Source organism: Solwaraspora sp. WMMD792, from assembly GCF_029626105.1.
Lineage (GTDB): Bacteria > Actinomycetota > Actinomycetes > Mycobacteriales > Micromonosporaceae > Micromonospora_E.
Map to the genome: position 1 here is coordinate 4,837,779 of NZ_JARUBH010000009.1, position 55,940 is coordinate 4,893,718.

Here is a 55,940-nt window from a genome sequence, read left to right on the forward strand (position 1 = left end):
GACCGGACCTGCGGATGACCCGCGAGGCGGCCGACACCGCGCTGTTCCTCACCGCCCCGCCGGTACCCGGTCAGCTCAGTCTGCCGTGGCGGCTCGGGTTGGGTTTCGGCCCGCCCCGGCTGGCGTACCTGGGTGTAGCGGCCACCGCGATCGGCCTGCTGCCGGCCTGGGCCCGGCGCATGTACGGCGGCCTTGGCCTGCCGACCACCGACCTCTGCGCGGCGGTCGCCGCCCGGGGCCTGCGGTTGGCGTTGCGGGCGGTGCCGCGCAACCTGGTGGAGGGACCGATCCGCGCCGCCGCGCGCGACCGGGCAGAACGGGCCGCCGCGCGCGACCGGGCAGAACGGGCCGCCGCGCGCGACCGGGCAGAACGGGCCGCCGCGCGCGACCGGGCAGAACGCGCCGCCGCGCGCGACCGGGCAGAACGCGCCGCCGCCCCGGTCACTCCTGCGGCGTACGCGGCTGCGGTGGCGCCGTGAGCAGCCGCTCGACGGCGGCCCACTGCTGCTGCTCCGGGTAGCCGTCGCCGGCCGGGCACACCCGCCGGTAGTCGCACCAACCGCAGAGCGTGCCCGGCGACGCCGGAAACGCCTCGTCCGGGTCTGCGCCGTCGGCGACGGCCCGCTCCGCACCGGTGATGTCCCGGGCCGTCGCCTCCGCCCGGGTGACCTGCCGGTCCAGCGACTCGCTGCTGTGTTCGAAGGAGCTCACCGTACCGGTCGGCAGATGGTGCAGCTCCACCCGCCGGCAGGGCCGGCGGAAGACCCGCTGCGCGGCGTACGCGTAGAGCGCGAGCGCCTGCGAGCCACGCGCGTCGTCGGACGTCAGCCCCGCCCGTCCGGTCTTGTAGTCGACGATCACCGCCTCCGGACCGTCCGGGCCGGTCCGGGCGTCGATCCGGTCGGCCCGACCGTTGAAGGCCAGCACCGACGTCTTCGCCGCCACCACCCGTTCGACACCGAGCGGCTCGACGGTCGGGTCGAGCTGGTCCAGGTACGCCTCCAGCCACTGCAGGGCCTGCCGGTACGCGGCGCGTTCCTGCTCCTCGTCGCGGTACCCGTCACGCACCCAGGTGCCCTTGAGCAGGGCTGCCGCCGCCTCTGGGTGGCGCTGCTCCACCGGGCGGGCGAACCAGGCCCGCAGCGCGGTGTGCACGCTGGCGCCGAGTGAGTTGTGCGCCCACGGCGGGCCTTTGGGCGGCGCCGGCCGGTCAACGTAGCTGTAGCGGTAGCGACGGGGACAGTCCGCGAACGCGGCCAGCTTGCTCGGCGTACAGACGAAGAGCCGCTCGGGCATGCCGTCGAAACCGAGCTGCTCGGCCTGGGCGGGACGGGCGCCCTTGGCCGGACGGGCGGCGCCGGAGGGCCGCCGGCCCGACGGGGAGGAAGGTCGGGACACGTCCCCGATCCTGCCACGGGACCGCCGACGGTCAGCCGGCGGCTACGTAGGAGCGGACGAAGGCGGCGACGGCGTCGGCGATCAACTGGACGGCGATCGCGGCGAGCAGCAGGCCGGCGATCCGGGTCAGCACCTCGATGCCGCCCGGCCGGAGCACCTTGACGATGCCGCCGGAGAACCGCAACGTCAGCCAGACCACCACCATCACCGCGACGATGCCGAGCGCGATCGCCAGATAGTCGGCGGCGGTCTCGGCACGCTGCACGAACAGCATGGTCGCCACGATCGCGCCCGGACCAGCCAGCAGCGGGGTGCCCAGCGGGACCAACGCGATGTTGGACGTCGACTGCTGGCCCGGGTCGTCGGCCTTGCCGGTGAGCAGTTCCAGCGCCACCAGAATGAGCAACAGTCCTCCGGCGGCCTGCAGCGCCGGCAACTCGATGTGCAGGTAGGCGAGCAGCGTCTGCCCGGCGACCGCGAAGACCACGATCACGCCGAGGGCCAGCGCCACCGCTTGCCAGGCGGCCCGACGGCGTTCCCGGACCGGCAACGCTCCGGTGAGCGCGAGGAAGATCGGCACCATGCCGGGCGGATCGGTGATCACCAGCAGGGTCACGAAGACCTCGCCGAACAGCTTGAAGTCCACCAGGTCAACCTAGTGACCGACGAATCGCCGGCCCGGACCGGTCCGGACCCGGGTCCTGGTCGGGGTCCGGACCCGGGTCCTGGTCGGGGTCCGGACCCGGGTCCTGGTCGGGGTCCGGACCCGGGTCCTGGTCGGGGTCCGGACCGGGTCCTGGTCGGGGTCAGATCAGATCGGTGGTACGCCGTGTGCCGCCGCGACCAGCCGTTCGTACGCTGCCGGGGCGGTGGTGTACTCGCCCAACCGGACCGTCTTGTGGCTGCCGTGGTAGTCGGAGGAACCGGTCGCGACCAGCCCGAGCTCATCGGCGAGCCGGCGTACGTGTGCCCGCTGGTCCGGCCGGTGATCGGAGTGGTCGGCCTCCAGGCCGGTCAGCCCGGCCGCTGCCAGGTCGGCGATCATGCTGTCCGGCACGGTCCGTCCTCGCTTGGTCGCGGCCGGGTGGGCGAAGACCGTGACCCCGCCTGCCTCGTGGACCAGCCGGACGGCGGTGAAGACGTCGAGGTCGTCCTTGGGCAGCCGGTAACGCTGGCCGAGCCATTCCGGCCGGAACGCCTCGTCGGTGTCGGCGACCAGGCCGGCCCGGATCAGGGCCTGGGCGATGTGCGGCCGGCCGACGGAGCCGCCAGCGGCGTAGCCGAGCACCGCGTCCCAGCTGATGTCGAAGCCGTCGGCGCGCAGCTGATCGACGATGCGCTCGCCGCGTACCGTCCGGGCTGCCCGGATCCGGTCCAGCTCGGCGGTCAACGGGCCGTAGGTCGGATCGAACAGGTAGCCGAGCAGGTGCAGCGGGATGGACGGCTCGGTCCCGTACCACCGGCAGGAGATCTCGGCGCCGCGGATCAGGGTGAGCCCGGCCGGGCGGGCCGCAGCCGCCGGTGCCCAGCCGGCGGTGGTGTCGTGGTCGGTGAGCGCCAGCACCGCGAGACCTGCGGCGGCGGCCTGCCGGACCAGGTCCGCCGGGTCGACCGTGCCGTCGCTGGCGGTGGAATGGGTGTGCAGGTCGATCCGGCTGTCGACGGTCATCTGCGGTCCGGGGCACCGGCGACCAGCACCGGTTCGGCGTCGATGGCGGCCGAGGTCGGTACGGCGATGTGCTCTACCGCACCACCCTGGCCGGCGCTGATCCGGTCCACGTTGATCTGGACCAGCTGGTCGGCGCCGGCAGCGTGCACCACGCTGTCATGATCCACCCAGACGGTGCTGCCGGCAAGCCGCTGCCCGGCTTCCCGCACCGCGCCGATCTGGTCGTCGAAGACCTGGTTCAGGTCTACGAGCAGGGCCAGCTCGGGCTCGCTGGCCACCCGCGCGTCCGCGACCCCGTTGGCCACCAGCCACCTGCCGTCCGCGGAGACCGCTCCCCGGCCGTCGCCGGTCAACGGCACCGTGCAGGCGGTCTTCACCGCGGTGAGGTCTTGTTCGATGTCCAGCAGGGCCAGGCAGGGACCGCCGGACGCGTCGTGCACCTGAGCGACGACGGTCTGCCCGTCCGGCAACACGCCGTACACGACGCTGGCGGTCTCACTCCAGCTGGTCCGGGACTCACCCTGGCCGGGCCGCCAGACGCCGTAGCCGCGGCGCCGCTCGCCGCCGCCGTCGCGTTCCAGCAGTACGGCGTCGCCGGCGAAGCCGACCGGCCGGCTCTGCTCCGGTGCTCGACCGCGTCTGGTGCCGGCCAGCTCGCCGTGCACTACTGAAGCCACCGCCAACTCGGCGCCGTGCAGCCAGGCGATCCGGGTCCCGACCGGATCGACCGCGACCGCGTCGACACCGGCCAGCACCACTTGCGGGGTGGTGTCGGGTGCCACGAACCACACTCCGGCCGCACCGTCGGCCGATGTCTCGGTAACGACGAGCCAACCGTCCGTCAACCGGCTGGCCTGGGCGACGCCACCGACCTGAGCGAGGTCCATCCGTTGGCCGTCGACGGTGTGCAGTTCGCCGGCCACCACGAGGTCGACCGGGGGTGCCTGGGTGGCGGCCAGCGGTTGACTGCGCAGGTCCTCACTGAACGGCAGCGGGGCAGCCGGAGCGGCCGGGGTGCTCGCTGCGACGTCCTCGCCGGTCACCATCAGCGGTTCAGCAAGGGCCGGCGGTTCCGAGCTGTCAACGAGCAGCAGATGGCCACCGGCCACGCCGGCAGTGGCGAACAGGCAGAGACAGAACGCCGCAGCAGCTCCGTTGCGGGCCCGACGAGTCCGGCGGGCCCGGCGCATCGCACGGTCGGCGAGATCGGCGACCGCAGGCGGGTCAACGGCCTGGTCGCTCAGACACTGCCGCAGCGCTCGCTCAAGGTCGTCGGTCGCCACGACAGATGGACGCCGCCGTGTCGGTGGAAGGTTGTCGCCTGGCGGCCCGGAGAAACCGTCGCCGCGCGGCCTGAAGCAACCGTCGCTGGGCGGCCTGGAGCAACCGTCGCTGGGCGGCCTGGAGAAGGAAGTCACCGGTTCGCTACACCACTACTCTGGTGGATCGCACCGGTGCCGCCTGGGTCGGTGCCGGCAGCGGACGGGCGGTGGTCGGCACCGCCACGGCGGGCCGGGCCGAGCGGGATGCGGCGACGGCCGGGGCGACTGTGGCCGGAACAAGGTGTGGTTCCTCGGCGGCGAGCCGTTTGCGCAGCGTGCCGAGCGCCCGGGAGGTCTGACTCTTCACCGTGCCCGGTGAGATGTTCAACAGAGCCGCGGTCTGGGCCTCGGAGAGGTCTTCGTAGTAGCGCAGCACCAGCACCGCACGTTGTCGGGCGGGCAACGCCTTGACATGGCGCCAGAGCACGTCCCGCTCCAGCTGCTGTTGGATGAGATCCGGGCCGGCCCGTTCCGGCAGCGTCTCCGTGGGACGTTCACCGTGCCAGCGCCGACGCCACCAGCTGGTCGCGGTGTTGACCAGCACCCGGCGGGCGTACGGCTCCACCGCCTCGATCTGGCCGAGCCGCTTCCAGGCCAGGTACGTCTTGGTCAGCGCGGTCTGCAGCAGGTCCTCGGCGGTCGCCCAGTCACCGGCGAGCAGATAGGCGGTACGCAGCAGCGCCCCGGAGCGGGATGCGACGAACTCGCGGAAGTCCTCCTCCACGGAGTTGCTGGGCGTCATCGGCTACCTCCCCCGTCACCGGACACGGTACGCCGAACGGGACACCGTCGGGGTCGGACCGACCGGTGGTGGGGCCGGGCGGAAGGACACAACCGCGACGCCGTCACGCTCCGTCTTCCGCTTTGGCGGCGGCTTCGTCCTTGCTCAACCGTGCCTCGACGGCCTGCGGCTCGTACATCTCCTCGACCACCCGGAGGTAGAGCTCGTTCGGGTTCGGCAGGTGCTTGACCTCGCGCAGCGCCTGCTCCTGGCCGGCCGATTCGAGAATGAACGTGCCGTAGTTGAGGAAGCGGCCGAGCGGTGACTGCTCGTACTTCATGTCGGTCACCCGCAGCAGCGGCATCATCGCCACGTTACGGGTGACGATGCCGTTGACCACCATCACCCGCTTGTTGGTGAGGATGAAGCGGTCGAACCACCAGTCCGCGATCTTCCAGCCGACCCAGCCGAGCACACCGAGCCAGAGCAGCACCGCCACCGTGGTCAGGCCGCCGACGTCCTGACCGGCGAGGAAGCCGGAGAAGTAGCCGAGGACGAAGGTCGCGACCACCCCGATCAGCAGTGGGGTGGACAGGTGGATCCAGTGCCGTTTCCACTCGCCCCGGTAGCGTTCGGTGGGAAAGAGATACCGCGCGACCAGCGAGGTGGGCTCGTCCTCGAGGGGCAGCACCCGGCGTGGCTGCACCGGCATGCCGGAGGCGTCGACCTGGAGGCCGGCGAGCTCGTCGGCGGAGATGTCCGGCGGCGAATAGCTGATGATCGGCTCGTCGGGCACCTGGCGGGTGCCGCCGCCGGACCGGCCGCCGTAGCCGGCGCTGCTGGCGTACGCGGGGCCATCCGAGTACGCCGGACCGTCCCCGTAGGACGGCCCCGCACCGAAGTGGGGGCCGTCCTCCGGACGGATCTGCGGAATCGGCTCGGTGTCGCGTTGACGGCGCCGGCGTGCGGCCTCGTCGTCAGCGTCGGGGGGCTCGGAGGGGTTGCCCATGGACGACTAGGCCACGAGGCTGGTGAAGAAGTCGCCGAACCCCTGCGCAATGTCGACGATGCCGCCGCCCACCGACTTGAACACGTCGGCCGCCGAGTCGGGCCGGAACGCGACGAAGAAAATCAGGAACGCGATTCCGCCCCAGGTGAGGACCTTCTTGACCATTGCGGGCCATCCCCCTCCGTGTGGCGCGCCGCGACGCTCGTCCCGGCGTTACTAGAATATCAGCCCATCGTCCCGCGGTGGTGTAGTTGATCGTGGGAAAAGGTGTTCACGCTTTCCCGTGCAGGTACGGCGACGGCGCGCCGTACACGATCCCGGTCGGCACCTCCTCGGACAGGTCGTGCAGGACGATCTCCTCGGCCAGCAGGTAGCCGGCGTTCGCCGGCCAGGCCACTGCGTACAGCCACAGGCCGCGCGCCTCGCCGACGTAGGCACAGCGGTCCGGCTCGGCCGGAATCGACCACAAGGGAGTCGGATGTCCGCCGGCCCGCAACTTGGCGTGCGGACCGCCGCCGCCCGGACCCCCGCCGGCGGTCTGCTGGTCACCGAGCACCCCGGTCAGTAGCTGCCCGGGATCCGGGCCGGGCAGTCCGGCGAACCTGGTGCCCAGACCCACCCCGGGCTCCTCGGCCACCAGCACCAGATCGGCCGGCCCGCCGGAGACCGGAGCGGGGCCACTGAACGCGGTGACCGTCGCCCGGACCGCCTCCCGGTCGTCGCCGACCCAGCCGACACCGGTCAACGTCCAGCCCGGCAGCAGCGGCCAGATCGCCCACAGTGGCACCGGCGCGGCCCGGCCCGGCCCAGCGGTGGCCAGCAGCCGGTGCGCCACACTCGCGACGATCTCAGCCCCGATGTGCTCGGCGACGTGCAGCGGGGGCACCGGCCCGCAACCGTCACAGCGGGACTCGGTGTGCATCAGGTCGGGCGGCCGCACCGGGCCTCCGCAACGAGGACAGCTCACCATCACACCCACGCCACCCACGTTGCTCGCCGGGCCGCTCCCCCGTCAAGCGAACCGGCTTTTTCGGTCGTTCTTTCCCTCTGTCGCGGGTCGGTACACCCCACCTGGCCAGGACGTTCGCCACTACCGGCCGGTCCGCGCCGCCACTACCGACCGGTCGACGTCGCCTCAGCCCGGTCGACGCGGCCACCGCCCGGTCGCCGCCGGCGTCTCGGCGGGGTCCGGCGGCGGCCCGGCGTGCGCCTGGATCCACGCGTGCATCGCGATGCCGCTCGCCACCCCGGCGTTGATCGACCGGGTGGAACCGTACTGGGCGATCGAGAACAGCAGCTCACAGCCGGCCCGAGCGTCGTCGGACAGACCGGGGCCCTCCTGTCCGAACAGCAGGACGCAGCGGCGCGGCAACCGTACCGTCTCGATCGGCCGGGAACCGGCCAGGTTGTCGATCCCGACGACCGGCAGTTGGAGCCGACCTGCCCAGGCCAGCAGGCCGGCGATATCGGCGTGGTGGCGGACGTGCTGGTACCGGTCGGTGACCATGGCACCCCGGCGGTTCCACCGACGCCGCCCGACGATGTGCACCTCGGCGGCGAGAAAGGCGTTCGCGTTGCGGACCACCGTGCCGATGTTCAGGTCGTGCTGCCAGTTCTCGATCGCCACGTGAAACGAGTGCCGGCGCTGGTCGAGGTCGGCGACGATCGACTCGCGGCGCCAGTACCGGTAACGGTCGACGACGTTGCGGCGGTCCCCGGCGGCGAGCAGTTCGGGGTCGTAACGCGGGTCCGAGGGCCAGTCACCGGGCCACGGGCCGACGCCGATCTGCGCCACGTCGGTCCGGGCGTCGTCACTCACTCCGTCGCCGACCGGCGGACCCGACCGCGCTGCGCTCTGCCACTGCTCCACGCTCTGCAGAGCCTACGGACCCGTCGCCGGTGCCAGGATGCGGGACATCACGGCCCAGGGGCGCCGGCGGGTCGCCGGCCGCGCATCCGCGCACTCCTGGACGGGCCTCGTTTCCGGGCCTGGACGCAATGAACGGCGGGGCCCTCCCCGGCACCCGCCGTCCACGCTCTGATGCTTAGAGATTCTGCCGGACCCACCCCGGCTCGGGAAGGGCAGGAGCGGAGACGGAAGTCACAGTTATCGTTTTGTTACATTACGCTGCGTAGTTGAATTGAAGATCCAACCGATCCACCAGCGGTGGCGTTTACCCTAGTCACCCCGCTACTTTTCGACGAAACCGCGCACCACCTGCGAAAACGACTGGAAACGCTCCCATCACGATGAGTAACCGCCGCCTGGCGCGTTTCGCGAGGTATCGATCGGGAATGCTGTAGCACGCAGAGCGGTTTCCCACGGTAGACCGGGGAATCACGGCCCCACATCTGGCGATCGGAGACATCGATGGCAACCGCTGAGCTAACCGCCGAGAACTTCGACGAGGTAACCTCCGGCGACGGCATCGTCCTGGTGGATTTCTGGGCGAGTTGGTGCGGACCCTGCGTACGGTTCGCTCCCGTCTACGAGCGCTCATCCGACAAGCACACCGACATCACCTTCGGCAAGGTGGACACCGAGGCGCAGCAGGCGCTCGCCGCCAAGTTCGACATCCGGTCGATCCCGACGATCATGGCCATCCGCGACGGCGTCGTCGTCTTCGCGCAGCCCGGTGCGCTCCCGGAGTCCGCATTGGAGTCCCTGATCGAGCAGGTCAGGGCGCTCGACATGGACGACGTTCGCAAGCAGCTGGCATCGCACAACCACTGACCGGGCACGGCCAGGGCGGGCTACCGGTCGCCGACCGCTGACCGGTAGCCCGCGACCGTGGCCGCCAGCACCTGGGCTCCCGGTCGCTGCCACACCAGCTCGTGGAACACCTCGACCTCGACCGGCCCGGTGTAGCCGGCCGCGTCCACCGCCGTGGCGAACCTGCCGAGGTCGATGCAGCCGGAGCCCGGCAGACCGCGTCCCAGCAGGACCCCCGCCGGCAGCGGAGTGATCCAGTCGGCGAGTTGGAAGCAGGCGATCCGACCGGCCCGGCCGGCCCGCTCGATCTGCGCCCACACCTGGTCGTCCCACCACACGTGATAGGTGTCGACCACCACGCCGACCGCCTCCGGCGGGTACGGCTCAGCGAGATCCAGCGCCTGGCCGAGCGTCGACACCACGCACCGGTCGGCGCAGAACATCGGATGCAACGGCTCGATCGCCAGGGTCACCCCGGCCTGCAACGCGTACGGAACCAGCCGGCCCACCGCGTCACCGACCCGGGCCCGGGCACCGTCCAGATCTCGGCCGTCCTGGCCGCCCGAGACCAGTACCAGGACCGGGGCACCGAGCTCGGCGGCCTCGTCGATGGCGCGCCGGTTGTCGTCGTACCAGTCGTCCGCGCCGAAGAAGCCGCCCCGGCACAGCGAGGTGACCGGCAGACCGGCACCCCGGCACAGTTCGGCGGTCCGGCGCAGTCCGTACGCGGCGGTCTCCTCGCGCCACAGGCCGACCCCGCGGACCCCGGCGGCGACGCAGCCGGCGACCAGCTCCGGCATCGGCCAGCGTCGGGTGGTCGCCGCGTTGAGCGCGAACCGGGGCGGCGCCGGCCCGACACCGGCCGCCGGTACCTCGATCCCGGCGAACGGGTCACTCACCGGTCAGCTCCGGCACCTCGATCCGCCGGCCCTCGCGCGCCGACCGCAGGCCCAGCTCGGCGAGCTGCACCCCGCGCGCGCCGGCCCACAGGTCCCAGCCGTACGGGGCGTCCTCGACGACATGCCGCAGGAAAAGCTCCCACTGCGCCTTGAACCCGTTGTCGAACTCCTCGTTGTCGGGCACCGTCTGCCACTGCGCACGGAACTCCTCGGTGACCGGCAGGTCCGGGTTCCACACTGGTTTCGGCGTGGTCGAGCGGTGCTGGACCCGGCAGTTGCGCAGCCCGGCGACCGCGCTGCCCTCGGTGCCGTCCACCTGGAACTCCACCAGTTCGTCGCGGTACACCCGGACCGCCCAGGACGAGTTGATCTGGGCGATGATCCGGCCGCCGTCGGGCCCCGGCCGGTCGATCTCGAAGATGCCATACGCGGCGTCGTCCGCCGTGGCGTCGTACGGCTCACCTGACTCGTCCCAGCGGCGGTCGACGTGGGTGGCCACCTGCGCGGTCACCGAGGTCACTCGGCCGAAGATCTGCTCCAGCACGTAGTGCCAGTGCGGGAACATGTCCACGGTGATCCCGCCGCCGTCCGCCGCCCGGTAGTTCCACGACGGCCGCTGCGCGGACTGCCAGTCCCCCTCGAACACCCAGTACCCGAATTCACCGCGTACCGACAGGATTCGGCCGAAAAAGCCGCCCTTGACCAGCCGATCGAGCTTGCGCAGGCCGGGCAGGAACAGCTTGTCCTGCACGACGCCGTGCTTGATCCCGGCCGCGTCGGCCAGCCGGGCCAGGTCGACCGCACCAGCCAGATCCTCGGCGGTGGGCTTCTCGGTGTAGATGTGCTTGCCGGCCTCGATCGCCAGCCGCAGCGACTTCTCCCGCTGCGCGGTGACCTGCGCGTCGAAATAGATCTGCAGGTCGGGGCGGGCCAGCGCGGCGGCGAGATCGGTGGTCCACTCGGTGAGGCCGTGCCGGTCGGCGAGTTCGCGCAGCTTGTTCTCGTTCCGCCCGACCAGTACTGGTTCCGGCCACAACCGGGTGCCGTCGGCCAGCGACAGTCCACCCTGGTCCCGGATGGCGAGCAGGGACCGGACCAGGTGCTGCCGGTATCCCATCCGACCGGTGACGCCGTTGAGGATGATCCCGATGGTGGTGCGGGCCATGCCTCGCCTCCTTCGAAGTGGTGGTGGCGGGAATCTGTCCTAGCGATCTGTGCTGGCGAGAAGTTGTACTTGCGGGAAGTTGTGCTGGCGGGAGCGGTGGGTGTCTGGCGCAGGTCAGCGAGGTAGTGCGGACCGAGCGAGGTAAGCGCTTTCCGGCGTACGCTACTGCCTCTCCGCAGCGTTCGGCAAGGGCTTTCCCGGCTCGCCACCGGCCAGTCACGCTATCCTCACCGCAAGCATTCCGGACCGCGCGCAATGCCGCGAGCATCCGGCCTGGCCGGCTCCCACTCCGCTGCGGGAGCCCGGGAAAGGAGCGGGTCGTGGCCACACTGGCCGATGTCGCGAAACGCGCCGGCGTGTCCCCGGCCACCGCCTCGCGGATCATCAACGGCAGCAGCAAACCGGTCACCGAAGCGCTGCGCGAACGGGTGCTGGCCGCGGTCGAGGAGCTGCAGTACGTCCCGAACGCCCACGCGCAGTCGCTGGCCCGGTCGCACCGCAGCGCGATCGGCGTCATCGTGCACGACGTGTCCGACCCGTACTTCGCGGAGATCACCCGTGGCCTGCAGCGGGTGGCGACCGAACACGGCCGGTTGGTGATCATCTGCAACAGCTACCGGGATCCGGACAAGGAGCTGCAGTACGTCGAGCTGCTCCGCGCCCATCAGGTGGCGGCGATCGTCCTCGCCGGATCCGGCTACCACGACGAGGCGTTCACCGCGACGCTCGCCGGCAAGCTGCGGGTGTACGAGCGCACCGGCGGACGGGTGGCGGTGATCGGTCGGCACGAGCATGCCGGCGACGCGGTGGTGCCGGACAACGAGATGGGCGGCTACCTGCTCGGCGCCGAGCTCTACTCCCTCGGGCACACCGACTTCGGGGTCGTCGCCGGGCCGAAGGTGCTGACCACTACCACCGACCGGCTCGCCGGGCTGCGTCGGGCCGCCCGCGAACACGGCCAGAAGCTGCCGGCGCGGCGGGTGGCGTACGCCGACTTCGACCGGGCCAGTGGCGCCGCGACCGCGGCCAGCCTGCTGGACGCCGAGCCCGGATTGACCGCGATCGCGGCGCTGAACGACTCGATGGCGATCGGCGTGCTGGCGTTGCTGCGCTCCCGCGGCATCGTCGTGCCCGACCAGTTCAGCGTGGTCGGCTTCGACGACATGCCGGTCGCCCGGGACGTGACGCCGGCGCTGACCACCGTACGGCTGCCGCTGGCCGAGATGGGCGCCCGGGCGATGACGCTGGCGCTGCAGCCGCCGGGCGGGGCACGCCCACCGCTCATCGAGGAGATCGGCGCCGAGCTCGTCCGCCGGGACAGCGCCGGGCCGCCCCGGACGGGTGTGATCTGACCGGCGCGAACGGGTGTGGTCCGATCGGCGCGCAGACTTGCTCCGGCGTCGTACACATGTTCGAATGATGGCCATGCGTTGGGACACCTTGTCGGCTCCCCCCGACCAGCAGGTCCCTTCCGGGGCAGCGCCGGCGGCTCCGCCCCTGCCGCTGGCGCTGCCCGAGACCGTGCAGCGCACCTTCGACACGCCCGGCTTCGTCGGGATGACCTTCTACGAGATCCACGCCCGGTCGATCATCAACCGGGTGCGTGGCTCCGGCCGCGTCCCGTTCGAGTGGACCGTCAACCCGTACCGCGGCTGCGGCCACGCCTGCACGTACTGCTTCGCCCGCAACACCCACACCTACCTGGACCTCGACGCCGGCCTCGACTTCGACACGAAGATCGTCGTGAAGGTCAACGCCGCGGCGTTGCTCCGCCGGGAGCTGGCCGCGCCCAGCTGGTCGGGCGGGCCGATCGCGATGGGCACCAACGTCGACTGCTACCAACGCGCCGAGGGACGCTACCGGCTGATGCCCGGGATCATCGACGCTCTGAGTGCCGCCGCCAATCCGTTCTCCATCCTCACCAAGGGCACGTTGATCCTGCGGGATCTGCCGCTGCTGCGCCGGGCCGCCCAGGTCACCCGGGTCAGCCTGGCCATGTCGGTCGGGTTCGTCGACGAGCCCCTGTGGCGGGCGGTCGAGCCCGGCGCGCCGAGCCCGTCCCGACGGCTCGACACGGTCCGCGCGTTGACCGACGCCGGCTTCGACGTCGGGGTGCTGATGGCGCCGATCCTGCCCGGGCTGACCGACGACGCGGAGTCGATCGAGGCCACCGTCGGCGCGATCGCCCGGGCCGGCGCGGTCAGCGTCACCCCGCTGCCGCTGCATCTGCGTCCCGGCGCCCGCGAGTGGTACGCCGCCTGGCTCGGCCGGACCCGCCCCGATCTCGTCCCGCGTTACCGGGCGCTGTTCCGCTCCGGGTCCTACCTGCCGCAGGCGTACCAGCGGGAGGTCGTGGGCCGGGTGCGGATGGCCGCTCGCCGGCACGGCCTGTCCCCCACCGGGCCGGGTGCCGCCCGGCGGCTCGACGAGGCGGGCGGTGCCACCGGGAACTAGGCTCGACGGGTGAGGACTCCGCAACAGATCCTGGCCGACGCGCAAACCATCGCCGTCGTCGGCGCGTCACGCGACCCGGCGAAGTCGGCGCACAGCGTGCCGGCGCAGCTCATCCGGTACGGCTGGCGGGTCATCCCGGTCAACCCGCACGTCGCCGAGATCTTCGGCCAGCCGACCTACCCGAGCCTCGCCGACCTCGACGTACCGGTCGATCTGGTCAACGTCTTCCGGCCGGTACCGGAGGCCGTCGAGGTGGTGCGTGCCGCGGTGCGGATCGGTGCCCCCGCCGTGTGGCTGCAGAGCGGGATCGCCTCGCCGGTCGCCCGCGACATCGCCGCCGCGGCCGGCATCGACTACGTCGAGGACCGGTGTACGGCCGTCGAACGGGCCCTCGGCGGCCTCACCCGGGCCGGCTGACCCGGTCAGCGGTACTCGGCCTCCCGGACGCTGTTGCCACCATCGACGACGAGCATCTGGCCGGTGATGTAGGAGGCGGCCGGCGAGCAGAAGAAGGCGATGGCGGCAGCCACCTCGTCTGGGGTGCCGGGACGGCCGATCGGCGTACCCATGCCCTGCTTGAGCTCGGTGACCGTCGACGCGGCCGTGTAGATCGTGCCCGGTGCGACCGCGTTGACGGTCACGCCGTCGGCCACCATCTCCATCGCCAGCGCCCGGGTGAGCCCGACCACGCCGGCTTTCGCGGCCGCGTACCCCGCCTCGGTGGGCAGTGCGTTGACCGGCCCGGCGGTGGCTGCCAGGTTGACGATCCGGCCCCAGCCACGCTCCGACATCCCACCGATGAAGGCCCGGCTGCACAGGAACGCGGTGGTGAGGTTGCGGTCGATCTCCGCCCGCCACTCCTCGAAGGTGAGCTGGGCCACCGGCCGCAACACCTCCGGGCTGGCCCGACTGGCCAGTCCTGCGTTGTTGACCAGCACCTCCACGTCGCCCAACTGTTCGGACACTGCGTCCGCCAACGCGCCGACCTCGGCCTCGTCGGTGAGGTCCGCGACGAACCCGGTCGCGCCGAGCTCCGCCGCCCGCTCGTGGATCCGCCGGGTGGTGGAGACGATCGCCACCCGGGCACCGAGCTCGCCGAGCCTTCTGGCCGTGGCGTAGCCGATCCCGTCCGAGCTGCCGGCACCGGTCACCAGTGCGACCCGGCCGTCCAGACGCAACGTGCCGAGTTCGGGTGCCGGCCCGGCCGCACGGTCCGGAGCCGTCCGGTCCGAATCGGTTCCGTCCCGGTCCGGACTGGACGGGACGGCGGTTGACCGCTGGTCCGGTCCGGGGCGCAGGGTGGCGACCGGGGACGGGTGTGGGCCGGTGTCCTGTCCGGCGCTGCCGACCACGGCTCGTACGTCAGAAACCATGGACTGATCCTGCCCGCTGGTGCCGTCGCGGGCAACGACGCTGCCCGTGAGCGGTTCGCCAGTACCGACTACTCTGATCGGGCGAACCCGCCCCGCAGAGAGACCACCGCCGATGAGCCAACCCCAGCAGCCGGGCAATTGGAGCGATCCGTCCTGGCCGAGCTACCAGTCGCCGGCCGGCTACCCGGCGACCGACCAGCAGCCAACCGGGTACGGCGTGCCCGGCCAGCCGCCGGCCGGCTATCCGGCGACCGGCTACCCGCCAGCCGGGTACGCCGCGCCGGGCTACCTGTATCCGCCGCCCGCCCCGATGCCGATGAACGGCCGGGCGATCGCCGCGCTGGTCCTCGGCGTCCTCGGCGTCCTCGGGCTGTGCGGCTACCTGGTACCCGGGTTGATCGGCATCGTCGGCGCGCTGCTCGGGCACTCCGCCCGGCGTCAGATCCGCACCGCGGCCGAGCAGGGTCGTCCGGAGCAGGGCGACGGGATGGCACTGGCCGGGATGATCACCGGCTGGATCGCGTTTGGCCTCGGGCTGGCCGGGGCGGTTCTCGTCACGGTCGCGATCGCGGCCAGCATCAGCCAGGGCTAGCAGCAGCCGGGCCCAAAGAAGGAGATCCGGGTGAAGGAGCCAGACGCCGGCGGCCAGATCCGCCCGCCATCGCCGCAGTCCCCGCAGACCGGTGCCGGGCCGGCACCGGCCGACGGGCAACCGCCGCGCGGCGAGCTACCGCCACCGGACCAGTACCCGCCACCGGGCCAGTACCCGCCGCCGGGCTATCCGGCCGGCGGATCCCAGTACGGTGGGTACCCGTACGGCTATGCCCCGCCGCAACCAACGAACGGCATGGCACTCGCGTCGTTCATCGTGTCGCTGGTCAGCCTGTTCAGCTGTCCGCTGCTCGGTGGGATCGCGGTCTACCTCGGGCGCCGGTCCCGCGAGGAGATTCGCCGGACCGGCCAGCAGGGCGACGGGCTCGCCCAGGCCGGCGTGATCATCGGCTGGTGCGGGGTCGGCTTCGGGGTGCTGATGGCGCTGTTCATGGTGGTCTACTTCGGATTCATCATCGCCATGCTCAACAGCAGCACGGCCGGCTTCTGAGCTTGGCGGCCGCGCCGTCGGGCAGGGCGGTGCGCTGACGAGGTCCGGGTCAGGCCGGTGGACCGGCCTCCGGCGGCAGCGGCGGTGGCGTGCGGCTGCGGGTTCCGCCGAGTACGACCACCGCGACACCGACCAGCAACAGCCCGAGCCCGGGCAACGCGGCGGTACGGGGCACCTGGCCCAGCCACAGCCAGGCGATCAGCGCGGCGCCGGGCACCTCCAGCAGGATGAGCACGCTAACCGTGGTCGCGGGGATCTTGTGCAGGGCGTAGCTGAACATCGAATGGCCGAGCAGTTGGGCGCCGACCACCAGGCCGAGCACCGCCAACCAGGCCGAGCCGGGGAACCCGGTCAGTTGGATCCCGCCGGCCAGGCAGACCACGAGCAGCACGGCGGCGCAGACCCCGTAACAGATCGTGGTGTACGTGGTGGTGCTGATCGTCTGCCTGGCCTGCTCGCCGAGCGCGGTGTAGCAGGCGGCGAAGACCGCCCCGGCCAGGGCCAGCAGGTCACCGAGGACTGCCTGCGCGTCAAACCCGACGTCGGCCCCGGTGGCGAGCACCGCGCCGAGCACCGCGAGACCGATCCCGCCCCAGGTGACCAGCGGCAGTCGCCGGCCCTGAGCCAGGGCGATCAGGCCCTGCCAGACCGGCTGGGTGGCGACCAGCGCGGTGGCGGTCGCCACCGAGGTGAGTTGTGCGCTCGGCATCCAGGTGCCGAAGTGCGCGGCGAGGGCGACACCGGCCAACGCGCTCCAGCCGGCCTGGCTACGGCCGCCCGGTCGGGCCAGCAGCCGCAGCTCGGGCCGGCGCCGGGCCAGTACGAAGGGCGCGACCGCACCGGTGGCCAGCACGTTGCGCCAGAAGGCGACGGCGAGGGCGGGCGCGGCGGCGAAGGCGATCAGCGGCGCCGAGGTGGACACGGCGAGTACGGCGATCGCGGTGGCACCGGTGGCGAGCAGCTCACCCCGGCCGCCCGGACCGGAGGGGTCGGCACCGGAGGACACGGGATCTGATCCTCACAGACCACCGACCGGGTCCGTGCACCGGGACCGCGTCGACGGGCCGGCAACAGACCCTCGACAGGCCACCGCGTCACCTCGCGGGGCCGGCTGCGGCGCGACACCGCGCCGGGACTGCGGCAGAATGGTCGACGTGACCGACCCAGCAGAGACCGGCGAGGCCGCCGCACTGGTCGACGAGGCCGGCAAGAAGGCCGCGGTCGCGTGGGTTTCGGTCGACGGCGCGCCCGCCCGCGCCCTGTGGTGCGTGCCGGCCGACGGCTCGCTGCACGTGGTGACCGGTACCGGTGAACAGTCCGCCGCCGGGCTGGCGGCCGGCGTACCGGCGACGGTGACGCTGCGGGGCGATCACGGCGGCCGGATCGTGTCCTGGCCCGCCGAGGTGATCCTGATCGAGCCGGCCGACCCCGGCTGGGAGTCGATCGCGGCCCAGGTGGCCGCCAAACGGCTGAACGCCCCGGGCAGCCCGGCCGACCTGGTGCGGCGGTGGGCCGACGAGTGCCAGCTGTACCGCCTGACCCCGGCCGGTCCGCCGGTGGCGGCCGGTGCGTCGCTGCCGGACGGATCGCTCGCCGCGCCGCCCCGCCCCAGCACGGTCACCCGGCCGACCCGTCGTCCGTTCCGCCTGCACCGGGTCCGCCGACGCTGAAGCACGCCGGGCCCACGCCGGGCCGCGATCCGGACAACCGGGCGACCCACGCCGGGCCGACGGTCAGCCGACGAACGGCGGTACGGCGATCTGCCCGCTGGCGATCGGCACCACCTGACCGGCGACGGTGGCGCTCCGCGCCCGTCCGCCCAGCGCGGTCGCCGTACAGTCCAACATCGATGGACGACCCAGCTCGGCCCCCTGCCGGACGAGATACCGTGACTGGCCGTTGGGCGGCAGCAGACCGCTGCCCACTGCCCAGACGCCGAGGCCGAGGGCGGCGGACCCGGTAGCCGGGTCCTCGGTCACCCCGGCTCCCGGGCAGAAGACCCGGCAGTGCGCCGTCGACCGCTCCGGCTCCCCCGCCGGGGAGCCGGCCGTCGTCCAGGTCAGCACGCTGACCATCCCGACGCCGCCCCGGGCCGCGGCCGCCGCGTCCAGCCTGGCCCGGGCCAGAGCATCGGGACGTACGCACAGGTAGTCGAACTCCAGACCACAGCCGGCCCGGCGGGGTGCCGGACCGGTGTGATCCTGCGCGGTCAGGCCGACTGCGGCCAGCAGCGGGGCCGGGTCCACCGGCGCCCCGAGAGTCGGCTCGCCGCCGCGCAGTGTGGCGTACCCGTGCTCGGTCAGCTCGACCGGTAGCAACCCGGCACCGCACTGCTGGGTCACCGTCCCGGCTTTCACCAGGCCTCGCCGGCCGGCGGTGACGGCCGCGCCGATGCTCGGATGCCCGGCGAACGGTAGCTCCTTCTCCGGTGTGAAGATCCTCACCCGGTAGCTCGCGTCCGGGGTGCCGGGCGGTAGGACGAACACCGTCTCGGACAGGTTGAACTCCCGCGCGATCGCCTGCATCTGGTCGACGGCCAGCGCATCGGCACCGAACACCACGGCGAGCGGATTCCCGGTGAACGGCCGGTCGGTGAAGACGTCGACGATCTCGTACCCGAGGCTGGACATGAAACAAACCCTACGGCCCGTACGCTGTGGCCGTGACTACGGCGACCAGGGTGTACGTCGCCCGGCTGGCCGGGCTCGCCGTCTTCGACCCCAACGGCGACCAGGTCGGGCGGGTCCGGGACGCGGTGGTACGGCTGCGAACCACCAACCGGCCACCCCAGGTGGTCGGACTGGTAGCGGAGATGCCGATGCGTCGGCGGATCTTCCTTCCGATGGGCCGGGTGACCGCGATCGACCCGGAGTCGGTGCTGCTCAGCACCGGCACCCTGAACCTGCGGCGGTTCGAGAAACGGCCGAACGAGTTGCTGGTGCTGGAGGACCTGCTGGACCGGCGGGTCCGTTTCGACCCCGAGGACCAGCCCGGTTCGGTGGTGGACGTCGCCATGGAGGCGAACCGGGTCGGCGAGTGGTCGTTGACCCGGGTCGCGGTCCGGGAGATCACCGGACGACTGACCCGACGCGGTCACCTGCACCAGCTCGACTGGCACCGGGTGCGCGGGCTGATCGGGCTGCCGGACACCCAGGGCACGGCCGGGCTGCTCTCCGTGCTCGACCAGATGCGCGCGGCGGACCTGGCGAACGCTCTGCAGGATCTGCCGGACAGCCGACGGCAGGAGATCGCCGCGGCGCTGGACGACGAACGGCTCGCCGACGTGCTGGAGGAGCTGCCCGAACACGACCAGGTGTCGATCCTGACCGCCCTGGACCGGGAACGCGCCGCCGACGTGCTGGAGGAGATGGACCCGGACGACGCGGCGGACCTGTTGGCCGAGTTGCCACCGCCGGAGCAGGACGTGCTGCTGGACCTGATGGAGCCGGACGAAGCGGACTCGGTACGCCAGCTGCTGCAGTACCAGGCGGGGACCGCCGGGAGCGTGATGACCTCCGAGCCGGTCATCCTGACCCCGGACGCGACGGTCGCCGAGGCGCTGGCCCGAATCCGGGAGCCGCAGCTGCCGCCGGCGATCGCCGCCCAGGTCTTCGTCGCGCGGGCGCCGATGGCCACCCCGACCGGTAAGTACCTGGGTGTGGTGCACTTCCAGCGGCTGCTGCGGGAGCCGCCGGCAGAGCTGCTCGGCGGAGTGGTGGACAGCGGTATCGATCCGTTGCAGCCGGAGACTCCGCTGTTGGAGATCACCCGCCGGATGGCCACCTACGACCTGGTCGCGATGCCGGTGGTCGATCCGGCGAACCGGCTGGTCGGCGCGGTGACCGTGGACGACGTGCTGGACCACTCGCTGCCGCCGGACTGGCGGGACCGGGACACACCGCTGGAGGGTGGGGACGGGCATGGCTGACCTGCGCCGGAGCACCGGCCGGCTGGACCAGCCCCGCGAACCGGGACGGATCTCGCTGCCCCGCTACGACCCGGAGGCGTTCGGACAGTGGGCCGAGGCGATCGCCCGGTTCATGGGTACCGCCCGGTTCCTCGTCTACATGACCGTGGCGGTGGTCGGCTGGATCGCCTGGAACACCCTCGCCCCGGTGAGTCTGCGCTTCGACCCGTACACCTTCACGTTCCTGACCCTGTTGCTGTCGGTGCAGGCGTCGTACGCGGCGCCGCTGATCCTGCTCGCGCAGAACCGGCAGGCGGACCGGGACCGGCTCTCCCTGGATGAGGACCGGCGGCGGGCCGCGATGCAGAAGGCGGACACCGAGTACCTGGCCCGGGAGATCGCGTCGCTGCGGGTGGCGGTCGGTGAGGTGGCCACCCGGGACTTCCTGCGGTCGGAGCTGAGCCGGCTGGCCGAGGAGCTCGACGAGCAGGCGTACCGCCGGCACCGGCTGGACCGCCGCCCGGTGGAGGGGCCTCAGCCGCCGGACAGCCGACCGGACCTGCCGGACAGCCGAGCGAACCTGCCGTCGAAGGGACCGCGGCCGCCCGGACAGTGAGCGGCGGTGACCTGCACACGCGACGTAGCATGGCGGGCATGTCCGCACCGACCAGCACCGTCAACGATGCCATCAACGCCGCCCTGGCCACGGTCAACGACCCGGAGATCCGCCGCCCCATCACCGAGCTCGGCATGGTGCGCTCCGCGACGGTCGACGACGCCGGCCGGGTACGGGTCGAGCTGCTGCTGACGGTCGCCGGCTGCCCGTTGAAGGACAAACTTCGCACCGACATCACCGAGGCGGTGACCCGGGTGCCCGGCGTCACCGGGGTGGACGTCGACTTCGGTGTGATGAGCCCGGAGCAGCGCAAGTCGCTGCAGGAGCAGCTGCGCGGCGGTTCCGCCGGCGCCGAACCGGTCATCCCGTTCGCCCAGCCCGGGTCCCGCACCCGGGTGTACGCGGTGGCCAGCGGCAAGGGTGGGGTCGGCAAGTCCAGCGTGACGGTGAACCTGGCGGCCGCGCTCGCCGCGCGCGGGCTGTCGGTCGGGGTGATCGACGCCGACATCTACGGACATTCGGTGCCCCGGATGCTCGGTGCGGAGGGACGGCCGACCCGGGTCGAGGAAATGATCATGCCGCCACAGTCGCACGGCGTGAAGGTCATCTCGATCGGCATGTTCACCGCCGGCAACGCGGCGGTGGTCTGGCGTGGGCCGATGCTGCACCGGGCGCTGCAGCAGTTCCTCGCCGACGTTTACTGGGGCGACCTGGACGTACTGCTGCTGGACCTGCCGCCGGGCACCGGGGACGTGGCGATCTCCCTGGCCCAGCTGCTGCCCAACGCCGAGATCCTGGTGGTGACCACGCCGCAGGCGGCCGCCGCCGAGGTGGCCGAACGGGCCGGTGCCATCGCTCTGCAGACCCACCAGCGGCTGGTCGGGGTGGTGGAGAACATGTCCTGGCTGGAGCTGCCCACCGGGGAGCGGATGGAGATTTTCGGCAGCGGCGGCGGCGGCACTGTCGCCGAGTCGCTGACCCGCACCGTCGGTGCCCAGGTGCCGCTGCTCGGCCAGATTCCGCTGGACACCCGGGTACGGGAGACCGGTGACCGCGGCACCCCGATCGTGCTGGCCGATCCACAGGCCCCGGCGGCCCGGGCGCTCGACGCGGTCGCCGACCGGCTCGCGGTCCGCCGCGAGTCGCTGCTGGGCAAGCCCTTGGGTCTACGGCCGTCCGCCGGCTGACCGTCAGTGGCGTCCGGCTGATAACCGTCAGGTGGCGTCGGCGTCCAACGGCTTGGGCGGGACGGCGGCCGGGCTGGTCCCGGCGGACAGGCTGGTATCGGCGGCCGGGCTGGTCGGGACAGCCGACCTGCTGGCGCCGCCGGTCACCGTCGTCGGCTTCGCGGCGGACTTCAGATCGGCCGCGTCGGCGACCTCACGCAGCTCGTCGCGGACCCCGCTGACGTCGGAACGCAGGTCGTCGTAGACGCCCTGCAACGGCTTGCGCAGCGCGGCCTCGTCCTCCTCGCTGAGCAGGTGCTTGCGGATGAACGCCTTGGGGTGCAGGTCCTCGAGCTGGATGTCGGTGCCCAGTTCACGGCTGAGGTCGGAGGTCGCGTTGCGGGCCATGTTGCGCAGGTTGCGCAACATCCGCAGGCCGTCGGAGATGACCTGCGGCAACCGGTCACCGAAGATCAACAAGGCGAGCAGCAGGAGCAGACCGATCTCCCACCAGTTCAGGTTGTCGAACATGCTCCAGGCCTCCCTGTGCCGCCGTCGAAGGCAAGGGTACGCACGTCACCAGCCGGTCCGGGAGGGCCGACCGGGTGTTACTTGGCGTCGGCGGCCAAGGTCACCGAGGCCGACCTGGCTTCGCTGCCCCGGCGGTAGTCGACCGTCACGACCGACCCGGGGGCGTACTTGCGCACCAACGCGATCAGGTCGGTCGCCTGGTCCAGGGGCCGACCGTCGATCCGCAGCACCACGTCGCCGGCCCGCAGGCCGGCGGCGTCCGCCGGCCCGCCGTCGACCACCTCACTGAGCCGGACACCGGCACCGGGGGTACGGGCGGCATCGGTGACCTGGGCACCGAAGATCGTCCGCCGGGCCGTGCCGGTGTCGATGATCTCCTGGGTGATCCGCTTCGCGTGGTTGATCGGGATGGCAAAGGCGAGACCGATGTTGCCGGCCGTCTCCTCGTCGGCGGCCAGCGACTTGATCACCGAGTTGACACCGATCACCCGGCCGGCGGCGTCCACCAGCGGACCGCCCGAATTGCCCTGGTTCACCGCCGCATCGGTCTGGATCGCCGCGTAGTAGCGCACCTGGCCGCCGGGCTCACCGGCCTGGATGGTGCGGTCGAGAGCGCTGACGATCCCCGAGGTGACCGTGTTGGTCAACGCGAGCGGCGAGCCGAAGGCAAGCACCGGATCGCCGACCGCGATCGCCTCGGAGTCGCCGAACTCGACCGGCGTCAGCCCGGTCCGGTCGACCTTGATCACCGCCACGTCCGATTCCGGCTCCTGGCCGACGATCGAGGCTCGCGCGGTCGAGCCGTCGTTGAACAGCACCATCGCCTCCTCGGCCCCCACCCCGACCACGTGGTCGTTGGTGATCACGTAGCCGTCGGCGGTGGCGACGAAGCCGGAGCCGACGCTCTGCCCGCCCGGCCCGCTCACCTGCACGGTCACCACGCTCGGCAGGACCCGTTGGGCCACCCCGGCCAGCGAGTCGGCCGGCCGCTGCGCCGCCCCGGGCGGATCGGCCGGCGCGCCGCCGAGCACGGTCCCGGCACCGGCCACGCCGCCGCGGACCGCAAAGGCGAACCCCAGGGCACCGCCGAGGCTTCCGGCGAGCAGCGCGGCGATCACCGACACGACCACGTACGGCATGAACCCACGGCGTACCGCCGGCTCCGGTTCGACGACCGGCTCCGGACCCTCGCCGGTGCCGGCGGCGCCCGGCGGTACGTCGACCACCACTGCGGCCGGCGCGTACGGATCACGCCAGGGATCCCGCAGCGCGTCCGACCACCACGGCGACGGCTGCGCAGCCGGGCCGTACGACGGCGAACCGGCCGACGGTCGGTGCACCGGTACCGAAGGACCGTACGACGGCGGGTAGGGCGGCGGACCGGCCACCGGTGGGTACGGCGGAGCCGGTGCGGGGCCGTACGGCCCGGCCCACCCGCCGACCGGCGGCTGGTGCCCCGGCGGTGCGATCCCGTCGGCCTGGCGCCAGTTTCCGCCGTCGGTCACGGTTGCCTCCCAGTCCATCCCCCAGCGCGACGGCACCGGTCCGATCGGCGACATCGCTCCGCGTCCAGGATTGCACGGATAATCGAAGAACATTCAGTGGTCGCCGAAGAGCGGGGTGCCCCGGTGCCCGCCCAGCCGGTCGACCAGCGGCGCTCTAGGCTCGTACCGGCAACCGCCGCCCGACCCCCCGCTGGAGGTGCGCCATCCACCCGGTCACCCGACCCCCTGCCTGGACGGCGCCCCAGGCCCTCCAGTTCGTCACCGGGTACGCCGCCGAGGACCTGGTGCTGCGTACCGCCCGAAGCCTGGCCGAGGAGGTCGGGCTGCGCCCGGTCTCGCCGGACGCCGGCGCGACGTTGCGGCTGCTCGCCGCTGCTGGCAATGCACGCGCTGTCGTCGAGATCGGCACCGGGACCGGGGTGAGCGGCGTGTGGCTGCTGCGCGGGATGCGCCCCGACGGGGTACTGACCACGATCGACGTGGAGAACGAGCACCAGCGGATGGCCCGGCGGATCTTCGTCGAGGCCGGCTACGCGACGTCGCGGACCCGGATCATCACCGGCCGGGCGCTCGACGTGCTCCCCCGGCTGGCCGACTCGGTGTACGACATGGTCTTCGTCGACGGTGACAGCGCCGAGTTCGGCGCGATCGTCGACGCGGCGCTGCGGCTGCTGCGCCCCGGCGGCATCCTGGCGGTACACGGGGCGCTGGCCGGTGGCCGGATCGGCGACCCGGCGGCGCGCGACGCCGACACGGTCGCCATCCGCGAACTGGTCAAGTCGATCCGGGAAGCCGAGGAGTGGGTGCCGGCGCTGCTGCCGGCCGGCGACGGGCTGCTGGCGGCGGTACGGCGCTGACCTGAGGTACGGCACCGCGCTGGGGTACGGCACCGGCCCTCGGCCGGCCGTCATGCGGCCGCGTCGAGCGCGGTCAGCCAGCGCACCAGCGTCCGTACCCCCCAGCCGGTGGCGCCCCGGGTCAGCTCGGCGTGGTCGTCGTCGGACCAGGCCGGGGCGGACATGTCGTAGTGCGCCCAGCGGTCGCGCAACGGCCCGGTGAACTCGCGCAGGTAGAGCGCGGCCACCACCGAGCCGGCCCCCCGGTCCGGGGCGCTGAACAGGTCGGCGATCTCGCTACCCAGGTACTCGACATAGTCGGCGTGCAGCGGCATCCGCCACGCCCCCTCGCCGGCCGCCGCCGAGGCGTCGAGCAGCGCTCCGGCCAGGTCGTCGTCCTCGCTGTACAGCGCGGCGGTACGCCGGCCCAGGGCGATCGCGTTCGCGCCGGTGAGGGTGGCCAGGTCGACCAGATAGTCCGGGGTGAACCTGCTGACCGCGTAGCTGATCGCGTCGGCCAGCACCAGCCGGCCCTCGGCGTCGGAGTTGGTGGTCTCGCTGGTCCGCCCGCCGTAATGCCGCACCACGTCACCCGGGCGGAACGCCGCCCCGCTGACCATGTTCTCGGCGAGCGGAACCAGCACGGTCAGCCGGACCGGCAGATCCAGGTCGGCAGCGGCGACGGCGGTGGCGACCACCGCGGCCGCCCCGCCCATGTCCTTGCGCATCAGCTTCATCCCGTCCACCGGCTTGATCGAGATCCCGCCGGTGTCGAACGTGATGCCCTTGCCGGCGAGCACCACGTGCCGCCCGGCGTGCGGCGGGGACCAGTCGATCTCCACCAGGCGGGGGCCCGCCGCCGAACCGCCGCCGACCGCCAGCAGCGCGCCGAACCCCTCGGCGGCCAGTTCCGCCGGGCCGCGCACCGAGACGGTCAGCCCGGACCGGTCGGCCGCCGCGGCGACGACCTGCTCGGCGAACCAGGCCGGGTTCTTGACCGAGGACGGCATGTTGGTCAGGTCCCGGGCCAGGCAGGTGGCGGCGGCGGTCGCCCGGGCGTACCGCAACGCCTGTTCGGCCGCCCGGGTGGGCGGATGGGCGAGCAGCACCACCGGCAGCCTGTCGTGCGCCTCGTCGGTGTCTGCGGCCGGTCGGGACTCGCCCGACGCGGCCGGTCGGGACTCGCCCGGCGCGGTGAACCGGTAGCCGGCCAGCCAGCAACCTTCGGCGAACCCGCGGATCGCCGCCGGACCCGCCGACGGTGGTACGGCGACCAGGCACTGCCCGGCGGCCGGTTGGGCGGCGGCCGGCCCGGCGGCCGGTTGGGCAGCCCGGCGCAGCAGCCCGCCGACGGCCGCGCCCGCCGCCCGCCAGCCGGCCTCGTCTGCCGCGCCGATCCCGACCAGAATCACCTGGTACGGCGAGTGCCGGGGCCGGTGCAGGACCTGCATCTCGCCGGCGCTGCCGTCGTGCCCGGTGCGGGTCAGCAACTCGGCGGCCGACCCGGCGAGCTCCGCGCGGTCGCCGTCGAGCGCCAACTGGTCGGGCAGTGGTCCGAGCCGTGCGCCGGCCGACCCGGGGTCCGGCTCGACGGGCAGGACGATGGTGCCGGCGGCGGTGGTCTCCGCCAGCAGACGGATGGCGAACACGCCGGGGTTACCTCCAGGGACGAGATTGGGTGCTGCCCACGGCGTACCGAGTCCGCCGACCCGGCGGGGGCCGGGTCGGCGGACTCGTCAACCGTCGCTATGTCGACCCGTGGGCCAGCGTCGCCCCCGGGTCCGGCTCGATCAGCCTGCGGCGGCCTTCAGCGCATCACCGAGCGCGTTGGCCTCGTCCGGTGTCATCTCGACGACGAGTCGACCCCCACCCTCCAGCGGAACCCGCATGACGATGCCCCGGCCCTCCTTGGTGACCTCCAGCGGACCGTCGCCCGTCCGCGGCTTCATCGCCGCCATGTTGTCTCCCCTCAGACTTGCCCCAGGGCCGCTGGGGAGCACCCCAGCCACCTCGTAAGTCTCACCGCATCCCACTGCCACGGTGCCGACCAACGATTTTCCCTGATGAACACCGCCGGACCCAAACCGAGGCCACAATGCTGTGACAGCGTCTAGCTTATCTTGAAGTGGGCTGTCACAATGTGCGGTCATGCAGGCACGGTCGGCGCTCTTCGACCTGTTCGGTGACCATCTTCGGCCACGAGGTGGTCGCGCGCCCGTTGCTGCCCTGGTCAAGCTGCTGGCCCCGCTCGGGATCGCGCCGCCCGCCGTACGCACCGCCGTCTCCCGGATGGTCCGGCAGGGATGGCTGCAACCGTCTCGGCTGGCCGCTGGCCCGGGCTATCTGCTGACCCCGAAAGCCGCCCGACGGCTGGACGAGGCGGCCGCCCGGATCTACCGCACCGGCAGAATCAGCTGGGACGGCAAGTTCGACCTGCTGGTGCTCGACCCACCCGGCGGCCGGCGGGACCGGCAACGGCTGTGCGCCAACCTGAGCTACCTCGGCTACGGAATGCTGGACGAGCACACCTGGGTGGCGACCCGGGCCGCCGGCGAGGTCGACGGCATGCTGACCGAGGCCGGCGTACGGTTCGAGCGGTTCACCGCCGCGCACGCCGCCGGCACCGCCGGGGCCGCCGCGCTGGTCCGCCGCGCCTGGGATCTGACCGAGATCGGACAGGCCTACGAGCGGTTCGTCGCCGGGCAGCGACCAAAGTTGGCCAAGGTGACCGTACGCAGCGACGACGAGGAGGCGTACGCCGCCCGGTTCCAGTTGGTCCACGCCTGGCGCGGGTTTCTGTTCCGGGATCCGCAACTTCCCCCGGCGCTGCTGCCGGAACGCTGGCCTGGGACGAGCGCGGCGACCTTCTTCGACCGGCACGCCACCCGGCTGCGCCCGGCCGCCGACCGGTACGTCGACAAGTGCCTGGAGCTCGGCCAGCGCGACGGCGGCCCGCGCTGAGCCGCACCGACGCAAACTCCAGCCAGCCTAACGAAAGGGGCGTCCGAGGTGACCGAGGCACTGATCGTCGACCGTCGGGGTGCGGTCGTCACGTTGACCCTGAACCGACCTGACTCGCTCAACTCGCTGAACGTCGAGCTCAAGGAGGCGCTGCGCGACGCGCTGGCCGAGGTGGAGACCGACCCCGGCTGCCGGGCGGTGGTGCTGACCGGCGCCGGACGGGCCTTCTGCGTGGGGCAGGACCTGCGCGAACACGTCGAGACGCTGGAATCCGGGACGGCTGAGCCGCTGGACACCGTACGGGAGCACTACAACCCGATCGCCACCCGGCTGGCCGGGCTGTCCAAACCGGTGGTCGCCGCGGTCCGCGGCGCGGCGGCCGGTGCCGGCGCCTCGCTGGCCATGCTGGCCGATCTGCGGATCGGTGGGCCACGGACCAGCTTCCTGATGGCGTTCGCCAACGTCGGGCTGGCGATGGACACCGGCGCCTCGTGGGCGTTGCCCCGGCTGGTCGGCTACCCGAAGGCGACCGAACTGCTGCTGCTGGCACAGCCGGTGCCGGCCGCCGAGGCACACCGGATCGGGCTGCTCAACCAACTGGTCGACGACGACGAGCAGATCCTGCCGGTAGCCCACGAACTCGCCGAACGGTTGGCGGCCGGGCCGACCGTCGCGTACGGGGCGATCAAGCGGGCGCTGTCCATCGGCGCTTCCGGTTCGCTGGCCGACGCGCTGGCTGCGGAGACGCAGGCCCAGTCGATCTGTGGTGCCACCACCGACCACCGGCAGGCGACAGCGGCGTTCGTCGCCAAGCAGCGGCCGGTGTTCGACGGGCGCTGAAGCCGGCACGGCCTGACCAGGAGCCGCGTGCCCGCTGGCCGGGCCGCGGCCGTCAGTCGTCCTCCTCCGGGTCCTGGTTGGCCTCGACACCGAGCACGAACGCCTGCATGGCCAGCTCGTTGCCGCTCGGATAGACGAAGGCCGGCAGTTCGCGGGGGCCGAGCTCACGCACGTACGACCAGAACAGCCGGACCGCCTCCGCCGCCGTCGGTGCCTCGATCGGCAGGTCGAGGCTGACCAGCCAGGCACGACGGTCACCGGCCGGGGCGAGCCGGCTGGCCAACGACCGGTAGGTGGCCACGTCCACCGGGGTCACCGCCCCGGTCAGCCGCAGGGCGGCCGCCGGCACCGGCTCGTCAAAGGCCCGGCAGGTGTAGTGCACCACCAGCGGTTCGGGCTCGGCCGCCCGGGTCTCCCCGCCCTCGACGCCGCCGCCGGCGCCACCGATCCGGCCGAGCGCGACGACGAACCGGGGGTCACCGTCGGTGACGACCAGCACTGGCGCGCCGTACGGCGGCCGGGGGTCACCGTCGAGGCCGGTCACCTCCAGCGTGTCGTGGTGGAACAGCCGCTCCGCCTCGTAGCGCTGGGCCGGGATGACCACCGCCCAGGCACCGGTGCCGGGCCGGGCCGGGCCGGGCGTCGCGGGCTGATCGTCGAGCTGGCTGATCTCGCGCATGCTCCTATCTCATCACGGCGCGGGGCGGCGGATCACCGGACCACGACCGGACCGCCGGGCCGCGTCGGCGGCGGCACGTGGCAGCCGGCGACATGGTCGTCGACCATCCCGGTCGCCTGCATCAACGCGTACGCGGTGGTGGGTCCGACAAACCGGAGGCCGTGCCGTTTGAGCGCCCGGGCCAGCGCGGTCGACTCGGCGGTGACCGCCGGCACCTGGTCCATCGAGGCGAGCCGGGCGGACCGGGGCGGCGGAGCGTGTCGCCAGAGCAGCTCGGACAGGCCGGTGGGCAGGTCGAGCACGGCCCGCGCGTTCGACACGGCGGCCTCGATCTTGGCCCGGTTGCGGACGATGCCGGCGTCGGCGAGCAGCCGCTCGACGTCGGCCGGGCCGTACCCGGCGACCTTCTCGATCCGGAAACCGTCGAAGGCAACCCGGAACGCCTCCCGCTTGCGCAGGATCGTCAGCCAGGACAGACCGGACTGGAAGGCTTCCAGGGTCAGCCGTTCGTACAGCGCGTCGTCGTCGCGGACCGGTCGGCCCCACTCCTGGTCGTGATACCGGCGGTAGTCCGCCGAACCGGCGCTCCAGCCGCACCGGGCCAGGCCGTCCGCCCCGACGCTCAGCCCGGTCACGGCAGTGCCCCGGTCTCGACCAGCCGGCCGAACTTCTTCAACGCCTGGGTCAGGCTCACCTTGGATCCGGGCCAGAGCAACGGCCAGGCCATCCGGCCCGCGACGCCGCCGGGCAGGTGGAACCACTCGTGCCAGACGACCTGGGTGCGGTCGTGGTCCATCTGGGTGCAGCGCAGCACCCCCGGGCCACGCAGCAGGGTGCCGCAGTGCACCACCCGGACCTCGTAGGGAGCGTCGACCCGGACGACCCGCATCTCGTCGCGCAACGCCACCGGACCGACCGCGGTGACCGCCGCGATCAGGCTGCCCTCGCCGCCGTCGCCCGAGACGACCTTCACGTCGGTGAAGGGAATCCACTCGGACTGCCGCTCCCAGGCGGTGAAGGCGGCGAAGACCCGTTCGGCCGGGGCCTGGATGATGACCGTCGCGGTCACCTCTCCGGCTCCGGGGGTGCCGGCGGCAGCCTCGTTCGGACCACTCACCTGGCAGCACCGTCCGCCGGGCGGACCTCCGGCCCGGCGGCTGCGTCGGCCGTGGGCGACAGGGCGGACTCCGGCCCGTCGGCAGGCCCGGACTCCGACCCGTCGGCAGGCGCGGACTCCGGCCCGTCAGCAGGCCCGGACTCGGTCGCGGACGTACCGGCCACCGGAGTCCCCGCCAGGTCGGCGGCCGGCACGAGGGCCGCGTCCCGGGCCCGCCGCAACTGGTCGGCGTCCTCGGTACGCCCCTCCCGCAGCGCGGCCACCTCGGACTGCAGCACCTCGATCAACTCGTCCTTGTACCCGATGTCGTACGCCGCCCGGCGCAGTGCCTGGTCGACCTGCGCCATCCGGTACCCGCGCAGCGCGGTGTCGAACCGGACCTGGCTGACGTCGTGCTCCAGCAACGGCCGGGTGCCGGGCAGCGGGACCGCCCGCCCGTCCGGCTCGACCGGGACCAGCCCCGGGTCGTTGCCGGTGACGAGCACGGTGACCCCGAAGACGACTGCGGCGACGGTCAACGCGGCGACCAGAACGAGGAGAAACTGATCCATGACCGAATCGTGGCATGCCGGCGCGGCGAGGGCGACCCCCTGCGGCGCGTCGTCGGTCGGCGGCGGGCTCTCCCGCCCCGGTGACCGCCGCTCCCGGCGACCGCCGGCAGTCGGCGTACCGCAGCCGGTTAGCCTCCTGGCAGGCGGGACGGGATCGGAGGCACGGATGGGGCGTACGCTGCGGCTCGGCCGACGGTCCCTGGCACCCGGGGACCTCGCGGTGATGGCGATCGTCAACCGTACGCCCGATTCGTTCTTCGACCGCGGCGCGACCTTCGCCGCGGACGCCGCGCTGCACGCGGTCGCCGCCGCGGTCGACGCCGGCGCGGACATCGTCGACATCGGCGGGGTGAAGGCCGGGCCCGGGACCGCCGTCGACGTGGCCGAGGAGATCGACCGTACGGTCGGCACGATCGCGGCGGTCCGGGCCGCCTTCCCGGACCTGGTCATCTCGATCGACACCTGGCGGGCGGAGGTGGCCAGGGAGGCGGTCGCGGCCGGCGCCGACCTGCTCAACGACACCTGGGCCGGCGCGGACCCCCGGCTCGCCGAGGTCGCGGCGGCGACCGGGGCAGGGCTGATCTGCTCGCACACCGGTGGGACCACGCCGCGCACCCGACCGCACCGGGCCGCGTTCGACGACGTGGTGGCCGACGTGGTGGGTACCGTGACCGGCCTCGCCGAGCGCGCGGTCGGTCTCGGGGTACGACCGGACGGCATCCTGATCGACCCGGCGCACGATTTCGGCAAGAACACCCGGCACTCGCTGGAGGTCACCCGGCGGCTCGCCGAACTGGTCGACACCGGCTGGCCGGTCCTGGTCGCCCTCTCGAACAAGGATTTCATCGGCGAGACCCTGGATCTGCCGGTCGACCAGCGGCTGGAGGGCACCCTGGCGGCGACGGCGGTCTCCGCCTGGTTGGGTGCCCGGGTGTTCCGGGCGCACCAGGTGGCGGCGACCCGGCGAGCGCTGGACATGGTGGCGTCGATCCGGGGCGACCGACCGCCGGCGGTGTCCCGCCGGGCGTTGGCCTGAACGGGTTCGGGTACGGGTACAGGTCAGGTCGCGGTCAGGTCCAGCGGAGCACGTTCTTGCGCCAGGCGTAGAGGATGCCCAGCGCCAGGACGGCCACGAAGACGCCCATCTCAGCGACGGTGACCGGGCCGAACCCCGGCCGGTCGAAGATCACCGCCCAGGGGAAGAGGAAGACCGCCTCCACCGCGAAGAGCACGTACAGGAACGCGTACACGTAGTAGCGGATCTGCGCCTGGGCCCAGTCGCCGCCCACCGGGTCGAGGCCGCACTCGTAGCTGGCCCGTTTGCCGACCGGGTCGGCCGGCTGCCCCGGCCGCAGCAACCGGTTGGCGCCGTAGCCGACTGTGAAGAAGGCGACGCCGACCAGCAGCAACAGCCCCAACGTCGCGTACGAGCCGAGGTAGCCCTGCATGTCCGACAGCCTACCGTCCGGTCGTCCAGGGCCGGCCTGGGTCAACCGGCGGAGACCGGCGTCACCGCCCCGTGACCGTAGGGTGATTCCAGTCCCACCGGGCGGACCCGAGCCGGGTATCCGACCCGATCCGACGTAGGCTTTCCTCAGAGTGTCACCATGGTTAGGACGCCCTTACCGGGACACCCATCGTGGCACCGGGCAACGGCAGCGCCACGGCCGGCAACAGCCGCAGGACGCCGGCAACCGCCCCAGCACGGCCGGCGATCCACGCCGCCGGCAGGAAACGAGGAGGTCAGCTCACGTGACCAAGCAGGTCCGTCAACTGGATCGGGTGGTCATCCGTTTCGCTGGCGACTCCGGTGACGGCATGCAGCTGACCGGCGACCGGTTCACCTCGGAGACCGCGCAGCTCGGCAACGACATCTCCACGTTGCCGAACTTCCCGGCCGAGATCCGGGCCCCCGCCGGCACCCTGCCCGGGGTGTCCAGCTTCCAGGTGCACTTCGCCGACTACGACATCCTCACCCCCGGTGACTCGCCGAACGTCCTGGTCGCCATGAACCCGGCGGCGCTGAAGGCGAACCTCGGCGACCTGCCGCGCGGCGCGGACATCATCGTCAACACCGACGAGTTCACCCGGCGCAACCTCGCCAAGGTCGGGTACGCCACCAGCCCGCTGGAGGACGGCTCGCTCGACGGGTACGCCGTACATCCGGTGGCGTTGACCTCGATGACCATCGGCGCGCTCGCCGAGTTGTCCGTTTCGAAGAAGGACGCCGAGCGGGCGAAGAACATGTTCGCGCTGGGTCTGCTCTCCTGGATGTACTCCCGGCCGTACGAGTCCACCATCCGGTTCCTGGAGCGCAAGTTCGCCAAGCGTCCGGATCTGGTAGCGGCGAACATCGCCGCGTTCAAGGCCGGCTGGAACTTCGGCGAGACCACCGAGGACTTCTCGGTGCGCTACGAGGTCAACCCGGCCCGGATGCGCCCGGGCACGTACCGCAACATCACCGGCAACGCGGCGCTGTCGCTGGGGCTGGTGGCCGCCGGGGTCCGGGCCAAGCTGCCGATCTTCCTCGGCGCCTACCCGATCACACCGGCCTCGGACATCCTGCACGAGTTGAGCAAGCACAAGCGGTTCGGTGTGGTCACCATGCAGGCCGAGGACGAGATCGCCGCGGTCGGCGCGGCGCTCGGCGCGGCGTACGGCGGCGCTCTCGGCATCACCACCACCTCCGGGCCCGGCGTGGCGCTCAAGGGCGAGACCATCTCGCTCGCCGTCGCGTTGGAGCTGCCGCTGGTGATCGTCGACGTGCAGCGGGCCGGGCCGTCCACCGGCATGCCGACCAAGACCGAGCAGGCCGACCTGAACATGGCGCTGTTCGGCCGGCACGGCGAGGCACCGGTCGCGGTGATCGCGCCGCGCTCACCGTCGGACTGCTTCCACGCCGCCATCGAGGCGGCCCGGATCGCACTCACCTACCGCACCCCGGTGCTGCTGCTGTCCGACAACTACGTGGCCAACGGTTCCGAGCCGTGGCTGCTGCCCGAGGTCGACTCCCTGCCCGACCTGCAGGTCGAGTTCGCCACCGAGGCCAACGACGACGACGGCAAGACCTTCCTGCCGTACCTGCGCGATCCGCAGACGCTGGCCCGGCCGTGGGCGATCCCCGGCACCCCCGGCCTGGAGCACCGCATCGGCGGTCTGGAGAAGGCCGACCGCACCGGCGACATTTCCTACGACCCGGCGAACCACGACTTCATGGTGCGGACCAGGCAGGCCCGGATCGACGCGATCCCGGTGCCGGACGTCGAGGTGGAGGATCCGGACGGCGACGCCCGGACGCTGGTGCTCGGCTGGGGGTCGACGTACGGGCCGATCGGTGCCGCTTGCCGGGCGTTGCGCCAGCGTGGCCTGTCGGTCGCCCAGGCGCATCTGCGGCACCTGGCACCGCTGCCAGCCAACCTCGGCGAGGTGCTGCGCAGCTACGACCGGGTGGTGATTCCGGAGATGAACCTCGGTCAACTGGCCCACGTGATCCGGGCCCGTTACCTGGTCGACGCGATCGGTTACAACCAGGTCCGTGGCCTGCCGTTCACCGCCACGGAGCTGGAAACCATGCTGGAAGAGGTCGTGAAGAATGTCTGAGCCCGCCCGCAACGGACGCCCCGGCGGTACGCCGGTGGCGGTCAAGCTCACCGCCAAGGACTTCAAGTCCGACCAGGAGGTGCGCTGGTGCCCCGGGTGCGGTGACTACGCGATCCTCGCCGCGGTGCAGTCATTCATGCCGGAGCTGAACATGCCCCGGGAGCGGATCGTCTTCGTCTCCGGCATCGGCTGCTCGTCGCGCTTCCCGTACTACATGAACACGTACGGCATGCACTCCATCCACGGCCGGGCGCCGGCGATCGCCACCGGCCTGTCGGTGTCCCGCCCGGACCTGTCGGTCTGGGTGGTGACCGGGGACGGTGACGCGCTGTCGATCGGCGGCAACCACCTGATCCACGCGCTGCGCCGCAACGTCAACCTCAAGATCCTGCTGTTCAACAACCGGATCTACGGGCTGACCAAGGGGCAGTACTCGCCGACCTCCGAGCTGGGCAAGATCACAAAGTCGACGCCGGTCGGCTCGGCCGACTCGCCGTTCAACCCGCTGTCGCTGGCCCTCGGCGCCGAGGCGACGTTCGTCGCCCGGACCATCGACTCCGACCGTAAGCATCTGCAGTCGGTGCTGCGTGCCGCCGCCGAGCATCAGGGTTCGGCGTTCGTGGAGATCTACCAGAACTGCAACATCTTCAACGACGGCGCGTTCGAGCAGTTGAAGGAGCCGGCGACCCGGGACGACTACCTGATCCGGCTGGAGCACGGTCAGCCGATCACTTTCGGGGCCGACGGGCAGTTCTGCGTGGTCCACCCACCCGGCGGCTTCGGGCTGGAGGTCCGCGAGACCGCGTCGGTGCCGGCCGAGCAGATCGTGGTGCACGACGCCACGATCGCCGAGCCCGCCTACGCGTTCGCGCTGTCCCGGCTGCCCGCCGCCGATCTGCGCAACACGCCCATCGGGGTGTTCCGCAGCGTGTCGCGCCCCAGCTACGACAGCCTGATCCAGACCCAGGTCGAGCAGGCCCGGGCGGCGGCCGAGGGCACCCCGGAGGAGCAGTTGGCCGGGCTGCTGCGCAGCGGCGACACCTGGTCGATCAACTGACTGAGACACCTGGTTGATCAGCTGACTGACCGGTTGCCGGACCGACCTGGTCGGTCCGGCAACCGACTGCCTGGCCGACCACCGGCCGTTCGGGGCGTCAGCCGACCGACGGTGTGCTGGCCGAGGTCCGGTCGTCGCGGACATAGACCAGTAGGTCACCTGTCTCGATCTTGACGCTGTCCGGGTCGGCGAGCGACACCACTCGACCGCGCCGGATCAGCGCGATCACCAGGTTGGCCAGTTGCCGCGGTGAGGTGCCCACCTCGTCGCGGTTCGCCGAACGCATCGCCAGCGCCATCCCCTGTCCCGGGGTGAGCAGATCCTCGACCACGTCGATCAACGGCGGTGCCGAGGTGGACAGGCCGAGCAGCCGGCCCGCGGTGGCGGACGAGACGATGACATGGTGCGCACCGCTCTGCCGCAGCAGCGGCGCGTTCTCCGCCTCCCGGGCGGCGGCGATGATCCGTACCTTCCCGGCGGTCAACTGCCGGACGGTCAGCGTGACCAGGACCGAGGCGTCGTCGCTGTCGGTCGCGATGATCACCGCCTTGGCGTGCTTGACGTGCGCCTCGTTGAGCACCGACGACCGGGTGGCCGATCCTTCGATGGCCACCAGCCCGGCGGAGGTCGCCTGCCGCAGGGCGATCCCGCTGCTCTCCACGACGACGATGTGCTGCTTGTCGAAGCCGTTCTCCAGCAGCGCGGAGACGGCGCTACGGCCCTTGGTGCCGTAGCCGCAGATGATCACGTGGTCCTTCACGTTCTTTCTCCACCGGGTCAGTCGAAGGTTCGTCCGGTACTGCTCGGTGAGCACCTCCAGGGTGGTGCCGACCAGGATGATCAGGAAGACCACTCGGGCGGGCGTGATGATCAGGACGTTGACCAGCCGGGCCGCCTCGGTGACCGGAGCGATGTCGCCGTACCCGGTGGTGGAGAGGCTGACCACCGCGTAGTAGAAGCTGTCGAGCAGCGAGACGCCGTCGCCGTTGGCGTCCCGGTAGCCGTCGCGGTCGGCGTACACCACGGCCACCACGCCGAGCACCAGTCCGACCGCCGCCATCAGCCGCAGACTCAGTGCCCGCAGCGGCCCCTGCCGAACGGCGGGAAAGTGAATCACCGCCGGCCCGCCTCCGCCTCCATGTCCCCGTACACGCCCACAACATAGCTGTTCCGGGCTGCTTGATCTTGATCGCCTGGACAACACCTTGTGCCAGGTGCGTCCGGGACCGATCCGGTCGTATCCCGCCGCCTCAAATCTTGCTTAGAGACATTGCATCGGGACGCAGTGTTGTCGATGCTCACCCGGCGAGCCATCCATCCGCCAGTTTTCGGAGCAGTCTGTGCACCCACCACGACCGAACGCCATTCCCATGATCGCCCCGGGGACGGTATTACGACTCAGCAAGGACGACTGGCGGTACGGCGGACACAATCTCATCCTTCAGGTGGAGCAGATGCGACCCGATCTGTCGGTCTATTACGACAATCGGTGGGTGTGGATCGTCGGACGTTCCCTCGGAACGGATGGCGGCGGGCTCGGCCGAGTGGTCGCCCTGGTCCGGGTCGCCGCGCTGCCCGGTGCTCCCCGGGCCGACGCCACCGACGTCGGCTGACCACAGGCCGGCCGGGTGACCGGGGACCAGGCGGCAGGGAGGGCCGAACAGCCGAGACGGCCGGGCGATGTGACCGGTCCGGCCGACTCGTCTGTTTACACACTGGTCGACAAACAATCAGGCCAACTAAAGATCGACTCTAGCTGATGCCACGAGACTGTGGACACGCTTGTGACCCGCCGGTAACAAGCGCGCCGACGCCACCCACGGACCGTCCACCGGAGGTATCGCGATGTCCCGACGCCTGACCACCCTGCTCACCGCCGCACTACTCGGCCTCACCGCCGCCCTCGGCTCGGCCGGCCCGGCCGCCGCCGTGCCCGCCGACAAGCCTGCGGTGCTGTCCAGCTGGACCCAGACCAGCGCGAGCAGCTACAGCGCCTGGAACTCGGCCCGGCTCAACCAGGGAGCCTGGGCCGCCTACCAGTTCGACTGGTCGACCGACTACTGCTCGTCCAGCCCGGACAACCCGCTCGGCTTCGACTTCCGGCTCTCCTGCCACCGGCACGACTTCGGCTACCGCAACTACAAGGCGATCGGCCAGTTCTCCGCCAACAAGGCACGGGTGGACAGCGCCTTCTACGAGGACCTCAAGCGGGCGTGTGCCCGCTACAGCAGCTTCGTCCGGCCTGCCTGCCTGAGCCTCGCCTGGACGTACTACCAGGCGGTGCGCATCTTCGGCGCGCCGGTCGTGAACGCCGCCGACCTGGAGCGGGCCCGGCAACTGCAGGCCGCCGGGCCGCGGCTGGCCGGCACCGACTGACCTGCACCGCCCCGCGCCGGCCGGCCCGCCCTCCCCAGGGCCGGGCCGGCCGCCGGTCACCACGGCCGGGCCGGCCGCCGGTCGCCACGGCCGCCGAGCGGGTCGGCGTCACCGACCGCGCCGGCGGACTCGTCGGCGAACCACCGGGCGACGGTCGTCAGGTCCGGATGCTCAACGGCGAGCGCCAACGCCGCCGCCTCGACCAGACTCATCCGGCTACCCTGCGCGTACCCGGCGTCGAACGCCCTGTCGCCGATCGCCGACCGTACCTTGGCCTGCTCCTGCGCCCAGTAGCCGCCGAACATGCCGGCCGTGCTGCGCAGCGCCGAGCGGGTCGCCTGAGCGGCACCGAACAGGCGAGCAGCGGTCGACGGGTCACCGCCCAGCGCGCACCGGACCGCCATCGCGTTCAGCGTGTCGCAGGCCCGCCGGTGGAACCCGTACCGCATCCGGGAGCGCAGCGCCACCACCAGGTGGTCGTGCGCGGCGACCAGGTCCCGGCGGCCCAACGCCACCAGCCCGAGCAGCATGTCCACGGTCCGCCGGCCGCGCTCCGCCGGCCGGGCGGCCTCTGCCGGCCGGGCGGTGGCCAGCACCTCGGCGGCCTCGTCCAACGCCCCCCGCCGGCAGAGCAGCTCGGCCAGGCTGTACACGGCGAACAGCGCGTCGCCGACCGCGCCGTTCGCCGCCGCCCAGTCGATCACCCGCCGGCACACCTGCTCGGCCTCGACGAACTGCCCGAGGTCGATGAGCGAGGCGCCCCGACCGGCCAGCACCCGGGCCAGCAGGCCCGCGTCGCCGGCCTGCCGGGCGGCGGCCTCCGCCCGGTGCGAAAACCGCATCTCCTCGCCGAACTCGCCGTCCGCGCCCGCGTGCTGCGAATGCATGTGGTACGCGGCCGCCAGCTCCGCCTCGGGAATCGCCTCGCCGGTCTCGGCGATCCGCCCGTACAGCCGGAACAGCCACAGCCGGCCTTCCCGGGCCAGGCCGCGTTCGCGCCACCACTGGTCGAGCCCGCTGGCGAGCTGCAGGCCACGCCGGGCACTGCCACCGGTGGTGCTCCACCGCAGCGCGGCCCGCAGCTCGTCGGCCAACGGATCGAGGGTGTACAGCGAAAGGGTGACCGGCTTGCCGTCCGGGCCCAGGTAGGCACGCTGCAACGCGTGCAGGGCCCAGGCCACGTGCCGGTCCCGGGCAGCCTGCTCCTCACCCGCTTCGACCAGCCGCCGTGCCGCGTACGCCCGGATCGGGTCGAGCATCCGGTAGCTGGTGCCGCCGGCCGCCGGCTCGGCCTGGATCATCGACTTGTCGACCAGCACCGCCAACGGCCCCAGCGGATCGTCCTCGAGCAGCCACTCCACGGTGGCCAGATCGATCGGTCCGGCGAAGACCGACATCCAGCGCAGCAGGCGGGCCGCCCGGGGAGCCAGCGTCCGGTAGGACCAGGTGACCGTCGCCTGTAGCGTGCCGTGCCGCCGCCCGGCAGGTCGCTGCGCGTCGACCGGCTCCTCCTGCCCCGCGTCCAGCACCCCCAGGACATCGTCGAGGCGGTCCACGAGCTGCCCGACGGAGAGCACCCGCAGCCGGGCGGCGGCGAGCTCGATCGCCAGCGGCAACCCGTCCAGCCGGGCCGCCACCCGATGCAGCTGGGCGGTCTCGGTCGGACCCGGTGGGTGACCGCCACGGGCCGCCGCCGTGCGGTCCAGCAACAACGCCACGGCGTCGCTGGGGCCGCCGGCCGGCCCCGGTTCGGCCGACATCGGCGGTATCCGCCACACCACCTCGCCGGGCACCCCCAGCGGCTCCCTACTGGTCGTCAGCACCCGGACCTGCCGGCCACCGCCGAGCAGCCGGGCGATCACCTCGGCACACGCCGCCGGCTGGGCGTCGCAGGTGTCGAGCACCAGCAGCAGCCGGCGGGCGGCCGCATACTCGACGACGGTGTCCAGGATCGGCCGGCCCGGCTCCGGTCGCAGGCCGAACACCGCGGCGACGGCGAACGCGACCAGGCCGGGATCGGTCACCGTCGCAACATCGACGAACCACACCCCGTCGGGGTGGCCGGCCCTGACCGGGTCCGCTGCCGGTGATTCCGCGGCGTCACCGCCGCTGGCGTCGGCCGCGACCTCGATCGCCAGCCGGGTCTTGCCGGCACCGCCGGCACCCACCACGGTGACCAGCCGGTGTTCGGCGACCAGCTGGCGCAGCTCCTGGCGTTCGGTCCGGCGACCGACAAAGGAGCTGATCTGATTGGGCAGATTGTGGCTGGCCGAGTCGGCCGTACGCGGTCTGGGGAACTGGCGCTCCAGCCCGGCGGCGATCAACTGGAACAGCCGCTCCCGGTCGTCGAACCCGCGCAGCCGGTGCAGGCCGAGATCGAGCAGCGAGACGCCGACCGGCAACGGGTCGGCGGCCTGGGCGGTCGCAGCGGAACAGAGGACCTGGCCACCATGCGCCGCCGCCGCGATCCGCGCCGCGCGGTGCACCTCCGGGCTGGCGTACTCACCCCCGACCGGCTCGGCGTGCCCGGTGTGCAGCCCCATCCGTACCCGGGGTGCGACATCCGGGGTCGGCCACTCGTGGGCGGCCAGCGCCCGCTGCGCGCGCCGGCAGGCGTCCAGTGCGGCGGACGCGTCGGCGAACGCCACGAAGAACGAATCCCCTTCGGTGAACAACTCCGTGCCGTCGCTGGCCGACAAGGTCCGCCGTACCAACCGTCGGTGTTCGCTGAGCACCGGGCGGTAGTCGCGGCCGAGCAGTCGGGCCAGCCTCGTCGATCCTTCGATGTCGGTGAACATGAAGGTGACCAGTCCGCTCGGCAGTGCGATCGGTGCCGACACCCGTGGAACCTCCGCCCCGCTGGGAAGTCGCGTTCATGCTGCCGCAGTCAGGCAACCCAGCTCATCGCGAACCGGTCAGCGCTGTGGGTCAACTAGCATCCGCACCCGCCACCGCAGCAGCCGCCACCGCCGCCGGCCGGGGCTGGCGGCATGACCGGCAGTCCACCGGAGGTCCCGGCACCACGGCCGGTGATCGCGACGGTGGACAGCAGTTTGACCGTGTCGGAATGTCCCTGCGGGCAGGACGCCGGATCGCCGGCCTGGGTCATCGGACGGTTGACCTCGAAGGTGTCGCCGCACGCGCGACAGCGGAACTCGTACCGGGGCATGTGGATAGGGTACGGCGGGAACTGACGCTTCCGGCCGGATGGGTGATACTCGACGGCATGGTCGAGGACGGGTCGGGCACGCCAGCACCACATCGGTTGCGTCCGGCGGTGCCGACGCCTGCCCGGCCGCCGCGGCAGGAAAGCGTCCCGGACCCGGACCCGGTACGGTCGACCGACGCCGCGTCGACCGGCGATATCGGACCAGGCAGCGACACCGGACCGACCAGCGGGTCCCGACCACCCGGCGACACCGGACCCACCGCAGGGGGCGGCGACGACACCCGGCCGACCGCCGACAGTGACACCCGGCCGACCGCCGACAGCGAACCCGCCGACAGCGGCACCCAGCCGACCGGAGCCTCCGCAGACGAGCAGGCGCGACCGGCGACCGATCCACCCGAGCCTGCACCGGCACCGGCACCGACATTGGCACCGGCCACCACGCTTACCGTGGTCGGCCGGCACCGGCGAGAGGACGCGCCGTTCGGCACCCGGATCGGCTGGCTGCACCCGGCGCGGCTGCGACCGGTCCGGCGCGGCCTCCGCCGGGCGGCCCGAGCGGCCGGCGCGTGGAGTCGCCGGCCGGCCGGGCGGCTGGCCCTGCCCGGGCTGCTCCTGCTCGCTCTGGTCGCCGGCAGCGGTGCCGCCGGTGCGGTGCTGGTCCCAGCGGCCGCCGGCGACCGGCAACCGGCCGCCTCGCCCACGGCGCTCGGCACCACCGCCGTACCGCAGTTGCCCGAGACCACGGACCCCGACCTGCTCGAGCCACCGGCGGATCCCCCGCTCGACGGCGGGCTGAACCCGGGTGCCCCGACCCGGCCGGCCACGGTCCTCGCCGCCTGGGCAACCCGCACGGCCAGCCGGGTCGACATACCGGTGGTGGCGATGGAGGCGTACGGCTACGCCGAGTTGGTGTTGGCCACCACCACGCCGGACTGCCGGCTGTCGTGGACCACGCTGGCCGCGATCGGCATGATCGAGTCGACCCACGGCCGGGCGAACGGGTCACGGTTGGACGCCGACGGCCGCGCCGTACCGCCGATCACCGGGCTGCCGTTGGACGGTGCCGGCGGACGTCAGCGGATCACCGACACCGACGACGGCGCGTTGGACAACGACCCGGTGTACGACCGGGCGGTCGGCCCGATGCAGTTCATCCCGACCACATGGGCGGAATTCGCGGTGGACGCGGACAACGACGGTGTCATCGATCCGCAGGATATCGATGACGCCAGCCTCGCCGCCGCTAACTACTTGTGCCGGAACGGGCGCGATCTGTCCACACCTTCTGATTGGTGGAGTGCGATCCTGTCGTACAACAACGTGCAGCCGTACGCCCAGGCAGTCTTCGACACCGCCAACGACTACGGCGTACGTAGCCGTACTTAGTGCAATCAGATAGCCACAATTTCCGGCCCGGCCACTTTCGCAACCGGCGACTTGGCGGCAAGCTAGACGCGTGATGGTACGCGAGTGGGACCCCCGAACCGCGTCGTCCGCCGAGATCTCATCTCTGCTGGACTGTCTCAACCGGGTATTCGAGGCTGACCTGCCAGGCGATCCGAACTGGCGGCCGGACTTCCTGCGGGAGTACCTGACCGAAACGATGCCCGGGGTCCGACGGATCTGCTGGCTGGCCGAGGAGACCGCCGACGACGGCCGGCCAGGGCCGGTCAACGGGCACGTCAACGTGTTGCTCCTCGGCGACATCGGGGTGCTCGAGATCCTGGTCCGGCCCGACGCCCGGCGCAACGGCCTGGGCCGGGAGCTGCTGGCGCTCGCCGTACGCCGCGCCTACCACGAGGGGTTCAGCTCGGTCGGTGTCGAGGTCATCGGCGGCACCTGCGCCGTCGATTTCTACGAGTCATTGGGGTTCGCCCGCCAGTTCCGGGAAATCCGCAGCGTGCTCCGGTTGCCGGCGGTCGACTGGACCGCCATCGAGAAGACGGCGCAGGACCCGGTCCCCGGGTACCAGATCGAGTTCCATCCGGGCGGGCCGCCGGATGCTCTGGTCGATGCGTACGCCCGGACCAAGGCCGAGCAGAGCGTACCGGAGGACGGCGACCTGGATCTGCGGCCCAGCTCCTACGACCCAGACCGGCTCCGGGACAGCCTCGACTGCCTGCGTCGCCGCGGCATGAAGCCGTACATCGTGCTGGCCCGGCATCTGGCCAGCGGTGCGGTGGCCGGGCTGACCGAGGTGGTGGTGCCAGCGCAGCACCCGACCCGGGCCGACCAGTACGACACCATCGTCGCCCAGGCCCACCTGGGGCACGGCATCGACCGGGCGATCAAGGCCCGGATGCTGCTGGAGCTGCGTACCGTCGAGCCGAGGCTGGCCGAGGTGCAGACCTGGAACGCCGAGGGCGACGAGGATCTGATCGCGATCAATGCCGAGCTCGGCTACCAGCCCGACCGGGACTGGTGGGACTACGGAGCCGACATCGCGACCCTGATGCACCGGCTCGGCGTGCGCAGCTGACCGACCGGGTCGGTGGGTGCGCCATCGACCTGGGCCGGCGACGGGTGCCGCCGGCGAACCAGGTCAGAGGGCGTTCGCGACCTCCGTCGCCCAGTAGGTGAGGATGATCTGCGCGCCGGCCCGCCGGATCGACGTCAACGTCTCCAGGATCACCCGGTCCCGGTCGATCCAGCCGTTCGCGGCAGCCGCCTCGACCATCGCGTACTCGCCGGAGACCTGGTAGGCGGCGACCGGGACGTGCACCCGCTGGCGGACCGCCGCGATCACGTCCAGGTACGGCAGCGCCGGCTTGACCATCACCAGGTCGGCACCTTCGGCGACGTCCAGCTCGACCTCGCGCAGCGACTCCCGCAGATTCGCCGGATCCTGCTGGTAGGTCCGCCGGTCGCCGACCAGCGCCGACTCCACCGCGTCGCGGAACGGCCCGTAGAACGCCGAGGCGTACTTCGCCGCGTACGCGAGCAGTGCGGTGTCGGTGTACCCGGCCGCGTCCAACGCCCGGCGCACCACCCCGACCTGGCCGTCCATCATCCCGGACGGGCCGAGCATGTCCGCGCCGGCTTCGGCCTGCGCGACGGCCAGCTGCGCGTACGCGGCGAGCGTCGCGTCGTTGTCCACCGTCCCATCGGCGGCGAGCAGGCCACAGTGCCCGTGCGAGGTGAACTCGTCGAGGCAGAGGTCGCTCATCACCACGGTGGCGTCACCGACCTCGGCGACCACGTCCCGGATGGCGACGTTCAGCACGCCGGCCGGGTCGACACCGGCGGAACCGGTCGCGTCCCGGCGCTGTGGCACGCCGAACAGCATGATCCCGCCGACCCCGGCCGCCACCGCCTCGGCGGCGGCCTTGCGCAACGAGTCCCGGCTGTGCTGGACCACACCGGGCAGCGACGGGATCGGTCGCGGCCCGGTGAGCCCTTCCTTGACGAACATCGGCAGCACCAGCTCGGCCGGGGACAGCCGGGTCTCCTCGACCAGCCGCCGCACCGCGGCGGTGCGGCGCAGCCGGCGTGGCCGGCTCTGCGGATACGTCATCGCGCCGGCTCAGCGGAACCGCAGCGCCGTCGGACCCTGCACCTTGGACCCGCGCCGCTGCTTGGCCGGCATCGCCACCAGCTTCTCCCGCAGCTCGACCGCGTAGCCGGCCAGCGCCTCGACCAGCTCCGGCACCGACGCGTGCGCCGGCTGCACGTCCACCCGCAGGCCGAACTCGGTGGCGGTCTCGGCGGTCTTCGGGCCGATCACCGCGACCACCGTCCGGGCGTGCGGCTTGCCGGCGATACCGACCAGGTTGCGCACGGTGGACGAGGAGGTGAACAGCACCGCGTCGAAGCCGCCGGACTTGATCGCGTCGCGGATCTCGGCCGGCGGCGGCGCGGCCCGCACCGTCCGGTACGCGGTGACGTCGTCGACCTCCCAGCCGCGCTCGGTCAGCCCTGCGGCGAGGGTCTCGGTGGCGATGTCCGCCCGGGGCAGCAGCACCCGGCCCACCGGGTCGAGGATCTCGTCGTGCGGCGAGAACTCGGCCAGCAGCCCTTCGGAGGACTGCTCACCGGCCGGCACCAGCTCAGGCTGGATCCCGAAGGCACGGACCGCGTCAGCGGTCGCCTCACCGATGCAGGCGATCTTGACCCCGCCGAAGTGCCGGGCGTCCAGCCCATGCTCGGCGAACTTCTCCCACACCGCCCGTACGGCGTTGACCGAGGTGAACACGACCCAGGCGTACCGGCCGTCGACCAGGCCCTTGACCGCCCGCTCCATCTGCGCCGGGGTACGCGGCGGCTCGACCGCGATGGTCGGCACCTCGCACGGGATGGCGCCGTAGGCGCGCAGCTGGGCGCTCATCACGCCGGCCTGCTCCTTGGTCCGCGGCACGAGCACCTTCCAGCCGTACAGTGGCCGGTTCTCCCACCAGCTCAGCTTGTCCCGCTCGGCGACCCCGGCACCGAGGGTGAGCACCACCCGGCCGGTGAAGCCGAGCGCGGCGGCGACGAAGCTGTCCACCGTCGAGGTGGTGGTGTACTGGGTCTCGCCAGTCCCGTCCCCGGTCACCGCGACCGAGGTGGCACCGTCGACGCCGGCGGCGAGCAGTCCGTCGCGGACTGCGGCGAGCTCCCCGGCGTCCACCGCCAGGGCGAGCGAACCCCGGCCGACCGCCGCAGCGAGCGCCTCGAAGTCGAGGCCGGCGGTGTCGTCGACATCGGCCACCGTACGGATGCCGGGCAGCGGGACCCCGGCGTAGCCGGCCACCCCTTCGGCCTGGCTGACCCCGGGCACCACCTCGAACGGCACCGCGGTACGCGCGACGGCCTGTACCTCGGTCACCACCGCGTGGTGACCGAACGGGTCGCCGCAGACCAGCCGGACCGCCGCCTGCCCGGACCGGGCGGCGGAGATCAGCACCTTGGCCACGTCACCTGGCGCGCCCTCGGCCGGGCTGAGCTGGGTGTCCGCCTTGGCGCTGGCGCGGACCGCAGCGAGCAGGGTCTCCGGGACGCCCCGGTCGTAGACGACCTGGTCCGCCTCGACCAGGGCGTCGTGCGCCCGGCGGGTCAGCAGGCCCGGGTCGCCGGGGCCGGCGCCCACGAACGCGATGTGGCCGGCGAGCTTACGGGTGCGGGTCATTTATGCTCCCCATGTTCTGGGTCGTCGCGCCGGACGGATTGGGCGCTGAAGGTCGCTGGGGTACCACGCCGTCGCCATCCGCGGCCCTGGACGGACCGCCGGGCGTGGCCCCCGGAAGGATCGTGTCGGCTCCGGCGTCGAGCAGCTCGGCGGCGAGTGCCGCGCCGATCTCGACGGCGGTGGCCGGGGGACCGGTGCGCGACAGTCTGATCTCCCGGAGTCCGTCCGGGCTGATCACCGCCCCGCGCAGGTAGATCTCGTCGCCGTCATCCCCCTCGGCGACTTCCGCGTACGCCGCGACCGGTGCGCTGCAGCCGGCCTCCAGCGTCGCGAGCAACGACCGTTCCGCGGCGACCGCGGCTCGGGTCGGTGCATGGTCGAGCATGCCGAGCAGCTCGACCAGGTCGGTGTCGTCGGCCCGGCATTCGACGGCCAGGGCGCCCTGGGCGGGCGCCGGCAGCATCAGCATCGGGTCGAGAGTCTCGGTGATCTCGGCGGTCCGGCCGAGCCGGGCCAGACCGGCCCGGGCCAGCACGATCGCGTCGAGATCGGGCTGCGGGCCGCGCACCCGGCCGATCCGGGTGTCCACGTTGCCCCGGATCGGGGTGACCACGAGCTGGCGGCCGAGAGCGTTCAGCTGGGCGATCCGGCGCAGTGCCCCGGTGCCGACGGTGGCCCCCGGCGCGAGCTCGGCGAGCATCCGGCCGTCCCGGCTGATCAACGCGTCGCGCGGATCCTCCCGGGGCGGCACCGCCGCGACCAGCAGCTCCGCCTGGCCGGCGGTGGGCAGGTCCTTGTACGAGTGGACCGCGAAGTCGATCTCCTTGGCCAGCAGCGCGTCGCGCAACGCGGAGACGAACACGCCGACGCCGAGCGCGGCGACCGGCGCGGTGGACCGGTCCCCGGCGGTGACGATCTCCACCAGCTCGACGTCGCGGCCGGTGGCGGAGCGCAGCGCGGCGGCCACCCGACCGGACTGGGCGGTGGCCAGGGCGCTGCCCCGGGTGCCCAGGCGCAACACGCTCATCGGTCGACCTCCAGGTCCGGCACGTCGCCCGCGGTGGAGGTGCCCGGCACCTCCAGGTCGAACAGCTGGCGCAGCAGCGCGGCGTACTGGTCACCACCGGGCTCGGCGGCGAGCTGACGCACCCGTACGGTCGGCGAGTGCAGCAGCCGCTGGACCACCCGGTGCACGGTGTGCGCGACCTCGGCGCGCTGGTCGTCGGTGAGGTCCGGCCGACGCTGCGCGAGCCGGCGCAGCTCGGCGCCGACCACGTCGTCGGCGCGGCCACGTAGCGCGGCCACGGTGGGTGCCACGTCCGCGCCGCGCATCCAGCTGAGGAACGACTCCACCTCGGTGTCGACGATCCGGGTGACGGCCGCCGTGTCGGTCGCGGCGGGCGCGTCGGTGAGTGCGCCGGCCAGGCCGTCGATGTCGATCACCGCGACGCCGGGCAGCGCCGCGGCGGCCGGCTCCACGTCCCGGGGTACGGCGAGGTCGAGCAGGACCAGCGGGTCGGTCCGGTCGGCCGGGCGGGCGGCCAGCACCCCGGTGACGGCGTCGCGGGTGAGCACCGGCTCGGCCGAGGCGGTGGCGCTGATCACCAGGTCGACCTGGCTGAGCGCGGCCGGCAACTGGTCGTACGGCACCGCGGTGGCACCGTACGCACCGGCCAGCCGGACCGCCCGGTCGTCCCGGCGGTTGACCACCCGGATCGACTCGACTCCCAGCCGGGCCAGGGTGGCGACCGCCAGGGCACCCATCGCGCCCGCGCCGAGGACCAGCACCGGCCGGCCGGGCAGCCCACCGGGCAGCAGTTCGCCGCCGACCCGCAGGGCCGCGCTGACCACGCTCTGACCGGCGCGGTCGATCCCGGTCTCGGCGTGCGCCCGCTTGCCGACCCGCAGCGCCTGCTGCATGAGTTCGTGCAGCAGCCGGCCGGTGGCGTCGGCCTCGTTGGCGACGTGGTAGGCGTCGCGCAACTGGCCGAGGATCTGCGCCTCGCCGACCACCATCGAGTCGAGCCCGGCCGCCACCCGGAACGCGTGTTCGACGGCGGCCTGGCCGTAGTGCACGTACAGGTGCTCGGCCAGCTCGCCGGGGGCGCTGCCGACCCGGTCACCCAGCACGCCGCAGATGTCGGCGAGACCGCCGTGGAATCCGGTGACCGCCGCGTAAACCTCGACCCGGTTGCAGGTGGAGAGCACGACGGCGGCGTCGACGTACGGCTGGGCGAGCAGCCGGCGCAGCGTATCGGGCACGTCGGTGGGGGCGACGGCCAACCGCTCCAGGGTGGCGACCGGCGTGGTCCGGTAGGACGCGCCGACGACGAGAAGGTTCATGAGCCGACCGCCTCCGCCGGGCCGGACGCGTCGAACTTGGCACCGGACGCGTCGAAGGATGCCGCGGCGGCGGGCCCGCCGCCCAGCCCACCCGGCAGCGCCGTCAGCCCCGGCACGCCGTGGTCGTGGCCGGAGGCCGACTTGCGGTGCTCGTGGAAGGAGAGGATCTGCAGCTCGATCGCCAGGTCGACCTTGCGCACGTCGACCCCGGCGGGCACCACCAGTACGCATGGCGCGAAGTTGAGGATGCTGGTGACCCCGGCGGCAACCAACTGGTCGGCGACCTGTTGCGCGGCGGCGGCCGGGGTGGCGATCACCCCGATGGCGATCGACTCCTCGGCGGCGACCGCCGGCAGGTCGTCGATGTGCCGGACCACCAACCCGTTGATCTGTTCACCGACCCGGTCGGTGTCGGCGTCGAAGAGCGCGGCGATGCGGAACCCCCGGCTGGCAAAGCCGGCGTAGCCGGCCAGCGCGTGGCCGAGGTTGCCGACCCCGACGAGCGCGACGGCCCGCCGATGGGTGAGCCCGAGCACGTACTCGATCTGCTCGATCAGCAACGCGATGTCGTAGCCGACGCCACGGGTGCCGTACGAGCCGAGTTGGGACAGGTCCTTGCGGAGCTTGGCGGAGTTGACCCCGGCCGCGCTGGCCAGCCCTTCGCTGGAAACGGTCTCGTGACCGGCGTCGGCGAGAGTGTGCAGGGCACGGAGATACTCCGGAAGTCGCGCGACCGTCGCCTCAGGGAGGTCCGGCAGCGCCGGAACGGCGTCGACCCGGCCGGACGCGCCTGGCTGGCGGTGCTGACTCATGTGTCTCCGTGCGATGCGATCATTGACCCGCCGGCCCGGCCGGTCAGTCCGGTGCCCCTGTGGCAACCGCCGTCACCTGTTGTGCTATCGGGGCTCGTCAGGATTACAGCGTAGGCGCTTGTGAACGCGTGCACAAATCGCGATCTTGATCGACGGTGATGGACGAGCCGCTGGATCCACGCTACCCGTCACACCGGTTTCATCCGGCGACAGCAGCACCATTATTACCAATTTCCGGCTTTTTGCCGCGCGCCGCTCCGACAGGGGGGACAACCCCACCGCGATCGGCGGGTCGGCGGGAGTGACCGGCCCGCCCGCCTGCACCTAGCGTCACACCCATGACCGACGTCGGCACTCCGCCCGCCCTCGCACCGGCCAGCCGGCAGACGACGTTGCGCCGGCTGGCCAGCGACTCCCTGTACGTACTCACCAGCCTGCCGCTCGCGCTGGCGAACTTCGTCGTCGGCGTCGTCGGTTTCGCACTCGGCGTCGGCCTGGTGGTCACCGTCGTCGGCCTGCCGGTGCTCAGCGGCACGCTGGCCACCGCCCGCGGGTTCGCCCAACTCGAACGGCACCGGATGGCCGGGGTCCTGGCCGCCGCCCAGGTGCAGCCGCGATACGTGACGCCGGGACCGGACGCGGGCACCTGGCGACGGGTCCTCGCCCCGCTCACCGACCCCCAGTCCTGGCTCGACCTGGCTTTCGGTGTGCTGCGCCTGCCGGTGGCCCTGATCGCCGTGCCGGTCACCGTCACCTGGTTGGCCGGGGCGCTGGCCGGCTCGCTCTACTGGACGTACGACTGGTTGCTGCCCGCCGACCCGGACGACGGCCTGGCGCCGCTGCTCGGCCTCGGCGACGCGCCAGGGACCCGGATCGCGTTGTACACCGCCATCGGACTGTTCTTCCTGGTCACCCTGCCGATCGTGGTACGCGGTTGTGCGTTGCTGCAGGCCGGCTTCGCCCGCGGCCTGCTCACCGGGGTGGCCCAGATGCGCGACCGGATCACCGACCTGGAGGAGCAGCGGCAGGCCGCGGTCAGCGCGGAGGCCACCGCGCTGCGCCGGCTGGAACGCGACATCCACGACGGGCCGCAGCAGCGACTCGTCCGGCTCGCGATGGACCTGGGGCGGGCCCGCGAGCAGTTGGCAGCCGACCCGGACGCCGCCCGGCGCACCCTGGACGAGGCGCTGGACCAGACCCGGGAGACGCTGGCCGAGCTACGTGCCCTGTCCCGTGGCATCGCACCGCCGATCCTGGTCGACCGAGGGCTGCCCAGCGCGCTCGCCGCCCTGGCCGGACGCGGCGTGATACCGGTGGACCTGTCGGTCGACCCCCGGCTCTCCACGGCCGCGACGCGGCCCGACCCGGCCGTGGAGAGCAGCGCCTACTTCGTGGTGGCCGAGGCGCTGACCAACGTCGCCAAGCACAGCGGGGCGACCGCCTGCAGTGTCGGGGTACACCGCCACGACGGCGGGTTGACGATCGTGGTGGCCGACGACGGGACCGGCGGTGCCCACCTCGCCAAGGGGCACGGACTGGCCGGACTCGCCGACCGGGTGCGGGCGCACGGTGGCACTCTCACGGTGCACAGCCCGCCGGGCGGGCCTACCGAGATCCGCGCCGAGCTGCCCGGCTGAGCCGGCGATGGTAGACATGGCACCCATGCGAGTGGTGATCGCCGACGACGCCGTACTGCTGCGGGAGGGCCTGGTCCGACTGCTGAGCGAGCACGGCCACCGGGTGGTGGCCGCGGTCGGCGACGGCCCGGCCCTGGTCGAGGCGGTCACCGAACACCGTCCGGACGTCTCGATCGTCGACGTACGCATGCCGCCGACGCACACCGACGAAGGGTTACGGGCGGCGGTGCGGATCCGCGAACTGGTCCCGGGAGCGCCGGTGCTGGTGCTGTCCCAGTACGTCGAGGTGTCGTACGCCGACGATCTGCTCGCCGACCGCGCCGGCGCCGTCGGCTACCTGCTCAAGGACCGGGTCGCCGCGATCGCCGAGTTCCTCGACGCCCTCGCCCGGGTGGCCGCCGGCGGCACGGTGCTCGACCCGGAGGTGGTCGGTCAACTGCTGGTCCGGCGCCGCCGCGACGACCCGCTGCGCCAGCTCACCCCGCGGGAACGGGAGGTACTCGGGCTGATGGCCGAGGGGCGGTCGAACACCGCCATCGCCCGGCTGCTGGTGGTCACCGACGGGGCCGTCGAGAAGCACATCCACAACATCTTCAACAAGCTCCAGCTGGCGCCGGACACCGAACAGCACCGCCGGGTGCTCGCCGTACTGACCTACCTGCGAGGCTGACCGGGCCGGCTGGCTTTCCTGCCGCCGATCAGTGATCGGCCGCCAGCCGTACCGCCTCGGTGAGGGACTCCGCGACCGGCACGCCACGGGCCCGGAGCCGGTCCGGGTCGGTGAAGCCGCCGGTGTACAGGATGCAACTTGCACCGACTGCCTCGGCGGCGTCCGCATCGTCGATCGAGTCGCCGATCAGCACGGTCCGGGCCGGGTCCACACCCAGCGCGGTCAGGTGCTGGTCGAGGTGACCGGCCTTGCGGTCGCCGCCGACCACCGTCCGCAGCCCGTCGATGCGCCGGAAGGTCCGGGTCAGGCCGTACGTGTCGACCAGCGGGACCAGCTCGTCGTGGAACCACATCGAGAGCAGTGACTGGCTGCCCGACCAGCTGAGCAGCGCCCGTTCGGCGTCCTCGGCGAGTCCGCACGTGGTCAGACCGGCCCGGTACGCGGCGTGGAAGATCTGGTCCAGCCGGCCGAACTCCTCGGCGTCGACCGCCCGGCCGAGAACGTCTGCGTAGTAGTCCGCGACCGGCCGACGGAAGGCCACCCGGTGCTGCTCGGGGGTGAGAACCGGGCCGTCGACGGTGGCGATCGCGTGGTTGGTCGAGGTGACGACCAGCGCCAGGTCGTTGAGCAGGGTGCCGTTCCAGTCCCAGACCAGATGGGTGTCAAGCGGGGCCACGGCGGCACGATACCGGCCACCGGCGTCACCGGACCAGCAGGTCAGCCGATCGATCCCTCGACCGGCCACCCGGTCAGCCGACCGGTCGGCGCAGATCGTCGAGCAGCCGCTGCTCCTCGACCCGCCAGTACCCGTGTTCCCGGCCGTCGAGCAGCACCACCGGGAGCCGTTCGCCGTAGTCGCGCTCCAGCTCGATGTCAGCGGTGACGTCCTGCTCAACCCATTCGTCGCCGGTCTGCCCCGCCACCCGGGCGAGCGCCGCACGGGCGTCGTCGCAGAGGTGGCAGCCGGGGCGGGTGATCAAGGTGATTCTGGGCTGGCGGCGCGACACGCCGGGGAGCTTACCGCTTCCCGACAACCAAAGCGTCGGGTAACCGACAGCGGACAGCCAGTGCGACATGGGCACGCCGCCCTGCGGAAATACTTCGTCGTTGTGTAACGGACTCCACACGCGTGGGTGACGTTGGCCCTATCATCGCCTTGGGTCGACTCACCCGTTTTGCCGTGAGTCGCCACCCCTCAGCCCGAGGAGGCCGCCGTGCCCGTTGTCGCACCGCACCAGCACCTCAGGAGGGTTCGCCGGTCCATGACGCTCACCACCGACCTGCCGGACTGCGCCGGCATCAGCGCCGGTATCAGCACCCAGCTCACCGACCCAGGTGCCCGGGCCCAGCAACACGCCGGGTCGCCGCAGGCACGAACGGAGGACGCCCAATGAGTGTCTACTCCCCGCAGATCGTTCTCCCGTCGGCCAGCCGCGAGGTAATTGCCGCCCGGATCGCCCTCGCCGAAGGGTTGTCGCTGCTACGTGCGTCGATGCACGAGATGCTCAGCATCACGATGCGCGGCGACGGCGGCACCCGAGGGACCAGGCCACGCACCCAGCCCAACGAGGGGCCGAGCCGACGCCAGCCCGGCGCCAACAGCAAGCCGATGGGTGGCGCGGTGGCCGCCCCGGCCCGGCCGACCATGCCGACCCAGCCGGACGGCAACGAGGCGGAGACCACCGTTCTGCCGGTCATCCCCGACCAGGGCAGTCGGTCCGGCGCACCACCAGGCGGCTATCCGGACCGGCCGGACCCGTCCGATCCCGCCCGCGAGGTCTGGGCGCTGGTGGAACGGGCCCAGGCTGGCGAGACCGAGGCGTTCGGTCTGATCTACGACCGGTACGTGGACACCGTATTCCGGTTCGTCTATTTCCGGGTGGGCAACCGGCAACTCGCCGAGGACCTCACCTCGGATACCTTCCTGCGCGCCCTGAAGCGGATCGGCAGCTTCACCTGGCAGGGCCGGGACCTCGGGGCCTGGCTGGTGACCATCGCCCGCAACCTGGTCGCGGACCACTTCAAGTCGGGACGGTACCGACTGGAAGTTACTACGGGTGACGTAATGGATGCAGAGCGCGAGGATCGCGGCCCGGAGGGAAGCCCCGAGGCAGCGGTCGTCGACCACATCACCAACGTCGCCCTGCTGACCGCCGTCAAGCAGCTCAACCCGGAGCAGCAGGAGTGCATCGTTCTCCGCTTCCTGCAAGGATTCTCGGTCGCCGAGACCGCCCGGGCGATGGGCAAGAACGAGGGGGCGATCAAGGCCCTGCAGTACCGGGCGGTACGGGCACTGGCCCGACTCCTGCCCGACGGTTTCCAACCGTGACTACGCCCATACAGAAAGCAACCACAGTCACGCGTAGTGATGAATCTCGCCACCGGCCCGTAACCCAACTGACCGCTCAGGCGTTTCTTGGGGTGCGACCGATGATGCCAGCACCTCGCCAGCCATCAGGCAGCGTGCCAGGACCCGCAACGGGTCACCTCCCCAGCGACCCTGGCCGTGGTCGCACCGGATAGTGGCGACACCCGCCGCTGAAGCCGTGACCTGCGAAGGGAGGTGTCCGCGATGAGCAAGCTCAATCTCTTCCGCCGACGCGCCGAACGATTCGCACAACTTCTCGACCGCGCCGAGGGCGGAGGGCGGCACCATGTCCGCGATCCGCTGGACGACGAGCTGGCCGGGCTCACGGCACTCGGGCGCCGAATGTCCGAGATGCCGAAATCACCGGACAGCGGCGTGGACCCGGACTACCGGGCACACCTGCGCGCCGTGCTGATCGCCACCGCCGAGCGCGAAGGCATCGGCGCCGGCGCACCGACGGCTCCGTACCGCCGCCTGCCCGAACGGCCCCGGTCCCGCTGGTTCGCCGGTCGGGCGGCGGGGGCCCGCGCGGCGACGACCGCAGGCCGGGCCCGGACCCGCGCGGTCATCATCGCCACCGTCGCGTTCGGGGCGATCACCGTCTCCGGTATGTCCGCCGCCACCGAGCAGGCGGTGCCGGGCGACACCCTGTACGGGATGAAACGGTCCACCGAACGGGCCCAGCTCGCCCTGGCCCAGTCCGACTCCTCCCGCGGACAACTGTTCCTCAGCTTCGCAGAAGTACGGATGGGCGAAGCGCTCATCGTGTACGACGAGCCCGCCGCGTTCAGCGCAGTGCTGGACGACATGGACGGCCAGACCCGGGAAGGCGTCCGGCTGCTCACCTCCGCCGCCGCGCTCAGCGGTGGCGAGAGCCCACTGGACGTGATCGACTCTTTCGTGTCCACGCAGCGTCCCACGTTGCGGCAACTCGCCGACGGGTCGGCGGCGAACCGGGACCGGGTCGGCGAATCACTCACCCTCCTCGACCGGGTCCGGGCCCGGACCACGGCGTTGCGCGACGAGCTGACCTGCTCGGCTCCGGCGACCAGCGACAGCGACGAACTCGGCCCGCTGCCGGCCAGCTGCGTATCGGCCGAGCCGGCCGGTAGCATTCGTGTCCCGGGCGGCCTGGTCGGTCCGCCCGTCGGCGAGTCGTCGGCCGACCGGGGTCGCGCTGACGTAGCACCCGCCCCCGCTGCAGGTGCCGACTCGTCGATCGGCCCGGAGGTCGACGACCGGCCGTCGACCAGTCCGCAGCAGCCGAGCCTCGCCGAGCCACAGGTCGGCGAGGCCACCGAGACGGATCTGCCGGGCCCGCGCCCGGCGGTCAAGGACAACCCGGCCGCTGACCGGTGACCTGACCGGGCCGGTGGCGCCGCCCGACGGGAGAGTGATGCCGGCGTGCCCCGCACCCGCAAGGTGACCATCAGTACGGACGCTGCCGGTCACACCACGGGTTGGGCGACCACCGGGCTGGCAGCCGCGACACCCGTGGCCCCTGACCAACGGGCAGCGGCCTTCTTCGACGTCGACAACACCATGCTGCGTGGAGCGTCGATCTACTGGCTGGCGCGCGGCCTGGCCGCCCGCAACTACTTCACCACCGCCGACCTCGCCCAGTTCGCCTGGCGGCAGGCGCGGTTCCGGCTGCTCGCCGCGGAACACGCCGGGGACATGTCGCACGCCCGGGAAGCGGCCCTGGCGTTCGTCGCCGGTTGGCGGGTCAGCGACGTGGAACGCCTCACCGAGGAGATCTTCGACGAGTTGATGGCGTCGCGGATCTGGCCCGGCAGCCGGGCCCTGGCGCAGGTGCACCTCGACGCCGGACAACGGGTGTGGCTGGTCAGCGCAACTCCGGTCGAGGTCGGCCGGGTGATCGCCCAGCGTCTCGGGTTGACCGGTGCGCTCGGTACCGTCGCCGAGGTCGTCGACGGAACGTACACCGGTCGGCTGGCTGGCGAACTGATGCACGGCCCGGCCAAGGCCGAGGCGATCGTGCAGCTCGCCGCAGTCGAAGGGCTCGAGCTCGTCCGCTGCAGCGCGTACAGCGACTCCGCCAACGACCTGCCGATGCTCACCGCCGTCGGACACCCGGTCGCGGTCAACCCGGACACCGCGCTGCGCCGCCAGGCACGGGAGCGGGGCTGGCAGGTCCGGGACTTCCGGACCGGTCGCAAGGCGGCGCGGATCGCGGTACCGTCGACGGTCGCCGCCGGTTTCCTGGCCGGCGCGGTGACGGCCGGCCTGGCCATCCGCCGCCGCCG

General features: G+C 72.3%; 56 protein-coding genes and 4 pseudogenes (2 of these 60 cut by a window edge). 27 read left to right on the top strand and 33 right to left on the bottom strand.

The window, feature by feature from the left end; genetic code table 11:
• A pseudogene (locus tag O7629_RS22500) lies at window positions 1-320 on the top strand (oxygenase MpaB family protein); its annotated part reaches 520 nt to the left of the window's first position; the annotation flags it as partial.
• Window positions 321-441: 121 nt separating this feature from the next.
• On the opposite strand, the gene O7629_RS22505 reads toward O7629_RS22500, so the two are convergent.
• The 9 genes from O7629_RS22505 to O7629_RS22545 all read right to left on the bottom strand — a co-directional run bounded on the left by O7629_RS22505 (window position 442) and on the right by O7629_RS22545 (window position 7,914).
• Window positions 442-1,296 (bottom strand): PD-(D/E)XK nuclease family protein, encoded by an 855-nt coding sequence (locus tag O7629_RS22505; protein WP_278174636.1) that lies wholly within the window; start codon window positions 1,294-1,296, stop codon window positions 442-444.
• A gap of 133 nt (window positions 1,297-1,429) precedes the next feature.
• Window positions 1,430-2,044: a MarC family protein gene (locus O7629_RS22510; RefSeq protein ID WP_278171569.1), complete on the bottom strand. Its 615-nt coding sequence runs from the start codon at window positions 2,042-2,044 to the stop codon at window positions 1,430-1,432.
• 165 nt (window positions 2,045-2,209) lie between these two features.
• Window positions 2,210-3,067 carry a PHP domain-containing protein gene (locus tag O7629_RS22515; protein ID WP_278171570.1) on the bottom strand — a complete coding sequence of 286 codons (858 nt, stop codon included), beginning with the start codon at window positions 3,065-3,067 and terminating at the stop codon, window positions 2,210-2,212.
• Window positions 3,064-4,350, bottom strand: coding sequence for a hypothetical protein (locus O7629_RS22520; protein ID WP_278171572.1), 1,287 nt, complete (start codon window positions 4,348-4,350; stop codon window positions 3,064-3,066). The genes O7629_RS22515 and O7629_RS22520 overlap by 4 nt, the downstream gene beginning before the upstream one ends.
• A gap of 142 nt (window positions 4,351-4,492) precedes the next feature.
• Entirely contained in the window at window positions 4,493-5,131 is a 639-nt protein-coding gene (locus tag O7629_RS22525; RefSeq protein ID WP_278171573.1) for a SigE family RNA polymerase sigma factor, read from the bottom strand.
• A 103-nt stretch (window positions 5,132-5,234) separates the two neighbouring features.
• Entirely contained in the window at window positions 5,235-6,119 is an 885-nt protein-coding gene (locus tag O7629_RS22530; protein WP_278171575.1) for a PH domain-containing protein, read from the bottom strand.
• Between the two features lie 6 nt (window positions 6,120-6,125).
• Complete coding sequence (locus tag O7629_RS22535; RefSeq protein ID WP_199757972.1) at window positions 6,126-6,284, bottom strand: hypothetical protein; 159 nt, start codon at window positions 6,282-6,284, stop codon at window positions 6,126-6,128.
• 106 nt (window positions 6,285-6,390) lie between these two features.
• Complete coding sequence (locus tag O7629_RS22540) at window positions 6,391-7,089, bottom strand: DUF6758 family protein (protein WP_347403736.1); 699 nt, start codon at window positions 7,087-7,089, stop codon at window positions 6,391-6,393.
• Window positions 7,090-7,254: 165 nt separating this feature from the next.
• Window positions 7,255-7,914: an RNA methyltransferase gene (locus O7629_RS22545; RefSeq protein WP_278174638.1), complete on the bottom strand. Its 660-nt coding sequence runs from the start codon at window positions 7,912-7,914 to the stop codon at window positions 7,255-7,257.
• A gap of 576 nt (window positions 7,915-8,490) precedes the next feature.
• Between O7629_RS22545 and trxA the strand changes: the two genes are divergently transcribed.
• Complete coding sequence (trxA, locus tag O7629_RS22550) at window positions 8,491-8,853, top strand: thioredoxin (RefSeq protein ID WP_278171577.1); 363 nt, start codon at window positions 8,491-8,493, stop codon at window positions 8,851-8,853.
• A 20-nt stretch (window positions 8,854-8,873) separates the two neighbouring features.
• Here the strand turns inward: trxA and O7629_RS22555 are convergent, their stop codons facing one another.
• Both O7629_RS22555 and O7629_RS22560 read right to left on the bottom strand, forming a co-directional pair.
• Window positions 8,874-9,632: a sugar phosphate isomerase/epimerase family protein gene (locus O7629_RS22555; RefSeq protein WP_278174639.1), complete on the bottom strand. Its 759-nt coding sequence runs from the start codon at window positions 9,630-9,632 to the stop codon at window positions 8,874-8,876.
• A gap of 91 nt (window positions 9,633-9,723) precedes the next feature.
• Entirely contained in the window at window positions 9,724-10,896 is a 1,173-nt protein-coding gene (locus O7629_RS22560; RefSeq protein WP_278171579.1) for a Gfo/Idh/MocA family oxidoreductase, read from the bottom strand.
• Between the two features lie 320 nt (window positions 10,897-11,216).
• On the opposite strand from O7629_RS22560, the gene O7629_RS22565 reads away from it, so the two are divergent.
• The 3 genes from O7629_RS22565 to O7629_RS22575 all read left to right on the top strand — a co-directional run bounded on the left by O7629_RS22565 (window position 11,217) and on the right by O7629_RS22575 (window position 13,767).
• Window positions 11,217-12,248, top strand: a complete 1,032-nt coding sequence (locus tag O7629_RS22565) for a LacI family DNA-binding transcriptional regulator (protein ID WP_278171580.1) — start codon at window positions 11,217-11,219, stop codon at window positions 12,246-12,248.
• Between the two features lie 73 nt (window positions 12,249-12,321).
• Complete coding sequence (locus O7629_RS22570) at window positions 12,322-13,350, top strand: Rv2578c family radical SAM protein (RefSeq protein WP_278171582.1); 1,029 nt, start codon at window positions 12,322-12,324, stop codon at window positions 13,348-13,350.
• A 9-nt stretch (window positions 13,351-13,359) separates the two neighbouring features.
• Window positions 13,360-13,767 (top strand): CoA-binding protein, encoded by a 408-nt coding sequence (locus O7629_RS22575; RefSeq protein WP_278171584.1) that lies wholly within the window; start codon window positions 13,360-13,362, stop codon window positions 13,765-13,767.
• A gap of 5 nt (window positions 13,768-13,772) precedes the next feature.
• On the opposite strand, the pseudogene O7629_RS22580 reads toward O7629_RS22575, so the two are convergent.
• Window positions 13,773-14,531, bottom strand: a pseudogene (locus O7629_RS22580) (SDR family NAD(P)-dependent oxidoreductase); the annotation flags it as partial.
• Window positions 14,532-14,835: 304 nt separating this feature from the next.
• Between O7629_RS22580 and O7629_RS22585 the strand changes: the two are divergent.
• Window positions 14,836-15,315 (top strand): DUF4190 domain-containing protein, encoded by a 480-nt coding sequence (locus tag O7629_RS22585; protein ID WP_278171587.1) that lies wholly within the window; start codon window positions 14,836-14,838, stop codon window positions 15,313-15,315.
• A 30-nt stretch (window positions 15,316-15,345) separates the two neighbouring features.
• Window positions 15,346-15,825, top strand: coding sequence for a DUF4190 domain-containing protein (locus O7629_RS22590; protein WP_278171588.1), 480 nt, complete (start codon window positions 15,346-15,348; stop codon window positions 15,823-15,825).
• Window positions 15,826-15,874: 49 nt separating this feature from the next.
• Here O7629_RS22590 and O7629_RS22595 read toward each other — a convergent pair whose 3' ends face one another.
• On the bottom strand, window positions 15,875-16,831 hold the full coding sequence (locus O7629_RS22595) for a DMT family transporter (protein WP_278171590.1): 957 nt from the start codon (window positions 16,829-16,831) through the stop codon (window positions 15,875-15,877).
• Window positions 16,832-16,979: 148 nt separating this feature from the next.
• Between O7629_RS22595 and O7629_RS22600 the strand changes: the two genes are divergently transcribed.
• Window positions 16,980-17,495, top strand: coding sequence for a hypothetical protein (locus O7629_RS22600; protein WP_278171592.1), 516 nt, complete (start codon window positions 16,980-16,982; stop codon window positions 17,493-17,495).
• Window positions 17,496-17,558: 63 nt separating this feature from the next.
• Here the strand turns inward: O7629_RS22600 and O7629_RS22605 are convergent, their stop codons facing one another.
• A complete protein-coding gene (locus O7629_RS22605; RefSeq protein ID WP_278171594.1) occupies window positions 17,559-18,455 on the bottom strand; it encodes a PhzF family phenazine biosynthesis protein in 897 nt (298 codons plus the stop codon).
• A gap of 32 nt (window positions 18,456-18,487) precedes the next feature.
• On the opposite strand from O7629_RS22605, the gene O7629_RS22610 reads away from it, so the two are divergent.
• From O7629_RS22610 to O7629_RS22620, 3 genes are read left to right on the top strand one after another with little or no spacing between them, the layout of a single operon-like run.
• On the top strand, window positions 18,488-19,753 hold the full coding sequence (locus tag O7629_RS22610) for a CBS domain-containing protein (RefSeq protein WP_278171595.1): 1,266 nt from the start codon (window positions 18,488-18,490) through the stop codon (window positions 19,751-19,753).
• Window positions 19,746-20,348 (top strand): DUF1003 domain-containing protein, encoded by a 603-nt coding sequence (locus O7629_RS22615; RefSeq protein WP_278171596.1) that lies wholly within the window; start codon window positions 19,746-19,748, stop codon window positions 20,346-20,348. Before O7629_RS22610 ends, O7629_RS22615 begins: the two co-directional genes overlap by 8 nt.
• A gap of 38 nt (window positions 20,349-20,386) precedes the next feature.
• The gene (locus tag O7629_RS22620) at window positions 20,387-21,535 is read left to right on the top strand and encodes an Mrp/NBP35 family ATP-binding protein (protein WP_278171597.1); all 1,149 of its coding nucleotides are present in this window, start codon (window positions 20,387-20,389) and stop codon (window positions 21,533-21,535) included.
• Between the two features lie 27 nt (window positions 21,536-21,562).
• On the opposite strand, the gene O7629_RS22625 is transcribed toward O7629_RS22620, so the two are convergent.
• Window positions 21,563-22,045 (bottom strand): preprotein translocase subunit TatB, encoded by a 483-nt coding sequence (locus tag O7629_RS22625; protein WP_278171599.1) that lies wholly within the window; start codon window positions 22,043-22,045, stop codon window positions 21,563-21,565.
• A 77-nt stretch (window positions 22,046-22,122) separates the two neighbouring features.
• Complete coding sequence (locus O7629_RS22630) at window positions 22,123-23,385, bottom strand: trypsin-like peptidase domain-containing protein (protein ID WP_278174640.1); 1,263 nt, start codon at window positions 23,383-23,385, stop codon at window positions 22,123-22,125.
• 449 nt (window positions 23,386-23,834) lie between these two features.
• On the opposite strand from O7629_RS22630, the gene O7629_RS22635 reads away from it, so the two are divergent.
• Window positions 23,835-24,407 (top strand): O-methyltransferase, encoded by a 573-nt coding sequence (locus tag O7629_RS22635; RefSeq protein WP_278171600.1) that lies wholly within the window; start codon window positions 23,835-23,837, stop codon window positions 24,405-24,407.
• A 50-nt stretch (window positions 24,408-24,457) separates the two neighbouring features.
• Here the strand turns inward: O7629_RS22635 and O7629_RS22640 are convergent, their stop codons facing one another.
• Complete coding sequence (locus tag O7629_RS22640) at window positions 24,458-25,990, bottom strand: leucyl aminopeptidase family protein (RefSeq protein ID WP_278174641.1); 1,533 nt, start codon at window positions 25,988-25,990, stop codon at window positions 24,458-24,460.
• A 186-nt stretch (window positions 25,991-26,176) separates the two neighbouring features.
• Window positions 26,177-26,344 (bottom strand): DUF3117 domain-containing protein, encoded by a 168-nt coding sequence (locus tag O7629_RS22645; protein WP_007455245.1) that lies wholly within the window; start codon window positions 26,342-26,344, stop codon window positions 26,177-26,179.
• Window positions 26,345-26,534: 190 nt separating this feature from the next.
• Between O7629_RS22645 and O7629_RS22650 the strand changes: the two genes are divergently transcribed.
• Window positions 26,535-27,347, top strand: a complete 813-nt coding sequence (locus tag O7629_RS22650) for a PaaX family transcriptional regulator C-terminal domain-containing protein (RefSeq protein ID WP_278171601.1) — start codon at window positions 26,535-26,537, stop codon at window positions 27,345-27,347.
• A 48-nt stretch (window positions 27,348-27,395) separates the two neighbouring features.
• Window positions 27,396-28,187: an enoyl-CoA hydratase-related protein gene (locus tag O7629_RS22655; protein WP_123605723.1), complete on the top strand. Its 792-nt coding sequence runs from the start codon at window positions 27,396-27,398 to the stop codon at window positions 28,185-28,187.
• A 52-nt stretch (window positions 28,188-28,239) separates the two neighbouring features.
• On the opposite strand, the gene O7629_RS22660 is transcribed toward O7629_RS22655, so the two are convergent.
• Genes O7629_RS22660 through O7629_RS22675 form a run of 4 tightly spaced genes read right to left on the bottom strand, consistent with a single transcriptional unit; the run spans window position 28,240 to window position 30,534 of the window.
• On the bottom strand, window positions 28,240-28,866 hold the full coding sequence (locus tag O7629_RS22660) for a hypothetical protein (RefSeq protein WP_278171603.1): 627 nt from the start codon (window positions 28,864-28,866) through the stop codon (window positions 28,240-28,242).
• Window positions 28,867-28,898: 32 nt separating this feature from the next.
• Window positions 28,899-29,501: a DNA-3-methyladenine glycosylase I gene (locus tag O7629_RS22665; RefSeq protein WP_278171605.1), complete on the bottom strand. Its 603-nt coding sequence runs from the start codon at window positions 29,499-29,501 to the stop codon at window positions 28,899-28,901.
• A complete protein-coding gene (locus O7629_RS22670; protein WP_278171606.1) occupies window positions 29,498-29,983 on the bottom strand; it encodes an SRPBCC family protein in 486 nt (161 codons plus the stop codon). Before O7629_RS22670 ends, O7629_RS22665 begins: the two co-directional genes overlap by 4 nt.
• Window positions 29,980-30,534, bottom strand: a complete 555-nt coding sequence (locus tag O7629_RS22675; protein ID WP_278171607.1) for a DivIVA domain-containing protein — start codon at window positions 30,532-30,534, stop codon at window positions 29,980-29,982. Before O7629_RS22675 ends, O7629_RS22670 begins: the two co-directional genes overlap by 4 nt.
• Window positions 30,535-30,700: 166 nt before the next feature.
• On the opposite strand from O7629_RS22675, the gene folP reads away from it, so the two are divergent.
• The gene (gene folP / locus O7629_RS22680; protein ID WP_278171609.1) at window positions 30,701-31,570 is read left to right on the top strand and encodes a dihydropteroate synthase; all 870 of its coding nucleotides are present in this window, start codon (window positions 30,701-30,703) and stop codon (window positions 31,568-31,570) included.
• 34 nt (window positions 31,571-31,604) lie between these two features.
• On the opposite strand, the gene O7629_RS22685 is transcribed toward folP, so the two are convergent.
• Entirely contained in the window at window positions 31,605-31,982 is a 378-nt protein-coding gene (locus O7629_RS22685; protein ID WP_278171611.1) for an NADH-quinone oxidoreductase subunit A, read from the bottom strand.
• Window positions 31,983-32,286: 304 nt separating this feature from the next.
• Between O7629_RS22685 and O7629_RS22690 the strand changes: the two genes are divergently transcribed.
• Window positions 32,287-34,134: a 2-oxoacid:acceptor oxidoreductase subunit alpha gene (locus O7629_RS22690; protein WP_278171613.1), complete on the top strand. Its 1,848-nt coding sequence runs from the start codon at window positions 32,287-32,289 to the stop codon at window positions 34,132-34,134.
• Entirely contained in the window at window positions 34,127-35,191 is a 1,065-nt protein-coding gene (locus tag O7629_RS22695; protein ID WP_278171615.1) for a 2-oxoacid:ferredoxin oxidoreductase subunit beta, read from the top strand. Before O7629_RS22690 ends, O7629_RS22695 begins: the two co-directional genes overlap by 8 nt.
• Window positions 35,192-35,288: 97 nt before the next feature.
• On the opposite strand, the gene O7629_RS22700 is transcribed toward O7629_RS22695, so the two are convergent.
• Entirely contained in the window at window positions 35,289-36,308 is a 1,020-nt protein-coding gene (locus O7629_RS22700) for a potassium channel family protein (RefSeq protein WP_278171616.1), read from the bottom strand.
• Between the two features lie 337 nt (window positions 36,309-36,645).
• Here O7629_RS22700 and O7629_RS22705 point away from each other — a divergent pair, with 337 nt between their 5' ends.
• Both O7629_RS22705 and O7629_RS22710 read left to right on the top strand, forming a co-directional pair.
• Entirely contained in the window at window positions 36,646-36,804 is a 159-nt protein-coding gene (locus tag O7629_RS22705; protein ID WP_278171617.1) for a hypothetical protein, read from the top strand.
• A gap of 232 nt (window positions 36,805-37,036) precedes the next feature.
• Window positions 37,037-37,567 (top strand): phospholipase, encoded by a 531-nt coding sequence (locus O7629_RS22710; RefSeq protein WP_278171618.1) that lies wholly within the window; start codon window positions 37,037-37,039, stop codon window positions 37,565-37,567.
• A 56-nt stretch (window positions 37,568-37,623) separates the two neighbouring features.
• On the opposite strand, the gene O7629_RS22715 is transcribed toward O7629_RS22710, so the two are convergent.
• Window positions 37,624-40,407: an adenylate/guanylate cyclase domain-containing protein gene (locus O7629_RS22715; RefSeq protein ID WP_278171619.1), complete on the bottom strand. Its 2,784-nt coding sequence runs from the start codon at window positions 40,405-40,407 to the stop codon at window positions 37,624-37,626.
• 92 nt (window positions 40,408-40,499) lie between these two features.
• Window positions 40,500-40,736: a zinc ribbon domain-containing protein gene (locus O7629_RS22720; RefSeq protein WP_278171620.1), complete on the bottom strand. Its 237-nt coding sequence runs from the start codon at window positions 40,734-40,736 to the stop codon at window positions 40,500-40,502.
• Between the two features lie 108 nt (window positions 40,737-40,844).
• On the opposite strand from O7629_RS22720, the gene O7629_RS22725 reads away from it, so the two are divergent.
• Together O7629_RS22725 and O7629_RS22730 are read left to right on the top strand one after the other, a co-directional pair.
• Window positions 40,845-42,125, top strand: coding sequence for a lytic murein transglycosylase (locus tag O7629_RS22725; protein WP_278171621.1), 1,281 nt, complete (start codon window positions 40,845-40,847; stop codon window positions 42,123-42,125).
• A gap of 73 nt (window positions 42,126-42,198) precedes the next feature.
• The gene (locus O7629_RS22730; protein ID WP_278174642.1) at window positions 42,199-43,218 is read left to right on the top strand and encodes a GNAT family N-acetyltransferase; all 1,020 of its coding nucleotides are present in this window, start codon (window positions 42,199-42,201) and stop codon (window positions 43,216-43,218) included.
• 63 nt (window positions 43,219-43,281) lie between these two features.
• Here O7629_RS22730 and hemB read toward each other — a convergent pair whose 3' ends face one another.
• The 5 genes and pseudogenes from hemB to O7629_RS22755 form a co-directional block, all read right to left on the bottom strand.
• Complete coding sequence (gene hemB, locus O7629_RS22735) at window positions 43,282-44,253, bottom strand: porphobilinogen synthase (protein ID WP_278171623.1); 972 nt, start codon at window positions 44,251-44,253, stop codon at window positions 43,282-43,284.
• 9 nt (window positions 44,254-44,262) lie between these two features.
• Window positions 44,263-45,843 carry a uroporphyrinogen-III synthase gene (locus O7629_RS22740; RefSeq protein ID WP_278171625.1) on the bottom strand — a complete coding sequence of 527 codons (1,581 nt, stop codon included), beginning with the start codon at window positions 45,841-45,843 and terminating at the stop codon, window positions 44,263-44,265.
• Between the two features lie 115 nt (window positions 45,844-45,958).
• A pseudogene (hemC, locus tag O7629_RS22745) lies at window positions 45,959-46,870 on the bottom strand (hydroxymethylbilane synthase); the annotation flags it as partial.
• Window positions 46,867-48,186, bottom strand: coding sequence for a glutamyl-tRNA reductase (locus O7629_RS22750; RefSeq protein WP_278171627.1), 1,320 nt, complete (start codon window positions 48,184-48,186; stop codon window positions 46,867-46,869). The gene O7629_RS22750 and the pseudogene hemC, both read right to left, overlap by 4 nt.
• Window positions 48,183-48,998 carry a redox-sensing transcriptional repressor Rex gene (locus O7629_RS22755; RefSeq protein ID WP_278171628.1) on the bottom strand — a complete coding sequence of 272 codons (816 nt, stop codon included), beginning with the start codon at window positions 48,996-48,998 and terminating at the stop codon, window positions 48,183-48,185. The genes O7629_RS22750 and O7629_RS22755 overlap by 4 nt, the downstream gene beginning before the upstream one ends.
• 338 nt (window positions 48,999-49,336) lie before the next feature.
• On the opposite strand from O7629_RS22755, the gene O7629_RS22760 reads away from it, so the two are divergent.
• Window positions 49,337-50,635 (top strand): sensor histidine kinase, encoded by a 1,299-nt coding sequence (locus tag O7629_RS22760; RefSeq protein ID WP_278171629.1) that lies wholly within the window; start codon window positions 49,337-49,339, stop codon window positions 50,633-50,635.
• 25 nt (window positions 50,636-50,660) lie between these two features.
• On the top strand, window positions 50,661-51,305 hold the full coding sequence (locus O7629_RS22765) for a response regulator transcription factor (RefSeq protein WP_278174643.1): 645 nt from the start codon (window positions 50,661-50,663) through the stop codon (window positions 51,303-51,305).
• 28 nt (window positions 51,306-51,333) lie between these two features.
• Here O7629_RS22765 and O7629_RS22770 read toward each other — a convergent pair whose 3' ends face one another.
• Both O7629_RS22770 and O7629_RS22775 read right to left on the bottom strand, forming a co-directional pair.
• The gene (locus O7629_RS22770; protein ID WP_278171631.1) at window positions 51,334-51,981 is read right to left on the bottom strand and encodes an HAD hydrolase-like protein; all 648 of its coding nucleotides are present in this window, start codon (window positions 51,979-51,981) and stop codon (window positions 51,334-51,336) included.
• A gap of 73 nt (window positions 51,982-52,054) precedes the next feature.
• Window positions 52,055-52,312, bottom strand: a complete 258-nt coding sequence (locus O7629_RS22775; RefSeq protein WP_278171632.1) for a glutaredoxin family protein — start codon at window positions 52,310-52,312, stop codon at window positions 52,055-52,057.
• 255 nt (window positions 52,313-52,567) lie between these two features.
• Here O7629_RS22775 and O7629_RS22780 point away from each other — a divergent pair, with 255 nt between their 5' ends.
• The 4 genes and pseudogenes from O7629_RS22780 to O7629_RS22795 form a co-directional block, all read left to right on the top strand.
• A complete protein-coding gene (locus O7629_RS22780; RefSeq protein WP_278171633.1) occupies window positions 52,568-52,699 on the top strand; it encodes a hypothetical protein in 132 nt (43 codons plus the stop codon).
• Window positions 52,696-53,634, top strand: a complete 939-nt coding sequence (locus O7629_RS22785; protein ID WP_347403688.1) for an ECF subfamily RNA polymerase sigma factor, BldN family — start codon at window positions 52,696-52,698, stop codon at window positions 53,632-53,634. The genes O7629_RS22780 and O7629_RS22785 overlap by 4 nt, the downstream gene beginning before the upstream one ends.
• Window positions 53,635-53,877: 243 nt before the next feature.
• A pseudogene (locus tag O7629_RS22790) lies at window positions 53,878-54,762 on the top strand (DUF5667 domain-containing protein); the annotation flags it as partial.
• A gap of 315 nt (window positions 54,763-55,077) precedes the next feature.
• Window positions 55,078-55,940, top strand: partial view of an HAD-IB family hydrolase gene (locus O7629_RS22795; RefSeq protein WP_278171635.1) — the 5' portion only. Its footprint extends 13 nt past the window's final position; 863 of the gene's 876 nt are visible here — the first part of the coding sequence; its start codon is at window positions 55,078-55,080; its stop codon lies beyond the right edge, outside the window.

Excerpts from the sequence above, each read along its gene's own strand:
- O7629_RS22625 (WP_278171599.1), bottom strand. The coding sequence starts at position 22,045 with ATGTTCGACAACCTGAACTGGTGGGAGATCGGTCTGCTCCTGCTGCTC.
- O7629_RS22660 (WP_278171603.1), bottom strand. The coding sequence starts at position 28,866 with ATGCGCGAGATCAGCCAGCTCGACGATCAGCCCGCGACGCCCGGCCCG.
- O7629_RS22515 (WP_278171570.1), bottom strand. The coding sequence starts at position 3,067 with ATGACCGTCGACAGCCGGATCGACCTGCACACCCATTCCACCGCCAGC.
- O7629_RS22645 (WP_007455245.1), bottom strand. The coding sequence starts at position 26,344 with ATGGCGGCGATGAAGCCGCGGACGGGCGACGGTCCGCTGGAGGTCACC.
- O7629_RS22585 (WP_278171587.1), top strand. The coding sequence starts at position 14,836 with ATGAGCCAACCCCAGCAGCCGGGCAATTGGAGCGATCCGTCCTGGCCG.
- O7629_RS22540 (WP_347403736.1), bottom strand. The coding sequence starts at position 7,089 with ATGGTGAGCTGTCCTCGTTGCGGAGGCCCGGTGCGGCCGCCCGACCTG.
- folP (WP_278171609.1), top strand. The coding sequence starts at position 30,701 with ATGGGGCGTACGCTGCGGCTCGGCCGACGGTCCCTGGCACCCGGGGAC.
- O7629_RS22695 (WP_278171615.1), top strand. The coding sequence starts at position 34,127 with ATGTCTGAGCCCGCCCGCAACGGACGCCCCGGCGGTACGCCGGTGGCG.
- O7629_RS22535 (WP_199757972.1), bottom strand. The coding sequence starts at position 6,284 with ATGGTCAAGAAGGTCCTCACCTGGGGCGGAATCGCGTTCCTGATTTTC.
- O7629_RS22620 (WP_278171597.1), top strand. The coding sequence starts at position 20,387 with ATGTCCGCACCGACCAGCACCGTCAACGATGCCATCAACGCCGCCCTG.
- trxA (WP_278171577.1), top strand. The coding sequence starts at position 8,491 with ATGGCAACCGCTGAGCTAACCGCCGAGAACTTCGACGAGGTAACCTCC.
- O7629_RS22730 (WP_278174642.1), top strand. The coding sequence starts at position 42,199 with ATGGTACGCGAGTGGGACCCCCGAACCGCGTCGTCCGCCGAGATCTCA.
- O7629_RS22685 (WP_278171611.1), bottom strand. The coding sequence starts at position 31,982 with ATGCAGGGCTACCTCGGCTCGTACGCGACGTTGGGGCTGTTGCTGCTG.
- O7629_RS22710 (WP_278171618.1), top strand. The coding sequence starts at position 37,037 with ATGTCCCGACGCCTGACCACCCTGCTCACCGCCGCACTACTCGGCCTC.
- O7629_RS22525 (WP_278171573.1), bottom strand. The coding sequence starts at position 5,131 with ATGACGCCCAGCAACTCCGTGGAGGAGGACTTCCGCGAGTTCGTCGCA.
- O7629_RS22530 (WP_278171575.1), bottom strand. The coding sequence starts at position 6,119 with ATGGGCAACCCCTCCGAGCCCCCCGACGCTGACGACGAGGCCGCACGC.
- O7629_RS22755 (WP_278171628.1), bottom strand. The coding sequence starts at position 48,998 with ATGAGTCAGCACCGCCAGCCAGGCGCGTCCGGCCGGGTCGACGCCGTT.
- O7629_RS22560 (WP_278171579.1), bottom strand. The coding sequence starts at position 10,896 with ATGGCCCGCACCACCATCGGGATCATCCTCAACGGCGTCACCGGTCGG.
- O7629_RS22780 (WP_278171633.1), top strand. The coding sequence starts at position 52,568 with ATGACGCTCACCACCGACCTGCCGGACTGCGCCGGCATCAGCGCCGGT.
- O7629_RS22765 (WP_278174643.1), top strand. The coding sequence starts at position 50,661 with ATGCGAGTGGTGATCGCCGACGACGCCGTACTGCTGCGGGAGGGCCTG.
- O7629_RS22615 (WP_278171596.1), top strand. The coding sequence starts at position 19,746 with ATGGCTGACCTGCGCCGGAGCACCGGCCGGCTGGACCAGCCCCGCGAA.
- hemB (WP_278171623.1), bottom strand. The coding sequence starts at position 44,253 with ATGACGTATCCGCAGAGCCGGCCACGCCGGCTGCGCCGCACCGCCGCG.
- O7629_RS22505 (WP_278174636.1), bottom strand. The coding sequence starts at position 1,296 with ATGCCCGAGCGGCTCTTCGTCTGTACGCCGAGCAAGCTGGCCGCGTTC.
- O7629_RS22740 (WP_278171625.1), bottom strand. The coding sequence starts at position 45,843 with ATGACCCGCACCCGTAAGCTCGCCGGCCACATCGCGTTCGTGGGCGCC.
- O7629_RS22675 (WP_278171607.1), bottom strand. The coding sequence starts at position 30,534 with ATGGATCAGTTTCTCCTCGTTCTGGTCGCCGCGTTGACCGTCGCCGCA.
- O7629_RS22650 (WP_278171601.1), top strand. The coding sequence starts at position 26,535 with ATGCAGGCACGGTCGGCGCTCTTCGACCTGTTCGGTGACCATCTTCGG.
- O7629_RS22705 (WP_278171617.1), top strand. The coding sequence starts at position 36,646 with ATGCGACCCGATCTGTCGGTCTATTACGACAATCGGTGGGTGTGGATC.
- O7629_RS22605 (WP_278171594.1), bottom strand. The coding sequence starts at position 18,455 with ATGTCCAGCCTCGGGTACGAGATCGTCGACGTCTTCACCGACCGGCCG.
- O7629_RS22785 (WP_347403688.1), top strand. The coding sequence starts at position 52,696 with ATGAGTGTCTACTCCCCGCAGATCGTTCTCCCGTCGGCCAGCCGCGAG.
- O7629_RS22555 (WP_278174639.1), bottom strand. The coding sequence starts at position 9,632 with ATGCCGGAGCTGGTCGCCGGCTGCGTCGCCGCCGGGGTCCGCGGGGTC.
- O7629_RS22570 (WP_278171582.1), top strand. The coding sequence starts at position 12,322 with ATGCGTTGGGACACCTTGTCGGCTCCCCCCGACCAGCAGGTCCCTTCC.
- O7629_RS22750 (WP_278171627.1), bottom strand. The coding sequence starts at position 48,186 with ATGAACCTTCTCGTCGTCGGCGCGTCCTACCGGACCACGCCGGTCGCC.
- O7629_RS22760 (WP_278171629.1), top strand. The coding sequence starts at position 49,337 with ATGACCGACGTCGGCACTCCGCCCGCCCTCGCACCGGCCAGCCGGCAG.
- O7629_RS22720 (WP_278171620.1), bottom strand. The coding sequence starts at position 40,736 with ATGCCCCGGTACGAGTTCCGCTGTCGCGCGTGCGGCGACACCTTCGAG.